General features: G+C 63.7%; 48 protein-coding genes, 2 tRNA genes and 2 rRNA genes (1 of these 52 cut by a window edge). 23 read left to right on the top strand and 29 right to left on the bottom strand.

Going from position 1 to position 57,101, the window contains the following annotated elements; translation table 11 throughout:
- The 3 genes from KI242_RS04030 to KI242_RS04020 all read left to right on the top strand — a co-directional run.
- Positions 1-1,385: the 3' portion of a phospholipid carrier-dependent glycosyltransferase gene (locus KI242_RS04030; protein WP_212805917.1), read on the top strand. The gene continues 82 nt to the left of window position 1, outside the view; 1,385 of the gene's 1,467 nt are visible here — the last part of the coding sequence; its start codon lies beyond the left edge, outside the window; it ends in the stop codon at positions 1,383-1,385.
- 148 nt (positions 1,386-1,533) lie between these two features.
- Positions 1,534-1,731: a hypothetical protein gene (locus KI242_RS04025; protein ID WP_072442963.1), complete on the top strand. Its 198-nt coding sequence runs from the start codon at positions 1,534-1,536 to the stop codon at positions 1,729-1,731.
- A gap of 85 nt (positions 1,732-1,816) precedes the next feature.
- On the top strand, positions 1,817-2,275 hold the full coding sequence (locus tag KI242_RS04020) for a hypothetical protein (protein WP_019092808.1): 459 nt from the start codon (positions 1,817-1,819) through the stop codon (positions 2,273-2,275).
- A gap of 42 nt (positions 2,276-2,317) precedes the next feature.
- Here KI242_RS04020 and KI242_RS04015 read toward each other — a convergent pair whose 3' ends face one another.
- On the bottom strand, positions 2,318-2,875 hold the full coding sequence (locus KI242_RS04015; protein WP_015634071.1) for a pesticin C-terminus-like muramidase: 558 nt from the start codon (positions 2,873-2,875) through the stop codon (positions 2,318-2,320).
- A 168-nt stretch (positions 2,876-3,043) separates the two neighbouring features.
- On the opposite strand from KI242_RS04015, the gene KI242_RS04010 reads away from it, so the two are divergent.
- The 3 genes from KI242_RS04010 (at position 3,044) to KI242_RS04000 (ending at position 4,831) form a co-directional block, all read left to right on the top strand.
- The gene (locus KI242_RS04010) at positions 3,044-3,427 is read left to right on the top strand and encodes a hypothetical protein (RefSeq protein ID WP_011059146.1); all 384 of its coding nucleotides are present in this window, start codon (positions 3,044-3,046) and stop codon (positions 3,425-3,427) included.
- 82 nt (positions 3,428-3,509) lie between these two features.
- Positions 3,510-4,169: a DUF2589 domain-containing protein gene (locus KI242_RS04005; RefSeq protein WP_011059145.1), complete on the top strand. Its 660-nt coding sequence runs from the start codon at positions 3,510-3,512 to the stop codon at positions 4,167-4,169.
- A gap of 80 nt (positions 4,170-4,249) precedes the next feature.
- Positions 4,250-4,831, top strand: coding sequence for a DUF2589 domain-containing protein (locus tag KI242_RS04000; protein WP_053148965.1), 582 nt, complete (start codon positions 4,250-4,252; stop codon positions 4,829-4,831).
- A gap of 50 nt (positions 4,832-4,881) precedes the next feature.
- Here KI242_RS04000 and KI242_RS03995 read toward each other — a convergent pair whose 3' ends face one another.
- The gene (locus KI242_RS03995) at positions 4,882-5,559 is read right to left on the bottom strand and encodes a histidine phosphatase family protein (RefSeq protein ID WP_011059143.1); all 678 of its coding nucleotides are present in this window, start codon (positions 5,557-5,559) and stop codon (positions 4,882-4,884) included.
- 67 nt (positions 5,560-5,626) lie between these two features.
- Here KI242_RS03995 and KI242_RS03990 point away from each other — a divergent pair, with 67 nt between their 5' ends.
- From KI242_RS03990 to KI242_RS03980, 3 genes are all read left to right on the top strand, one after another.
- Positions 5,627-5,923, top strand: a complete 297-nt coding sequence (locus tag KI242_RS03990) for a hypothetical protein (RefSeq protein WP_134532545.1) — start codon at positions 5,627-5,629, stop codon at positions 5,921-5,923.
- Positions 5,920-7,839 (top strand): methyl-accepting chemotaxis protein, encoded by a 1,920-nt coding sequence (locus KI242_RS03985; protein ID WP_011059142.1) that lies wholly within the window; start codon positions 5,920-5,922, stop codon positions 7,837-7,839. The genes KI242_RS03990 and KI242_RS03985 overlap by 4 nt, the downstream gene beginning before the upstream one ends.
- Positions 7,840-8,011: 172 nt before the next feature.
- Positions 8,012-9,040, top strand: coding sequence for an AraC family transcriptional regulator (locus tag KI242_RS03980; RefSeq protein WP_212805916.1), 1,029 nt, complete (start codon positions 8,012-8,014; stop codon positions 9,038-9,040).
- Between the two features lie 6 nt (positions 9,041-9,046).
- Here KI242_RS03980 and KI242_RS03975 read toward each other — a convergent pair whose 3' ends face one another.
- The 8 genes from KI242_RS03975 to KI242_RS03940 all read right to left on the bottom strand — a co-directional run bounded on the left by KI242_RS03975 (position 9,047) and on the right by KI242_RS03940 (position 18,533).
- Complete coding sequence (locus KI242_RS03975) at positions 9,047-9,415, bottom strand: glyoxalase superfamily protein (protein ID WP_015634068.1); 369 nt, start codon at positions 9,413-9,415, stop codon at positions 9,047-9,049.
- Positions 9,416-9,531: 116 nt separating this feature from the next.
- Positions 9,532-10,998 (bottom strand): D-aminoacylase, encoded by a 1,467-nt coding sequence (locus KI242_RS03970; RefSeq protein ID WP_212805915.1) that lies wholly within the window; start codon positions 10,996-10,998, stop codon positions 9,532-9,534.
- A 1-nt stretch (position 10,999) separates the two neighbouring features.
- Positions 11,000-11,860 carry a MurR/RpiR family transcriptional regulator gene (locus KI242_RS03965; protein WP_212805914.1) on the bottom strand — a complete coding sequence of 287 codons (861 nt, stop codon included), beginning with the start codon at positions 11,858-11,860 and terminating at the stop codon, positions 11,000-11,002.
- Positions 11,861-13,210 carry a gluconate:H+ symporter gene (locus KI242_RS03960; RefSeq protein WP_011059137.1) on the bottom strand — a complete coding sequence of 450 codons (1,350 nt, stop codon included), beginning with the start codon at positions 13,208-13,210 and terminating at the stop codon, positions 11,861-11,863.
- A gap of 190 nt (positions 13,211-13,400) precedes the next feature.
- Positions 13,401-14,846: a SulP family inorganic anion transporter gene (locus tag KI242_RS03955; RefSeq protein ID WP_011059136.1), complete on the bottom strand. Its 1,446-nt coding sequence runs from the start codon at positions 14,844-14,846 to the stop codon at positions 13,401-13,403.
- Between the two features lie 228 nt (positions 14,847-15,074).
- Positions 15,075-16,742 carry a gamma-glutamyltransferase gene (gene ggt, locus KI242_RS03950; RefSeq protein WP_011059135.1) on the bottom strand — a complete coding sequence of 556 codons (1,668 nt, stop codon included), beginning with the start codon at positions 16,740-16,742 and terminating at the stop codon, positions 15,075-15,077.
- Positions 16,743-16,963: 221 nt separating this feature from the next.
- On the bottom strand, positions 16,964-17,875 hold the full coding sequence (locus KI242_RS03945; protein WP_011059134.1) for a LysR family transcriptional regulator: 912 nt from the start codon (positions 17,873-17,875) through the stop codon (positions 16,964-16,966).
- 67 nt (positions 17,876-17,942) lie between these two features.
- Positions 17,943-18,533 carry an NAD(P)H-dependent oxidoreductase gene (locus KI242_RS03940; protein ID WP_015634065.1) on the bottom strand — a complete coding sequence of 197 codons (591 nt, stop codon included), beginning with the start codon at positions 18,531-18,533 and terminating at the stop codon, positions 17,943-17,945.
- A 203-nt stretch (positions 18,534-18,736) separates the two neighbouring features.
- On the opposite strand from KI242_RS03940, the gene KI242_RS03935 reads away from it, so the two are divergent.
- Positions 18,737-19,051 carry a putative quinol monooxygenase gene (locus tag KI242_RS03935; protein WP_015634064.1) on the top strand — a complete coding sequence of 105 codons (315 nt, stop codon included), beginning with the start codon at positions 18,737-18,739 and terminating at the stop codon, positions 19,049-19,051.
- Between the two features lie 7 nt (positions 19,052-19,058).
- Here the strand turns inward: KI242_RS03935 and KI242_RS03930 are convergent, their stop codons facing one another.
- Entirely contained in the window at positions 19,059-19,823 is a 765-nt protein-coding gene (locus KI242_RS03930) for a sulfite exporter TauE/SafE family protein (protein ID WP_019095170.1), read from the bottom strand.
- Between the two features lie 214 nt (positions 19,824-20,037).
- Between KI242_RS03930 and KI242_RS03925 the strand changes: the two genes are divergently transcribed.
- The 3 genes from KI242_RS03925 (at position 20,038) to KI242_RS03915 (ending at position 21,987) form a co-directional block, all read left to right on the top strand.
- The gene (locus KI242_RS03925; protein ID WP_212805913.1) at positions 20,038-20,919 is read left to right on the top strand and encodes a LysR substrate-binding domain-containing protein; all 882 of its coding nucleotides are present in this window, start codon (positions 20,038-20,040) and stop codon (positions 20,917-20,919) included.
- Between the two features lie 56 nt (positions 20,920-20,975).
- On the top strand, positions 20,976-21,551 hold the full coding sequence (locus KI242_RS03920; RefSeq protein ID WP_053156272.1) for an NAD(P)H-dependent oxidoreductase: 576 nt from the start codon (positions 20,976-20,978) through the stop codon (positions 21,549-21,551).
- A gap of 64 nt (positions 21,552-21,615) precedes the next feature.
- Positions 21,616-21,987 carry a MerR family transcriptional regulator gene (locus KI242_RS03915; RefSeq protein ID WP_019095167.1) on the top strand — a complete coding sequence of 124 codons (372 nt, stop codon included), beginning with the start codon at positions 21,616-21,618 and terminating at the stop codon, positions 21,985-21,987.
- 21 nt (positions 21,988-22,008) lie between these two features.
- Here KI242_RS03915 and KI242_RS03910 read toward each other — a convergent pair whose 3' ends face one another.
- Positions 22,009-23,412 carry an amino acid permease gene (locus KI242_RS03910; RefSeq protein WP_011059127.1) on the bottom strand — a complete coding sequence of 468 codons (1,404 nt, stop codon included), beginning with the start codon at positions 23,410-23,412 and terminating at the stop codon, positions 22,009-22,011.
- Positions 23,413-23,522: 110 nt separating this feature from the next.
- Positions 23,523-24,773, bottom strand: coding sequence for a kynureninase (gene kynU, locus KI242_RS03905; RefSeq protein ID WP_072442957.1), 1,251 nt, complete (start codon positions 24,771-24,773; stop codon positions 23,523-23,525).
- Between the two features lie 187 nt (positions 24,774-24,960).
- Between kynU and KI242_RS03900 the strand changes: the two genes are divergently transcribed.
- Positions 24,961-25,434: an Lrp/AsnC family transcriptional regulator gene (locus KI242_RS03900; protein ID WP_011059125.1), complete on the top strand. Its 474-nt coding sequence runs from the start codon at positions 24,961-24,963 to the stop codon at positions 25,432-25,434.
- Between the two features lie 6 nt (positions 25,435-25,440).
- Here KI242_RS03900 and KI242_RS03895 read toward each other — a convergent pair whose 3' ends face one another.
- On the bottom strand, positions 25,441-26,454 hold the full coding sequence (locus KI242_RS03895) for a helix-turn-helix domain-containing protein (protein ID WP_011059124.1): 1,014 nt from the start codon (positions 26,452-26,454) through the stop codon (positions 25,441-25,443).
- Between the two features lie 368 nt (positions 26,455-26,822).
- Between KI242_RS03895 and antA the strand changes: the two genes are divergently transcribed.
- The 5 genes from antA (at position 26,823) to KI242_RS03870 (ending at position 32,608) form a co-directional block, all read left to right on the top strand.
- Positions 26,823-28,211: an anthranilate 1,2-dioxygenase large subunit gene (antA, locus tag KI242_RS03890; RefSeq protein WP_212805912.1), complete on the top strand. Its 1,389-nt coding sequence runs from the start codon at positions 26,823-26,825 to the stop codon at positions 28,209-28,211.
- A gap of 2 nt (positions 28,212-28,213) precedes the next feature.
- Positions 28,214-28,705: an anthranilate 1,2-dioxygenase small subunit gene (gene antB / locus KI242_RS03885; RefSeq protein ID WP_041115817.1), complete on the top strand. Its 492-nt coding sequence runs from the start codon at positions 28,214-28,216 to the stop codon at positions 28,703-28,705.
- Between the two features lie 17 nt (positions 28,706-28,722).
- On the top strand, positions 28,723-29,745 hold the full coding sequence (gene antC, locus KI242_RS03880; RefSeq protein WP_210457625.1) for an anthranilate 1,2-dioxygenase electron transfer component AntC: 1,023 nt from the start codon (positions 28,723-28,725) through the stop codon (positions 29,743-29,745).
- A gap of 67 nt (positions 29,746-29,812) precedes the next feature.
- Positions 29,813-31,213: an amino acid permease gene (locus KI242_RS03875; RefSeq protein WP_011059120.1), complete on the top strand. Its 1,401-nt coding sequence runs from the start codon at positions 29,813-29,815 to the stop codon at positions 31,211-31,213.
- Positions 31,214-31,399: 186 nt separating this feature from the next.
- Positions 31,400-32,608 carry a benzoate/H(+) symporter BenE family transporter gene (locus tag KI242_RS03870; RefSeq protein ID WP_212805911.1) on the top strand — a complete coding sequence of 403 codons (1,209 nt, stop codon included), beginning with the start codon at positions 31,400-31,402 and terminating at the stop codon, positions 32,606-32,608.
- A 27-nt stretch (positions 32,609-32,635) separates the two neighbouring features.
- Here KI242_RS03870 and KI242_RS03865 read toward each other — a convergent pair whose 3' ends face one another.
- From KI242_RS03865 to kynB, 3 genes are all read right to left on the bottom strand, one after another.
- Positions 32,636-34,135: a PLP-dependent aminotransferase family protein gene (locus KI242_RS03865; protein ID WP_169893826.1), complete on the bottom strand. Its 1,500-nt coding sequence runs from the start codon at positions 34,133-34,135 to the stop codon at positions 32,636-32,638.
- Positions 34,136-34,393: 258 nt separating this feature from the next.
- Positions 34,394-35,245, bottom strand: a complete 852-nt coding sequence (gene kynA, locus KI242_RS03860; protein WP_011059117.1) for a tryptophan 2,3-dioxygenase — start codon at positions 35,243-35,245, stop codon at positions 34,394-34,396.
- 93 nt (positions 35,246-35,338) lie between these two features.
- The gene (kynB, locus tag KI242_RS03855) at positions 35,339-35,992 is read right to left on the bottom strand and encodes an arylformamidase (protein WP_015634049.1); all 654 of its coding nucleotides are present in this window, start codon (positions 35,990-35,992) and stop codon (positions 35,339-35,341) included.
- Between the two features lie 286 nt (positions 35,993-36,278).
- On the opposite strand from kynB, the gene KI242_RS03850 reads away from it, so the two are divergent.
- From KI242_RS03850 to KI242_RS03840, 3 genes are all read left to right on the top strand, one after another.
- Positions 36,279-36,623, top strand: coding sequence for a cupin domain-containing protein (locus KI242_RS03850; protein WP_011059115.1), 345 nt, complete (start codon positions 36,279-36,281; stop codon positions 36,621-36,623).
- A 126-nt stretch (positions 36,624-36,749) separates the two neighbouring features.
- Positions 36,750-37,235, top strand: a complete 486-nt coding sequence (locus KI242_RS03845) for an antitoxin Xre/MbcA/ParS toxin-binding domain-containing protein (RefSeq protein ID WP_015634047.1) — start codon at positions 36,750-36,752, stop codon at positions 37,233-37,235.
- Positions 37,232-37,750 (top strand): RES domain-containing protein, encoded by a 519-nt coding sequence (locus KI242_RS03840; RefSeq protein ID WP_011059113.1) that lies wholly within the window; start codon positions 37,232-37,234, stop codon positions 37,748-37,750. Before KI242_RS03845 ends, KI242_RS03840 begins: the two co-directional genes overlap by 4 nt.
- 334 nt (positions 37,751-38,084) lie before the next feature.
- On the opposite strand, the gene mmsB is transcribed toward KI242_RS03840, so the two are convergent.
- Positions 38,085-38,972 (bottom strand): 3-hydroxyisobutyrate dehydrogenase, encoded by an 888-nt coding sequence (mmsB, locus tag KI242_RS03835; protein WP_053156260.1) that lies wholly within the window; start codon positions 38,970-38,972, stop codon positions 38,085-38,087.
- A gap of 10 nt (positions 38,973-38,982) precedes the next feature.
- Positions 38,983-40,509, bottom strand: a complete 1,527-nt coding sequence (locus tag KI242_RS03830) for a CoA-acylating methylmalonate-semialdehyde dehydrogenase (protein WP_019096001.1) — start codon at positions 40,507-40,509, stop codon at positions 38,983-38,985.
- Positions 40,510-40,658: 149 nt separating this feature from the next.
- On the opposite strand from KI242_RS03830, the gene KI242_RS03825 reads away from it, so the two are divergent.
- Complete coding sequence (locus KI242_RS03825; protein WP_011059110.1) at positions 40,659-41,609, top strand: LysR family transcriptional regulator; 951 nt, start codon at positions 40,659-40,661, stop codon at positions 41,607-41,609.
- A 45-nt stretch (positions 41,610-41,654) separates the two neighbouring features.
- Here the strand turns inward: KI242_RS03825 and KI242_RS03820 are convergent, their stop codons facing one another.
- The 10 genes from KI242_RS03820 to KI242_RS03775 all read right to left on the bottom strand — a co-directional run bounded on the left by KI242_RS03820 (position 41,655) and on the right by KI242_RS03775 (position 57,051).
- On the bottom strand, positions 41,655-42,149 hold the full coding sequence (locus KI242_RS03820; protein WP_015634043.1) for an OmpA family protein: 495 nt from the start codon (positions 42,147-42,149) through the stop codon (positions 41,655-41,657).
- A 14-nt stretch (positions 42,150-42,163) separates the two neighbouring features.
- Entirely contained in the window at positions 42,164-43,432 is a 1,269-nt protein-coding gene (locus KI242_RS03815; protein WP_041115800.1) for a diguanylate cyclase, read from the bottom strand.
- Positions 43,429-44,010 (bottom strand): YfiR family protein, encoded by a 582-nt coding sequence (locus KI242_RS03810; protein WP_026020227.1) that lies wholly within the window; start codon positions 44,008-44,010, stop codon positions 43,429-43,431. The genes KI242_RS03815 and KI242_RS03810 overlap by 4 nt, the downstream gene beginning before the upstream one ends.
- A gap of 116 nt (positions 44,011-44,126) precedes the next feature.
- A complete protein-coding gene (recD, locus tag KI242_RS03805) occupies positions 44,127-46,208 on the bottom strand; it encodes an exodeoxyribonuclease V subunit alpha (protein WP_123430034.1) in 2,082 nt (693 codons plus the stop codon).
- Positions 46,205-49,897 carry an exodeoxyribonuclease V subunit beta gene (recB, locus tag KI242_RS03800; protein WP_077933300.1) on the bottom strand — a complete coding sequence of 1,231 codons (3,693 nt, stop codon included), beginning with the start codon at positions 49,895-49,897 and terminating at the stop codon, positions 46,205-46,207. Before recB ends, recD begins: the two co-directional genes overlap by 4 nt.
- Positions 49,894-53,346, bottom strand: coding sequence for an exodeoxyribonuclease V subunit gamma (recC, locus tag KI242_RS03795; protein ID WP_212805910.1), 3,453 nt, complete (start codon positions 53,344-53,346; stop codon positions 49,894-49,896). Before recC ends, recB begins: the two co-directional genes overlap by 4 nt.
- Before the next feature lie 163 nt (positions 53,347-53,509).
- Positions 53,510-53,625, bottom strand: a 5S ribosomal RNA gene (gene rrf, locus KI242_RS03790).
- Positions 53,626-53,763: 138 nt separating this feature from the next.
- Positions 53,764-56,655: ribosomal RNA gene (locus tag KI242_RS03785) — 23S ribosomal RNA — on the bottom strand.
- 233 nt (positions 56,656-56,888) lie between these two features.
- A tRNA-Ala gene (locus KI242_RS03780) sits at positions 56,889-56,964 on the bottom strand.
- Positions 56,965-56,974: 10 nt separating this feature from the next.
- Positions 56,975-57,051, bottom strand: a tRNA-Ile gene (locus KI242_RS03775).
- Positions 57,052-57,101 lie beyond the last annotated feature (50 nt).

Here is a 57,101-nt window from a genome sequence, read left to right as displayed (position 1 = left end):
CCACCGAAGCCCGGGTGGCCGGGATCGCCATGGAAATGCACCTGGACGATGACTGGGTCACACCGCGCCTGTTCGGCACGCCATTCCTGGAAAAACCGCCGCTGAGCCTGTGGCTCGATGCCGGGGCCATCCGTACCTTCGGCGGCACGCCCCTGGCGGTGCGCCTGGCCTCGGCCTTCGCCGGGCTGTTCAGCGTGATGCTGCTGTACGCCATGCTGCGCCGCTTTGGCCGACCGGCAGCCCTGGCGGCCATGGCCGGGCTGATGCTGGCGACCATGGCCAGTTACTGGAGCAACGTGCGCGGCGTGGGCGAGGATGCCCTGCTCAGCCTCGGGGTAACCCTAGCCCTGCTGGCGTTTTTCCAGGCCCATCGACGCCAGGCCGCGCAGCAGCCGGCGCTGCTCTCCTGGCTGGCATTCGCCGGCGGGATCGCCATCGCCACCCTGAGCAAGGGCGTGCTCGGCCTGGCCATGCCCGGGGTGGTGATCTTCGCCTACCTGCTGGCCGACAGCCTGATCGACAAGCGCTTCACCTTCAGCCACTGGCTGCGCCCGGGCCTGCTGACCCTGCTGGGGCTGGTGCCGCTGATGGTCTGGCTGTACATGCTCTACCAGCGCGGCGGCCTGCAGGCCCTGGGGGAAGTGCTGTGGACCAACAGCGTCGGGCGCTTCGACGGCTCCTTCGAGGAGGCCGGGCACTACGAGCCCTTCTACTACTACCTGGCCAAGCTGCCCCAGGCCTTCCTGCCGTGGAACATCCTGGTTTACCTGGGCCTGTGGCATTTCCGTAAAACCCTGGTGCAGAACCGCTACCTGCTGTTTTTCAGCCTCTGGCTGCTGGCGCAGTTCGCCTTGCTGTGCCTGGCTTCGAGCAAGCGCACGGTGTACCTGATGTCCCTGACCCCGGCCGCGGCGGTGCTGGCAGCGGAATATGGCGCAGTGCTCTACCAGCGCCTGGCCCGGCGGGCCCCGGGCACGGGTTTCTGGAGTGCCGTGGGGCGCCAGCGCAGGGGGTGGCTGATAGCGCTCATGGCCCTGGTGATCGGCGGCTATCTGGTCAACGCCCAATGGGCCGCGCCCAGGGCCGACCGCGAACTGTCGTTCGTTCCAGTGACCGACCGGATCATGGCGTTGCAGGGTAGCGGGCACCAGCTGGCGCTGTACCAGGCCAACGAACGCATCGCCGGCGCCAGCGTGTTCTACACCCAGAGCCTGCTCAAGGACCTGCAGAACGAGGCGCAACTGCTGGCCTTCTTGCGCGAGTCGCCGCAGCACATGGCGGTACTGGGTGGCGCCGAGGCGCCCAAGCCGCCGCTGCAGATCCAGCAGACCCTCATGGTGGGCCGCCAGGCCTACTACTTCGTCAACCTGGCGCCGGCCGGCTGAACGCAAAAAAAACGGCACCTGAATCAGGTGCCGTTTGCCCATCCCTGCCGCCCATGCCCCTTGAACCCTTTCCCGCTGATACCCGCCCGCCGCCCTTGAAACCATGACTCCTGCCCAACGACGGGCTTTCCCCGAAAAGGAGTCAGACATGAGCATCACCGTTATCAGTAGCCCCCTGAGCCGGGCCGTTGCCCAGAAGGCCGAGTTGCGCCAGCAACTGGCGGCGCAAAACATCCTTGGGGTGGAAAACATCAACGACAACGCCATCGAGAACACCGTGGCCAAGGAACTGATCGCCAAGAGCAGCAAGAAAGGCCTGCGTCGGGACTACCTCGACGCCCGCTGAGCCTTGCCCCCGGCGATACCCTCGTTGCCGGGATCTTCCCTATGTTCGTGTCAGGCCCTTGCGGCCTGGAAAAGGAGATATTCCCATGTTGATTCTGCGTTCACTGATCCTCGGCCTGAGCCTGCTGGCCAGCGCTGCCCAAGCCCTGGAAACCACCAATCTCCCACCCGCCACCCTCAAGGCCTACGCCGCCACCCTGAGCACCGCCGCCGGCAACAGCCAGTGGCAGCAGCTGTGGAAACGCTCTCGGGACCAGGGCGCATTCACCCAACAGGGTGAACAACCGCGCTTCACCATCACCCAGGACAAACTGCCGGACATGGCTCGCAGCACCTTGATCAATGCCAGCAGCGTAACCCCGCAGAACACCACCCAGGCGCTGTACCGCTATGAGTTTTCCAACCCCATCGGCCAGGCCAAGGGCATTTCCCTCAAGGCCATGTGCCTGTTGGTGGACTGGCGCTCGCTGCCCAGCGGCACACAACCCGACGACACCAGCCACATGGGCAACGCCAGCCTGCTGCAAACCTACCCCTGCCCTTGAAACCGGCAAGCCGCCCAGGCCTTGAGCCTGGGCGGCGAGCACTTACGAGGTTAGCTGCGAGCCCAGCAGATCAGCCTCCTTGCGCCGGCGAGTGCCGTAGCTGTCGCCAAAGTTGCGCAGGTTGGCCAGGGCACTCTTCCAGTCGCGGGCCACCACCTGGGCCCAGAAGTTCGGTGTGCGACTGGCCAGGTTGCCGTACTGAAAGGCCACCGAGGCGATAACGGTCTGCATCGGTGCCGGCAGTTGAGCGAAGTCCACTCCGCTGGCCTTGGTGTAGTTCGCTGCCAGAAGATCGACGAAGGGCGCCTTGAATGCCTCGTCCACCAAAAGCGCCTCGTCACTGCTGATGTTCAAGGGCTGGCCGTCGAGAAACGCCTTGGCCTTGAGCCCCTTCAGCCCCAGGTAGGGGGTCAGTCGCCGGATCAGGTCCGCCGGCAGATTGAGCGCCTGCAGGTCCTCTACGTTCCGTTGCCCCAGATCGAAGCCTGTGCCCACCGTGACGCCACTCTTGCTCTTGTCCGGATCGGGCACATAACCGCGGGTAATGGCAGCTCCCTCCAGAGCGGCGATAAAACTGAAATCAATCGCGTAGCGTGACATGGATTTTTCCTCATCCAGTTTAGGAAAATCCAGTGCACCACCAGCGACCGATACAACATCAGAATGTAATAGTTCCCCTTAATAGGGGGGAAATTTCCCACTGAACAGAGGACGAGACACCTCCTTAGGATCAAACCAGCCTTATCCATAATTCCAAGGAGGTACCAAATGGACGTGAAAGACCTCGTACTCATCGATGTTCGCCAGCTCCCTCACTCGCTCCAGGCCCTCATCGACTGCATCGGACTGGAAAATGCCTACCGCCTGACCCGTGAATACGGCGGCCGCCCCAAGTACATCCCCAAGCACGCCGAACGTACCTCCCTGGCTTTGATCCTGCCGCCCGACGCCCTCAACGCGCTGATCGAGCGTTTCGCCGGCCTGGCCCTGGAGATCCCCAAGGCCGACCACTTCTGCCGGCAGATCCGCAACCAGCACATTCAACTGGAAAGCCTGGGCGGCATTTCCCGCAGTGTGCTGGCGGACAAGTACGGCCTGAGCCTGCGGCAGATCGGCAACATCCGCCGCCTGGATGCCAACACTCACCGGTAATCGATTCCTGCTGAATCGGCCTTCACGGCTTTCTTAACCTGCAAGGGCGCATTTCGCGCAACAAAGAACAAGGAGCTAGACCATGGCAGATATCGATAAGGGCCTGATTGGCGGCGTGATCGCCGCCCTGCCCCTGGACAAGATGATCACCGGTCCGTTGATGGCGATGATTCAGGCGCAGGTCGCCGCGAGCAAAGCCTATGCGGACTTCCTGATGGGCGTGTGCATTCAGAACGGCCAGGCGGTTTCGGTGCAGTTCGACTATGACGAAACCCTGGTGGATGAGCAGGGGGTGTACAAGGGCACCGTGAAGAAGTCGATGCGCATCCCGTTGCTGGCGGCCATCAGTCACCCCAACATCACCATCGAGGAAGGCTCCATCGAGTTCGAGCTGACCATCAGCCAGATGGCCGAGGACACCAGCAGCACCGAAGCCTCCGGCAGTTTCGAGGCGAAGATGGGCTGGGGCCCGTTCAGCGTTTCGGTCAAGGGCGCGGCGAGCCACAAATCGACCCAGACCCGCAAGACCGACACCCGTGCCCGCTACGCCATCAGCACCAAGATCGTCCGCCAGGACCCACCGGAAGCCCTGATGCGGGTCATCGACTTCCTCACCGACGCAGCCACCAAGCCTGTGCGGCTGCCTAGCACTCAACCGACCGACACCGACAAGCTGCCCACCGCCAACGCGCTGAAAATGCCCGATGCCGCGGACGAGAAGAAAACCGGCACCGGCGGTTGATCCACACCGCGCCTTCGCCCCAGTAACCCGCCCCGCCTTCATGGCGGGGCACTTCAGCCACCGAACAAGGAGCGTGATCCATGGCGTTTTTTTCTCGCAGCAAGGAGCCCATGTCCGCCAGCGACCTGAGCCATATCACCCGCGGCATGCATCAGGCTGCAGCCGCCACCCACAACCTGATCGCCCAGCAGTACATCAAGTTGTTCGACCAGTTCTTCGACTACAACGTCGACGACCTGGGCACGCCGATGAAGGCCAAGATGGTCGAGGTGGCGCTCAACGAAGACCACATCATCAATGTGCCGCTGATTGCCCTGGTCTCGCCCAAGGGCCTGGCCCTGCACAAGATGACTGTCGACCTGTCGGTGCGCATGCAGGCCACCGAGCTGCAGAAGGCCAGCCACGATCTGGAGAACGGCGAGCTGCAGAGCGAGAAGTTTTTCGTCACCTTCGGCAGCGGCAAGCGTGACGGCCAGGAACGCGACCCGGACGAGGTACAGATCAGCATGGAGTTTCGCGACTGCCAGCCGCCGGAAGCGATCCAGCGCCTGATCGAGGAGTTCACCAACCTGATCAGCCCGCAGCGCATCAACGACGGCCCGGCAGCCACCCCGCCAGCGGCTGGCACGCCACCGGCCGAGCCGGACCTGCTGGCACCTTGAGCCGCTTCCTATGCCCCTGAAGGCCAGCCACACGGAGCGGCCGCCTGAGGTCAGGGCTTGAGGTTCACCGAGCGCCAGTCACTGGCCTCGATCAGGCCGAGCATCTTCGGCGCGCCATTGAGGGTATCGGTGGAGACGAACAGGGAAGCGCCGTACCCCAGGGTCGGGGTCGCCCGTTTCAGGTCCTGCTCCATCTGCGCCATGCATTCGCTGTGGGTCACCAGCACCAGGTTGCGCCCGGCGACCTTATGCGCCATGACATCGCGCAACATGGTGTTCTTGCAGTTGAACAGCCAGCCATCGCCACTGCTGACCTTGCTGAACATGTAGCTCGCGGTCTGCGCGGTGCGCGTCAACGGGCTGTTGTAGATATCGGTACGCTCCAGGCCCAGGTGCTCGAACTGCGCGCCGAGCCCCACCGCCACCTCGCGGGCCCGGTCGGTAATGCCATCGGCCGGGCCCAGGCACGCGGCATTGGAGCGGTCGCAGCGCTCCATGTGGCGCACCAGCACAATCATTTCGCCCTTGTCCCAGGCGGCCGTCAGGGCCTGGAGCCCGGCCCCGTTGCCGTGGCTCAGGTCGGGCACCGAGGCCGGCCGGAGCAGGAACAGCCCCAGGGGAATCACCAGGCAAGCGCCCAGCAGCAGCGCCAGCAGGTTCTTGTAACGGACCAGGACGCGCCCCAGGAAGGGCCGCTTGCTCGCCGGCAACACCAGTCTTGTAGTCAATTCCCAGCCGCCCTTACGAGAATGGTCCGATGTGTTGAGCAGCGCACAGCAAGGCTACGAAAGCCTGATGACAATTGAACGCTGGCCGATGCCCGTGGCATCGACCGCCCAGACTCTAGGGCGCCGGGCGTGGGGCCCGAGTGAAATCAATGTGAAAAAAAGCTCAACGGACCGGCGGCACATCCCGCAAAATAGCCGTCCATCGCCTAAAACATTGTCTTGGGACAATGCCGACGAAATCGTTTCAGCTATGGCACATCCCGCCGATACACCCCCTACAAAACACCTTGCTGGTCACCAACAACAACAATCTTCCAGCCAACTCAAGATCAAGAAGAGCTACGTTCCTGGAGGAATTCAATGAGTAGTTGGTTTGCCAACATCAGCGTCAACCTTAAGCTGGGCCTGGGTTTCGGCCTGGTCCTGGCCCTGACCACCGTCCTTGCACTGACCGGCTGGACCAGCCTGGGCAGCCTGATCGACCGCAGCAACTGGATGAGCGACATCACTCAGCTCAACAGCGGCCTGACCAAGCTGCGGGTCACCCGCCTGCAGTACATGCTGGCCAACGGCGACGAAACCGCCGCCCAAGGCGTGCAGAACACCCTGGACGATTTCAGCGCCCAGCAGAAAAAACTCCTGGCCTCGTTCCAGAGCCCGGAAAACATCAAGCTCCTGCAAGGCCTGGGCGCGACCATCAGTGCCTATCAGGATTCGCTGAACAAGATGCGCAACGCCTACCGCAGCGGTGACGCCGCACGCCTGGCGATGAACCAGAACGCCGAACGCGCCAATGACCTGATCAACGGGATCAACTCCTGGGTCAAGCAGTTGCCCCTGAGCGACGAGCGCTTTACGCAGTTCCAGGCCATCACCCAGGCCAAGGAAGCCTTCCAGCTGGCGCGCTATGAAGTGCGCGGCTACGTCACCACCAACAACCCGGACACCGAACAGAAAGCCGTCACCCAGCTCAACGCTGCGATTGCCGAAATGGATCAGCTCAAGTCCCATTTCAGCAGCACCCAGCGCGATGCCCTGCAACAGCTGGAAACCGCCCTGAGCGGCTACCGCAGCTCGCTGCAGGCCTTCAAGGTCGCCTTCACCAACGCCGTAGAGGCGCGCAAGGAAATGACCGACCAGGGCGCCGACATCGTCAGCCGCAGCGACGCCCTGTACCAGATCCAGCTGGACCGCCGCGACATCGAGAGCGCCCAGGCCCGCAGCCTGCAGTTGATCAGCACCCTGCTGGCGCTGCTGGTCGGTGTACTGGCCGCCGTGATCATCACCCGGCAGATCACCCGCCCACTGCAGGAAACCCTGGCCGTGGTCGAGCGCATCGCCTCCGGCGACCTGACCGAGAACCTGCGGGTCACCCGCCGCGACGAACTGGGCGTGCTGCAACAAGGCATCGTGCGCATGGGCGTGACCCTGCGCGAGCTGATCAGCGGCATCCGCGACGGCGTGACCCAGATCGCCAGCGCCGCCGAAGAACTGTCCGCGGTGACCGAAGAAACCAGCGCCGGGGTCAACAGCCAGAAAGTCGAGACCGACCAGGTGGCCACCGCCATGCACGAGATGACCGCCACCGTGCAGGAAGTCGCGCGCAATGCCGAAGAAGCCTCCCAGGCCGCGGCCGCCGCCGACGGCGAAGCCCGCCAGGGCGACAAGGTGGTGGCCCAGGCCATCGAGCAGATCGAGCGCCTGGCCAGCGAAGTGGTGCGCTCCACCGACGCCATGACCGTGCTGCAACAGGAAAGCGACAAGATCGGCAGCGTCATGGACGTGATCAAGGCCGTGGCCGAACAGACCAACCTGCTGGCACTGAACGCCGCCATCGAAGCCGCCCGTGCCGGTGAAGCCGGCCGTGGTTTTGCCGTGGTCGCCGACGAAGTGCGGGCCCTGGCCCAGCGCACCCAGAAGTCCACCGAAGAGATCGAGGAACTGGTGGCCGGCCTGCAGAACGGCACCCAGCAAGTGGCTACCGTGATGAACAACAGCCGCAGCCTGACCGACAGCAGTGTCGAACTGACCCGCAAGGCCGGCGCCTCGCTGGAAAGCATCACCCGCACCGTGTCCAACATCCAGTCGATGAACCAGCAGATCGCCGCCGCTGCCGAGCAACAGAGCGCCGTGGCCGAAGAGATCAGCCGCAGCATCATCAACGTGCGCGACGTGTCCGAACAGACCGCCGCCGCCAGCGATGAAACCGCAGCCGCAAGTGTTGAACTGGCGCGCCTGGGCGGTCAGTTGCAAATGATGGTCAGCCACTTCCGCGTCTGATTCGCGCAGGCCCCTTCGCCGGCAAGCCGGCTCCTACACCCTCCGTAGGAGCTGGCTTGTCGGCGAAAGGCGCCAATCCCCGGACCCGAGCATTTACACCCATCAGGGTTTGCCCTTACCTTTCCCGGTCTTCGTCCTGCTGTCCTAGGGATTAGTCACCAGGAACCCGTTCATGCCCAGCCTCGGTTTTACTTCGGTCCCGCCCCTGCTGAAATACCTGCTCTATGCGGAGCAATTGGGTATTGCCACCGAGCCGGCGCTGGCGGCGGCCGGGCTTAGCGCCGCGCAGTTGAACGACACCAGCCTGCGCCTGCCGATGGAGGTGCATGAGCGGTTGCTGGACTACTTCTGCCAGCACTCCGGCGATCCGCTGTTCGGGCTCAATTCGGCGCGCTTCGTCAAACCCAGCTCGTGGAATGTGCTGGGCTACATCACCATGAACTGCGCGACCCTCGGCGAAGCCATGGGCCGCATCATGCCGTTCGAAAAACTGGTGGGGGACATGGGCACCAGCCGCGCCGAAGTCGCTGGCAACCAGGTGCGGCTGATCTGGAGTTGCCGCCATCAGCGCCCGGACATCCGCCGGCACCTGGTGGAAAACGTCCTGGCGTCCTGGCTGTTGTATGCGCGCTGGATCGCCGATTCGCAGTTGTCGCCCAGCGCGGTGTGGTTCGAACACGCCCTGCCGGAACCCGCCGAGGCGGCGCAGTACGAGGCGTTGTTCGGCTGCCCGGTGCTGTTCCAGCAACCCTGCTCGGCGCTGGTGGCGCCGCTGGAGTACCTGCAGATGCCCCTGCGCCAGGCCGACGCGCGCCTGCTCAAGACCCTGGAAGAACATGCCCAGGCGATGATGGTTTCCCTGGGCGATGCGCCCCTGGCCTTGCAGGTGCACAACGTGCTGCGCCAGTTGCTCAAGGACGGCCTGCCGCGCAAGGAGCAGGTGGCGCAGCACCTGCACCTGTCGGTACGCACCCTGCAGCGCCAACTGCAACAGGCTGGCACTTCATACCAGCAGATTCTCGACGACCTGCGCCAGGAGCTGGCCGAGCACTACCTGCGCCACAGCGAGCTGTCGATCCAGGGCATCTCCGATTGCCTGGGTTTCACCGAACCGCGCTCGTTCCACCGCAGTTTCAAGACCCGCACCGGGCTGACCCCGGGGCAGTTCCGCCTGAGCGCGCAGAGCTCCGGCAAGGCCTGAAACCCGTTACACGCTGATGGCGTTGGTGAACACCAGGCGATTGCCGAACGGGTCGCTGATGGTCATGTCCTGGCTGCCCCAGGGCATGGCCTGGATCTGCGGATGGGAGAAGCGGTACTGCTTGGCCAGCAACTGCTGCTGGAAGGTTTCCAGTTCATCGGTCTCGATCCGCAGGGCCGCACCCGGCGAGCAGTCGCCATGGTGCTCGGTAAGGTGCAGCACGCACTCGCCCCGCGAGACCTGCAGGTACAGCGGAAAATCGGCTTCGAAGCGGTGTTCCCAATCCAGGGAGAAACCCAGGAAATCGAGGTAAAACTCCCGGGCCTTGGCTTCATCGAAGATCCGCAGGATGGGGGTGGTTTTGCCAAAGCTCATTGCGCGACTCCCTGACTGAAATGAGCCGACTATACAGACGGCGATTATCAGCAGTTCGGCGCCGCTCGGGGATTCTTTAATAGCACAGCGCCATCATTGTGATGGAGGTCAACAAATCAGCCAGCGGATGCAAATCCCGGGCGCAGGTCACCTTCCCGGGGCAGGAAGCGCCCCTGGCGTTCACCGTTGGCCCGGCCCTGGGCAAAACTGCACACGCCATTGACCCAGACCCCATCGATGCCTTGCGCGGCGCGCTGCGGCTCCTTGAAATCCGCCACGTCGCGCACCCGCGCCGGGTCGAACAGCACCAGGTCGGCCCAGTGCCCTTCGCGGATCTCGCCACGCTGGTGCAGGCCGAAGCGCGCCGCGGACAGCCCGGTCATCTTGTGCACCGCAGTGTGCAGCGGGAACAGGCCCAGGTCGCGGCTGAAGTGCCCGAGTACCCGGGGGAAGGCGCCCCACAACCTTGGATGGGGGAAAGGATCTTCCGGCAGGCCATCGGAGCCGACCATCGACAGCGGATGGGCGAGGATGCGCCGCACATCGTTTTCATCCATGCCGTAGTACACCGCCCCCGCCGGTTGCAGGCGCTCGGCGGCGGCCAGCAGGCTGACGCCCCAGTCGGCGGCGATCTCGCTCAAGTCGCGACCGCCCTGCTCGGGGTGCGGTGTGGACCAGGTGATGGTGATGCGGTAGGCATCGGTGACCTGCTTGAGGTCCAGGGTCGAGGAACTGGCGGCGTAGGGATAGCAGTCGCAGCCCACCGGGTGTTCCCGGGCGGCGTTTTCCAGGGCTGCCAGCAGTTGCGGGCTGCGCCCCCAGTTGCCGGCGCCGGCGCACTTGAGGTGCGAGACGATCACCGGTGCCCGGGCCGCGCGACCAATCAGAAAAGCTTCGTCCATGGCCTCCAGCACCGGCTCGAACTCGCTGCGCAAATGGGTGGTGTACACCGCGCCGAACGCCGTCAATTCCTGGGCCAGTTGCAGCACTTCATCGGTCTCGGCGCAAAACGCACTGGCGTAGGCCAGCCCGCTGGACAGGCCGAGGGCGCCGTCCTCCAGGCTTTCGCGCAGTTGCCCGCGCATGGCGCTGATTTCATCGGCCGTGGCCGTGCGAAACAGGTCCGGCAGATGGTTGCTGCGCAGCGCGGTGTGCCCCACCAGCGCCGCCACGTTGATCGCCGGGCGCGCGGCATCCACCGCCGCGCGGTAGTCACGAAAACGCGGGTAGACGAACATCGAGCGCTCGCCCAGCAGGTTCATCGGGTCCGGCGGGTCGCCCTTGAGGGTCACCGGCGCGGCGCTGATCCCGCAGTTGCCGACGATCACCGTGGTCACCCCCTGGCTGAGCTTGGGCAGCATCTGCGGCTGGCGGATCACCACCGTGTCGTCATGGGTGTGCACATCGATGAAACCCGGGGCCAGCACCCGCCCGGCGGCGTCGATCTCTTGCTCGGCGCTGGCCGCGGACAGATCGCCGATGCGCGCGATGCGCCCGTCGAGGATGGCCAGGTCGGCGGGGTAACCGGGACGGTCGCTGCCGTCGATGATCAGGGCGTTGCGGATCAGCGTGTGGTAGCGCATGTCAGTCTCCCAGAGGCAGGCAATCGTCGCCGCCACGGTAATGGTCCAGGGCCAGCTTGATCCGTCGCAGGCGCTCCTGGTTGTCGTCGGGCAGGGCCAGGGCCAGCTCGGTGGCCAGCACATCAATGGCCAACAGCATGCCGTAGCGGGCCGCGGTGGGTTTGTAGATGAGCGAGGTCTCGGCGCTGTGTAGCGGCAGCAGCACATCCGCCAATTGCGCCAGGGGCGAGTCGGGCAAGGTAATGGCCAGGATCCCGGCGCCGTAGGTACGGACCAGGGCCACCGCTTCCAGCAGCTCGGGGGTGATGCCGGTCAGCGAACAGGCGATCACCGCGTGCTGCGGCCCCAGGGCGGCGGCGGTGACGCGCATCATCACCGGGTCGTGGCAGGCGGCAATGGGGTAGCCCAGGCGTACCAGGCGCACTTGCAACTCGCTGCTGCACAGGGTCGAGCAGCCGCCCATGCCGAAGGCGTGGATCATCCGCGCGCGCCCCAGCAGGCGCACCGCATCGGCGAATTGGGCCTCCTCGAAACCGGCCAGATGCTGGTGCAGCGCAGCTTCGATATCGCCAACGATCTGCCGGTAGAACCCGGACTGTTCCGGGGTGCCGGCAGGGTCCAGGAAGCGGCTGCCCACCCCACTGGCCTGGGCCAGCTGCAGGCGCAACTGGCGCAAGTCGCGGCAGCCGACGCTGCGGGCAAAGCGCGACAGGGTGGCGGCGCTGACTTCAGCGCGGCGGGCCAGTTCGTCGAGGCTGGCAGAGGCGGCAAAGCCCACATCGTCGAGCATCAGCCGGGCGATCCGCCCTTCCCCGGCGCTGAGAAAATCCAGGCGCGAGCGGATCTGGTAAAGGATGTCCATCTACAAAAACTCCGCGAGGACCAGGGTCAGGCCGAAGGCGATCACCGAGATCAGGGTCTCCAGCACGGTCCAGGTCTTGAAGGTCTGGATGACGGTCATATTGAAGTATTCCTTCACCAGCCAGAAGCCGCCGTCGTTGACGTGGGAAAGAATCACCGAGCCGGCGCCGGTGGCGATCACCAGCAGTTCCGGGTGCGGGTAGCCCAGGCCGACGGCCACCGGCGCCACCACCCCGGAAGCGGTGGTCAGGGCCACGGTGGCCGAACCGGTGGCGACCCGCATCAGCACCGCGAACAGCCAGCCCATCCACAACGGCGAGAGCTGGAACTCATGGGCCAGGCCGACGATCTGCTCGGTCACCCCGGAGTCGATGAGAATGCGGTTGAGGCCGCCGCCGGCCCCCACCAGCAGGGTGATGCTGGCGGTGGGCGCCAGGCATTCGTTGGTGAACTTGAGGATCGATTCGCGGTTCATGCCCTGGGCCAGCCCCAGGGTCCAGAAACTCACCAGGGTGGCCACCAGCAGGGCGATCACCGAGTTGCCGATAAACAGCAGGAACTGGTTGAGGCCGGTGCCGGGCTCGGCCAGCAGGTTGGCCCAGCCGCCGAGAAGCATCAGCACCACCGGCAGCAGGATGGTGGCCAAGGTCAGGCGGAAACTCGGCAGGCGCAGGCGCGGCTCGCGGGCGATGAACTGGCGTTCCAGGGGGTTCTGCGCCGGCAGGTGGATGTGCGGCACGATGAACCGCGCGTACAGCGGCCCGGCGATGATCGCCGTGGGCACACCGATCAGCAGCGCATACACCAGGGTCTGCCCCACCGACGCCTGATAGGCCTGCACCGCCAGCATCGCTCCCGGGTGCGGCGGCACCAGGGCGTGCACCACCGAGAGACCGGCGACCATCGGCAAGCCCACCATCAGCAACGACACCCCGACCCGCCGCGCCACGGTGAAGGCAATTGGCACCAGCAGTACGAAACCCACTTCGAAGAACAGCGGCAGCCCCACCAGGAAGGCGATGCAGACCATGGCCCAGTGGGCGTTGCGTTCGCCGAAGCGGTCGATCAGGGTGCGCGCCACCTGCTCGGCACCACCAGATTCGGCCATCAGCTTGCCGAGCATGGTGCCCAATGCCACCACCAGGGCGATATGCCCCAGGGTCTTGCCAACCCCGGCCTCGTAGGCGCTCACCACTCCGGAAGGCGGCATGCCGGCCATCAGCGCCAGGCCCACCGACACCAGGGTGATGACGATAAAGGGGTTGAGTCGGTAGCGGGCGATCAACACGATCAGCGCAATGATGGCGACTGCGGCGTAGCCCAGCAGCCAAGAACCCGTAGCGGGAGCCATGGCGTCCTCCTTGAAAACAGCGTCACTTTCGAATGGTTGTGAAATTCATTAATCACTTAGAAAGGTGAACTTCAAACCGAGTGAAACTTATTTTCGTAAAGAGGCAGGCTTTGTCGCGAACAGCTAAGTGAAAGGCCGGCTTATGAAAATCGGCAGTGGGTATTTTCATCCACTGCCGCGGTGGCCGATCTCAGTCGTGATGCTCTCGGGCACGCTTGAGCAGCTTCTTGCAGCGCTCGGACAGGTGCAGCACCCGCAACTGCTTGCCGGCCTTGGCATAACGCTCGCGCAGGGTTTTCAGCGCGGCGATGGCCGAGTAGTCGACAAAACTCAGGTGGCGACAGTCGACAGTCACGTGCCGAGGATCGCCCGCCGGATCGAACTGGTTGAGAAACGGCGTGGTGGAGGCGAAGAACAGGGTGCCGTGCAGTTGGTAGTGCTTGCTGCCGTCGGCTTCCAGGTGGCTGTCGGCGTACAGCTCGCGGGCCTGCTGCCAGGCGAAGTTGAGGGCGGCAATGACGATGCCGCAGAACACCGCCATGGCCAGGTCGGTGAACACGGTGATCACGGTCACCGCGAGGATCACCAGCACATCGTTGAGCGGCACCTTGTTGATCACCCGCAGGGACGCCCAGGCGAAGGTCTGCTGCGACACCACGAACATCACCCCCACCAGCGCCGCCAGGGGGATGCGCTCGATCAGCGGTGAGAGAAACAGCACGAACAGCAGTATCAGAGCGCCCGCCACCACGCCCGACAAACGCCCGCGACCACCGGAACTGAGGTTGATCACGGTCTGGCCGATCATCGCGCAGCCACCCATGCCGCCGAACATTCCCGAGACCACATTGGCCGCGCCCAGGGCCACGCATTCACGGTCCGGGTAGCCGCGGCTTTCGGTGATTTCGTCGGTGAGGTTGAGGGTCAGCAGGGTTTCCAGCAGGCCGACCATGGCCATCAGGAACGCATAGGGCGCGATGATGCCCAGGGTTTCAAGGTTCCACGGCACCTGGGGCAGCGCCAGGCTCGGCAGGCCGCCGGCGATGTGGGCCATGTCCCCCAGGGTGCGGGTCGGCAGGCCCAGCAGGTAGACCAGCGCGCCGACCCCGAGGATCGCCACCAGGGCCGGTGGCACCGCCCGGGTCAGGCGCGGCAGCAGATAGACGATGGCCATGGTCAATGCCACCAGCCCGGCCATCAGGTACAGCGGCTGGCCGCTGAGCCAGTGTTCGCCGCTCTTGAAATGTTCCAGCTGGGCCAGGGCGATGACGATCGCCAAGCCGTTGACGAAGCCCAGCATCACCGGGTGCGGCACCATGCGCACCAGCTTGCCCAGGCGCAGCAGGCCGAAGGCGACCATCACCAGCCCGCCCAGCAGCACCGTGGCCAACAGGTACTGCACACCGTGCTGCACTACCAGGGCGACGATCACCACCGCCATGGAGCCGGCCGCGCCGGAGACCATGCCCGGCCGCCCGCCGAACAGCGCCGTCAGGGTGCAGATGAAGAACGCGCCATACAGGCCCATCAACGGGTTGAGGTGGGCCACCAGGGCGAAGGCGATGCATTCGGGCAGCAAGGCAAAGGAGGTGGTGAGTCCGGCCAGGACATCGGCACGCAGACGTTTTGCTTTCATGATTGACCTGATAGACGGACCGGCAGGCGCGGCCCTGGGAAGTGCGGAAAGAAGGCGGGGAATGTTACGGAATTGAGCCGCCTCCGACCAGCCGGCCGTCGGCGCCTGCACAACGAAGGTAGGAGCTGGCTTGCCAGCGAAGAGGCCGCTCGACCTGGCGCCAGGCTTGCGTGCCCTTTCGCCGGCAAGCGGAACGCCGCCCGGCCAGCTCCTACAGGGGTTCAGCGGTTATTTGACGACCTTGCCGACACCGCGGCCACGTGGGTCGGAAGCGGTTTCAAGCGCAGTGCCATTGACCCGGATCGCCTGGATATCGCCCATCTCCCAACCCTGGTCTTCCAGGGTGTAGCCCATGGCTTTCAGCTCGTCGGCCACCTTGCCGGTGAGCGGCGCATAGGCGTCGTAGTAGATGGTGTCCTTGGGCAGCAGCTGGTGATGCACGCGCTGCGCGGCCACGGCCTTTTCCAGGGGCAGGTGGTAGTCGTAGAGGTTGTTCAGCACCTGGAAGATCGAGGTGAAGATCCGCGAACCACCGGGGGTGCCCAGCACCAGGGTGACCTTGCCATCGCGGGTCACCAGGCTCGGGCTCATGGAGGACAGCATGCGCTTGCCCGGGGCGATGGCGTTGGCGTCGCCGCCCACTACGCCGAAGGCGTTGGCCACGCCCGGCTTGGCGCTGAAGTCGTCCATTTCGTCGTTGAGCAAAAAGCCCGCGCCCTTGACCACCACGCCGCTGCCATAGTCCCAGTTCAGGGTGTAGGTGTTGCTAACCGCGTTGCCCTGGGCATCGACGATGGAGAAGTGGGTGGTCTGGTGCGGCTCAAGCCCGGGGCGCACTTTCTCGGTAGCCGAGATGGCGTTGGGGTTGACCTCGGCGGCGCGTTTTTTCAGATACGCCGGGTCGGTCAGTTGCTTGACCGGAACATCGGAAAACGCCGGGTCGCCCAGGTAGTCGGCGCGGTCGGCGAACACCCGCTTTTCGATTTCCGCCAGCAGGTGAATGTATTTGGCCGAATTGAGCTCCACACCCTTGAAGTCCGCCGCGCGCTCTTCCTTGATGCTGATCAGCTGCGCCAGGGCCACCCCGCCAGAGCTGGGCGGCGGCGCGGTGTACAGGGTGTTGCCACGGAAGGTCACCTGCAGCGGCTGGCGCCACTGGACCTTGTAGTCCTGCAGGTCCTGCTTGGTGATCAGGCCCTTGTCGGCCTGCATCTGCGCCACCAGCAAGTCGGCGGTCTTGCCGCTGTAGAACTCCTTGGCGCCCTGGTCGGCGATGCGCTCCAGGGTCGCGGCCAGCTCCGGCTGGCGGAAGGTCTCGCCCGGTTTCATGCTGCCGAAGTAGTCGCCGAAGTTGGTGGTGCCGTTGAACAGCTTCAACGCATCCTCGCGGTACTGGTACTGCTTGTCGGCCACCTTGAAGCCGTTCTTCGCATAACCCACGGCCGGGGTGATCAGCTCGCTCCACGGCAACTTGCCGAACTTCTGGTGAGCCTCCCACAGGCCCATCACCGTACCCGGCACCCCGGCGGCGCGGGCGCCCACCAGGCTCAGGTTCTCGATCACCTCGCCCTTTTCATTCAGGTACATGTTCCGGGTCGCGGCCTTGGGCGCGGTTTCCCGGTAGTCGAGGAAGTACGGCTTGCCGTCGATGTACATCGTCATGAACCCGCCGCCCCCGATGTTGCCGGCCTCGGGGTAGGTCACGGCCAGGGCGAAGGCCGTGGCCACCGCGGCATCCACCGCGTTGCCGCCCTTCTTGAGGATCTGCGCCGCGACATCGGCGCCGTACTGGTTGGGCGCGGCCACCGCGCCGCCTTCCAGGGTCACGGCGAAGGCCGAGCTGCTGGCGGCGATGGCGGCCGTCAGGGCCAGGGTCTTGAACAACAGAATGCGCATAGGTCCTTCCTTTTCTTGTTATTGAACGGCAAGAACCTTAGGCCCGAGACGGGGGGTTGAGCAATCGCCAATCGTGGCACGAACGTCCCAAGCCTCAGCCATGGATAACCGTAGGAGCTGGCTTGCCAGCGAATGCAACTTCAAGAGTTGCGCAAAACCCGGGGGCCCCTTCGCCGGCAAGCCGGCTCCTACGGGGGATAGGCGGGGAATGGGGGGAGCCTTCAGCCCTGGAACTCGGGGTTGGCGTAATCGGCCAGCTTGCCCTGGATGAAATCCAGGAAGCACTGGATGCGCAGGGCCAGTTGCGAGTTGCGGTAGTACACGGCGTTGATCGGCTGGCGATAGCCGCTGTTGAACGAGGCCAGCACCGGTTGCAGGCGCCCGGCGCGGATGTCGTCGATGGTCATGAAGTGCGACAGACAGGCAATGCCCTGCCCTTCCAGCGCCAGGTGGCGCAGGGTCTCGCCACTGGAGGCGCTGATGCCCGGCTGGATCTGCCAGCGGTCGCCATGCACATGGCGCAGCGGCCAGTGGTTGAGGGTCTCGGTCTGGGTGAAGCCCAGCAGGGTGTGCCCGGCCAGTTCGGCCACGCTCTGCGGCGTACCGTGGCGGGCCAGGTAGTCAGGGCTGGCGAGGATGTGCAGCGGGCTGCAGCCCAGGGAGCGGGCATGCAGGGTGGAATCCGCCAGCACGCCGATGCGGATGGCGATGTCGGTGCTCTGCTCCAGCAGGTCGATGATCAGGTCGTTGCTGTTGAGCTCCAGCTGGATATCCGGGTACAGGCTGCGGAACTCGGCCACGTAGGGAACGATGGCATGCAGCATGAAGGGCGATGCGGCGTTGATCCGCAGGCGCCCGGACGGGTTGCGCTGGCGCGAGGACAGGCGCTCTTCGAGCTCGTCCATCTGATCGAGGATCAGCTTGGCCTGTTCGAAGAAGTAGCGCCCTTCCTCGGTCAGGTCCATGCGTCGCGTGGTGCGGTTGATCAGCGTGGTGTCGAGCTTGGCCTCCAGCCGCGACAAGCTGCGGCTGACCGCCGAAGGGGTCTGGGCCAACTGCTCGGCGGCGGCGGAAATCGAGCCGCACTCGATGACACAGACGAAGACTTGCAACTCGTCGGATCGGGCTTTCACATGAGTCCTCTGGCGGCAGCGGGGCGACAACGCCCCTGAATTTCAAGGCACTCAATAGTAGCCGGATTCAGCCCGGCAGATTGAACACTGCCTTGAGGTGTTCCTCGTAACGCTGCACATCGCCTTCGATGTTCGGGCGTTTCATCACGTCCACACAGAGGAAGGTTGGCAGGGCGCTCATGCCCAGGAACTGGTTGGCCTTGTGGAACGGGAAGTAGACCGCGTCCACGCCCTTGGCCTCGAAGAAGTCGGTGGGATCGTCGAAGGCTTGCTGCGGGGCGTTCCAGGTCAGCGAAAGCATGTACTGCTTGCCCTGGATCAGGCCACCGCTGCCGTACTTCTGCGAGGCATCGGAGCGGGTCCGGCCGTCGCTGGCGTAGAGGCTGCCGTGGCCTTCGGTGAAGACTTCGTCGATGTATTTCTTGACGATCCACGGCGCGCCCATCCACCAGCCGGGCATCTGGTAGACGATCACGTCGGCCCAGAGAAACTTCGCCACTTCTTCCTGGATGTCGTAGCCCTCGTCGATGTGGGTGACCTTGACCTCCAGGCCGCCCCGGTCGAGCACCGCCAGGGCGGTGTCGTGCAGGGTGGCGTTATAGCGGCCATCGGAGTGGGCGAATTGTTTGGCGCCATTGAGCAGCAGTACTTTTTTCATGATCCAGCCTCATCGGGAACAACCCGTTGCGCATCGATGGCGGCGGGCTGTAAAGATTGAAAACGATGGCGGCAGGTTAATCAGGCCAGGGCCGGAGAATAAGCCCGGGTTGTTCAAAATACATTTGACTCAAACGCACGAATCAATAGTGGATTGTTGCCTTAGAATTTTTGCCGACCTCCCCATCAGCAAGAGTGCTCCTTATGCCCACACCCCAGGCCTTCATCCTTCACGCCAAGACCCGCCCGGAACGGGCTGATGCCTTCGAGGCGTTCTTTCTCGGCCATGTAGCCGCCAGCCGCGCTGAAGCCGGCTGCATCGAATACCACATGCTGCGGGACCGACAGGACCCGAGCCTGTTCATTTTCTATGAGGTCTGGGCTTCCCAGGAGGCGCTGGATAGCCACTCCAGCCTGCCGCACATGCAGCAGTTCCTCGACACGCGCATGGACTACCTGGAGCGCGACTTCGAGATCCGCGCCATCGACATGCTCAGCCCGGCCGCGGCTGGCCGCTGAGCAAAAGCTAGCCGCTGATCAACAAATGCCCACCCAGCAGCCCCATGCCGACAAAGAACACCCGCTTGAACAACTGGGCGCTGATGCGCTGGCGCAACCACTGCCCCAGCCACATACCCAGCAGCGCCGGGGCCAGGGTCAGCAGCGAGGCCCCCAGCTCGGCGCCGCCCAGGGCGCCGCGCCACAGCAGGCCGCCGGCCAGGGCCAGGGTCGAGACGGTGAACGACAGGCCCAGGGCCTGCACCAGCTGATCCTTGTTCAGCCCCAGGGCTTGCAGGTAGGGCACCGCCGGAATCACGAACACCCCGGTGGCCGAGGTGATGACCCCGGTGACCAGCCCGCACAGCGGCCCCAGCCAGCGCTCCTGGGCCGCCGACACTCGCAGGGTCGGCAACAGCAAGCCGCTCAGGGCATATAGCAGTAGCGCCGCCCCCAAGCCCCGCACCACCCAATGCCCGGCGTCGATTCCCAGCCACAGGGAGCCGGCGGCGGTGCCGGCAAAGATCGCCAGCAGCATCGGCCACAGGCGCTTGAGCAAGGCCGGCAGATGCCCGCCCAAGGCCAGTTGCCAGAGATTGGTCAGGGTCGCCGGGATAATCAGCAGGGCCGCAGCCTGCGCCGGCGCCATAGCCAACCCCAAGAGGCCCATGGCAACGGTGGGCAGGCCAAGACCGATCACCCCCTTGACCATGCCGGCCAGCACAAAAGTGCCGATCACCAACAGGGAAAGGGCCATTCCGAGATTCTGATAAAACGCGAGCGAGCTGTTCATGGGCCTATCCTGCGCCCTGCCCGCCCTGCTGAAAATCTGCCATATACTGAGCCAGCCTCTTGCCCGGCAATAGGCACATACAAAAACCTATGGCCCGTACCGCCCCAGGAGCTGGCTTGCCAGCGAAAGCGATTTCGAGATTTGCGCAAAACCCAGCGGCCTCTTCGCCGGCAAGCCGGCTCCTACAAAAATGACGCTCCCCGAGAGATGCCCCATGCACTTCGACCTGATCGACCTGCGCCTGTACCTGAACATTCTGGAGGCCGGCAACATCACCGCCGGTGCCGCTCGCAGCCACTTGTCGCTGGCCGCCGCCAGCGCTCGAATCCGCACCATGGAGGCCTCGCTGGGCATCGAGTTTCTCGAACGCGGGCGTCGTGGCATCCGCCCGACAGCCGCCGGCAAGGCCCTGGCCCAGCACGCGCGAACGCTGCTGCTGTACGCCGAGCACCTGCAGCAGGACCTTGGCGAATACGCCAGGGGGGTCAAGGGCCAGGTGCGCCTGTTGTGCAACACCACCGCACTCAGCGAGTACCTGCCAGAGCTGCTGGCAGACTTCCTGCACAGCCAGCCCCATGTCGATATCGAGCTGCAGGAGCTGGCCAGCCAGCGCATCACCCACGCCCTGCGCCAGGGCGCGGCGGACCTGGGGATCGTCTCCGATGCGGTGGACACTCAGGGCCTGATGACCCGGGCCTTTCGCGACGACCCACTGGTGCTGGTGATGCCCCCGGACCACCCCTTGGGTGCCCTGGCGGCCCCCAGCTTCAACGACAGCCTGGCCCACGACTATGTCGGCCTGGCCAGCCACAGCGCCCTGGCGGTGTACCTGGAGGAACAGGCCCTGCACCTGGGCCGGCGCATGCAGTTGCGCATCCGCGCCGAAGGCTTCGACGCCGTGCTGCGCATGGTGGCCCGCGGCGCCGGACTGGCCCTGGTGCCCCTGGCGGCCCTGCAACGCAACCTGCACCTGGCTCTGCAAAGCCGCCCCTTGAACGAGGCCTGGGCACGCCGCCGCTTGCTGCTGTGCGCCCGCGACTTCGACGCCCTGCCCCTGTATGCCCAGGGCTTGTGCCGTGCGCTGCTAGAGCCTTGACTCTCCCCTTAGGGGCAGACTTTAGCCTTGGGGTTTATTCCTCAAGGACCACGGCAATGAGCAAACGCATCCTGGTGATTCTCGGCCACCCTTCGCGCCACAGCCTGTGCGCGGCATTGAGCGAGCGCTACGTGAAGGCGGCGCAGGAAGCCGGCCATGAAGTGCGCCAGCTCAAGCTCGGCGACCTGCATTTCGACCCGGTGCTGCGCGAAGGTTATCGCCAGATCCAGCCCCTGGAAGAAGACCTGCAGCAGGCCCAGGCCGACATCCTCTGGGCCGAGCACCTGACCTGGGTCTTCCCCATCTGGTGGGGCGGCATTCCGGCGCTGATGAAGGGCTTTCTCGATCGCGTGCTGCTGCCGGGCTTCGCCTTCAAGTACCGCCCCGGCAAAGCCTTTCCGGAGCAGCTGCTAAAGGGCCGCAGCGCCCACCTGCTGGTGACCATGGATACACCGCCCTGGTACTTCCGCTGGTTCTACCGCATGCCCGGCTTGCAGCAGATGCGCCGCACCACCCTGGCCTTCTGCGGCATCAAGCCCTTGCGCACCCTGACCTTCGGCCCGGTGCTGGACGCCAGCCAGGAACGCCGGGCCGACTGGCTGCTGCAAGTGGAGCACCTTGCCAGGCAGTGAAAGCGCCGGATAATGCGCAACGCCGTCTACCGCCCGACGACCCGGTACTGGAAAAGGAGCCTTCATGTACATCGGCCAAGCCGCGCAACTGTCCGGAACCACGGTCAAGAGCATCCGTCATTACGAGGCCATCGGCCTCTTGCCCGAAGCGCCACGCCAGGGTCGCTACCGCCTGTATGACGCGCAGAGCGTCGAGCAACTGATATTCATCAAGTGCGCCCAGCAGTTGGGCTTCAAGCTCAAGGAACTGCAGCAGGTGTTCGCCACCCACCAGGGGCAGGCCTTCCCCTGGGACCGGGCCCAGGCGGCCCTGGCGCAGAAAAAGCGCGAGCTGCAACAGCAGATCGAGGATTTGCAGCAGTTGCAGGGCCGGCTCGAGCTGTTCGAGACCAGCCTGCAACAGGCGCGAGAGGAATGCCCCCTGGGCAGCCGCTAGGACCGCCCGGGCGGCCTTGCTTCAGACCTCCGACAAGCCGGCGACCACCCGCGGCTTACGAAAGCACAGGTAATAGACCAGGGTCAGCAACAGCAGGAACGGCACCCCGAACACCAGGGTCATCTTGAACGCCTCGGTGAAGAAGGTGGTGATCATCACCGCCCCCATCAGCACCAGCCCCAGCAGGGTGCTGTAGGGAAACAGGCGCATGCGGAACGACAACTGCTGCTCGCCGTGGCGCTGGTGATAGCGGCGGAAGCAGTAATGGGTGAGGAAGATCATGAACCAGGTGAAGATCGCGCCGAACATCGAGATCGCCATCATCAGGGTGAACGAACTCTCGGGGTACAGCACGTTGACCAGGGTCGCCAGGGCGATGCCGGAGCTGGACAGCAGCAGGGCATTGAGCGGAATCCCGTTCTTGCTCAGGGCCCCCATGGACTTGGGCGCATAGCCGGCGCGGGACAGGCTGAACATCATCCGCGTGGTGATGTAGAGCTGGCTGTTCATCGCCGATAGCGCGGCGATCAGGATCACGAAATTCATCACCCCGGTGGCCCCGGGAATACCGATGGTCTGCATCACCGTGACGAACGGGCTCTGGGCCTTGCCGGCCTGGGCCCAGGGCACGATGGCCAGCATCAGCGCCAGGGTCAGCAGATAGAACACCACCAGGCGCACGATAGTGGCGCGAAAGGCCTGTTTCACCGCGCGTTGCGGGTCCTTGGCCTCGCCCGCCGCCACCGCGATCATCTCCACGCTCAGGTAGCTGAAGATCGACACGATCACGGCAATCCACATGCCTTCGAAACCGTTGGGAAAGAAGCCGCCGTGAGCGCTGTAGTTGTGCAGCCCGTAGTCGGGGTTGCCAGAGCCGAACACCACGTACACCGCCAGGATGATGAAGCCGACGATGGCGGCGATCTTGATGGTGGAAAACCAGTATTCGAAGTTGCCGAAGGTCTTCACGCTGATGCCGTTGAGCACGATCAGCACGCTGGAGAAGGAGATGATCCACACCCACTCCGGAACGTTGGCGAACCAGTACTTCATGTACATGGCGATGGCCGTGACTTCGGCCCCCACCGCCAGCACGATGGCCGCCCAGTAGGCATAGCGCACCAGGAAGCCGGCCAGCGGGCTGACGTAGAACTCGGCGTAGGCACCGAAGGAGCCGGAGGTGGAATGGGCCACGGTCATTTCCGCCAGGCAGCCCATCAGGATCAGGGTGATCAACGCGCCGATGGCGTAGCTCAGCAGCACGCTGGGGCCGGCATAACCGATGGCGTAGGCGCTGCCCATGAAGAGCCCGGTGCCAATGGCCCCGCCGATGGCGATCATGCTCATCTGGCCGGCGGTCAACTGCCGCCTGAGGCCGTGCTCGCGATTGGATATCGCTTCGAAACCCTTGTTGGAGGTGGTCACTTTGAGTGCCTCTTTATTGTTGTGTGCACGTATAAATCGTTGTGACGGCCCGTCCTTGTGCCGCTGGCCTGGTCGCCGCACAGGGCGGCAACCAGGGGGTGAAACACGTCTCAGGTCACGCTGTGGCGCACCTGGAATTGCGCCTGGGCCCAGGTTTTCTGGTCGAGGATTTCACCGAGGATCTGCACCGCGTCCCATACCTCGCTGAAGCGGGTGTACAGCGGAGTGAAGCCGAAACGCATGATCCGCGGCTCGCGGTAATCGCCGATCACGCCCCGGGCGATCAGGGCCTGGATCACCGCGTAGCCTTCGGGGTGCTCGAAGCTCACGTGGCTGCCACGCTTGGCATGCTCACGCGGGGTCACCAGCTTCAGCTCGTGACCGGCGCAGCGCTGCTCCACCAGTTCGATGAACAGGTCGGTCAGCGCCAGGGACTTGCGCCGCAGGCTCTGCATGTCGGTCCGTTCGAAGACTTCCAGGCCGCATTCGACCATGGCCAGAGAGGTAATCGGCTGGGTGCCGCACAGGTAGCGGGCAATGCCGCTGGAAGGCTCGTAGCGGGTAGCCATGTCGAACTGCCGGGCATGGCCGAACCAGCCGGACAGCGGCTGGGTAACCAGGTCGCAGAGCGCCGGAGCGACCCAGGCGAAGGCCTGGGAGCCGGGGCCGCCATTGAGGTACTTGTAGGTGCAGCCGATGGCGTAGTCGGCGCCGCTGCGGCCCAGGTCCACCGGCACCGCACCGGCCGAGTGGGCCAGGTCCCAGATGCTCAGGGCGCCCGCCTCGTGGATCAGCCCGGTGGTCGCCTGCATGTCGTGCATGTAGCCGGTCTTGTAGTTGACGTGGGTCAGCAGCACCACCGCGGTGTCCTGGCCGATGGCCGCCGGCAGTTGTTCCGGGCTGTCCACCAGGCGCAGGGAGTACCCCTGCTGCAGCAGCTGCGTCAGGCCTTCGACTATGTACAGGTCGGTAGGAAAGTTGCTGCTTTCGGAGACGATCACCCGCCGCAGGGGCGCACGTCCGGCCTGGACCTGCAGGGCGGCGCTGAGGACCTTGAACAGGTTGATGGAAGTGGTATCGGTGATGACCACCTCACCAGCACCCGCACCGATCAGCGGCGCCAGCCGATCCCCCAGGCGCTGGGACAGGTCACGCCAGCCGGCCGTGTTCCAGCTGCGGATCAGGCCCTCGCCCCACTCTTGCTCGATCACCTGCCGGGCCCGCTCGGCAGCCGCCACGGGGCGGGCACCAAGGGAGTTGCCATCGAGGTAGATCACCCCTTCGGGCAGGCTGAACTGTTGGCGCAGCGGCGCCAGGGGGTCCTGTTCATCGAGACGCAGGCAGTGGTTTTTATCGATCATTGGCAGTCCTGTCTTGGTCAATGTCATGCCCACCGGAAGGGGCCGGGCACGGGGTCCTGGAAACCCGAAAACTTGAGAAATAATGGACGAAGACCGGGAGAATTTTCGTGCAAAGTGCAGCGCGCTGTCGTACTAATCTCGAATAAAATTCTAATCCTCCAATAAAAAACGCGGATTTATGCCAACCATGACCCTCGACTCCACGGACCTGCGCATCCTCTACTTCCTGCAACAGGACGGGCGTATCAGCAATCAGGAACTGGCGGAGAAAGTCGCCCTCTCGCCCTCGGCCTGCCTGCGCCGCCTGCGCCTGCTGGAAACGGAGGGGATCATCAGCGGCTATCGCGCCCAGCTCAATGCCGAGCGCCTGGGCATCGAGCTGGAGGCGATCGTCCACGTATCCCTGCGCCAGGACGTGGAAGGCTGGCACGAGACCTTTATCGGCAAGGTCCAGCAGTGGCCGGAAGTGGTGGCCGCCTACGTGATCACCGGCGCCAGCAACTACGTGCTGCGCATCCAGGCGCGCAACCTCAAGCACTTCTCGGATTTCATCGTCAACCATCTGAACCGCGCCTCGGGCGTGACCGACATCCGCTCGGAAATCGTCCTGCAGAAGATCAAGGAACAGAACAGCCTGCTGGACCTGGTGCAGCGCAAGTAAGCCGTCCTAGAACCCGGCCGGTCGCCGCGCGGGGTGACGCTGGGCAGTGACGCTCGGGGTTTCGTCGAACAGCTTGCGGTACTCGGCGGAGAACCGCCCCAGGTGGGTGAAGCCCCAGCCCAGGGCAATCTCCGAGATGTTGCGCGCCGAGCCGTGCTCGAGAATTTCCTGGCGCACGCCATTGAGCCGGTGGCGCTTGAGGTAGGCCATGGGCGACAGGGCGAAGTACTTGCGAAAGGCCTCGAACAGCTTGAAGCGCGAGACGCCGGCGGCGGCCTCCAGGTCTTCCAGGTGCACGGTCTCGCGGGCATGTTCATGCAAGTGCTGGCGGGCCCGTACCAGATAGTGGGGCAGCTTGACCCCGAGCATTGCCCGCAACTCGCTGGAGTAGTTGTTGGGCTGGGCCAGGATCAGGCCCTTGATCAATGAGCTTTCGATTTCCCGGGTGAAGGCCAGCTGTTCATAGAGCTCGTTGCCCTGGGCCAGTTCGCCGATGAAATGCTGCGCCATGCGCCACCAGGCCGCGGCGGCACCGTGCAGCGCATCCATGCCGGGCTCGAAACGCAGCGGCTCCAGCACCGGGCGCTGCAACAGGCCTTCCAGGGCCTCGCTCATGGCCGGCCGGGAAATCACCACCTGCAGCTTGCGACAGTCTCCGGAGATGGCCAGCACCTGGCTTTCGTTGGGGGCGATGATCACCCCCTGGCCGCGGTCCGAGCGCAAGAGACGCCCGTCCTTGCTCAGTTCCTGCTCGCCGCACAACGGCAGGCTCAGGCTGTAGCTGCTGAAGCGCTCGGTGTCCTGGATATCCACCACCACATCGGTGCCGTATTCGATGATGCCCAGGGTCGTGGAACGGGACCTGAGCACGTTGGCACTGTGGTGGAAACGAATGCGTTCGGGGTTGGCGGTTTCCAGGCGGTGAGGCCCACAGATTCCCGCCATCCAGTTCCTGGCCCCTTCAAGGTCAAAGCGATCGATACGAATCTCGCGAAACTGCCCATCAGCCTTGCTATTCATCACGGCGCACCCACGGCAATTTTTATTCAGCGCGCTCTGACGGCGCGTCTTGTATGACAGGGCAAGTTTTGCGCCAGCCGACGGCGCTGCCAACCCAGTGGATAGCAATCGTCGACTAAGTGGATAACCGGGCCCCATCACTCTCATTGGCTGCGCTCACAGTAGCCGATCAGCGCACCAACAGGCAGCCATCCATCGCTTGCCTGCACGATGCTGGGTAGATGCTACCCAGGGGCCTGCTGCTCCATGCCTTGCCGGGAACGGGCAATTTTGTGGATGACCTTGGCCGACTAAGCGGATAGCCGCAGGCCCCCTCCCTCTCTCTAATGACTGCACCCGATTGGCCTGAATAAAAAAGGTACCGACTCATGAGTGGTGCAAGAAACGTCGAGCAGTGGCAAGACTTCATCGGCAGCTGCCTGGATTTTCGTCCCGCGGACGGGGTGTTCCGTATCGCCCGGGACATGTTCACCGAACCCGAGCTGTTCGACCTGGAGATGGAGCTGATCTTCGAGAAGAACTGGATCTACGCCTGTCACGAAAGCGAGCTGCCCAACAACCACGACTTCATCACGATGCGCGCCGGGCGCCAGCCGATGATCATCACCCGCGACGGCGAGGGCCGGCTCAATGCCCTGGTCAACGCCTGCCAGCACCGCGGCACCACCCTGACCCGGGTGGGCAAGGGCAACCAGTCCACCTTCACCTGCCCCTTCCATGCCTGGTGCTACAAGAGCGACGGGCGCCTGGTGAAGGTCAAGGCGCCAGGGGAATACGACGAGGGCTTCGACAAGGCCACCCGCGGCCTGAAGAAGGCCCGCATCGAGAGCTACAAGGGCTTCGTCTTCATCAGCCTGGACGTGGCCGCCGACAATTCCCTGGAAGACTTCCTCGGCGACGCCAGGATCTTCTTCGACATGATGGTCGCCCAGTCCCCCGATGGTGAGCTGGAGGTGCTGCCGGGCAAGTCCGCCTACACCTACGACGGCAACTGGAAGCTGCAGAACGAGAACGGCCTGGACGGTTATCACGTCAGCACCGTGCACTACAACTACGTGGCCACGGTGCAGCACCGCCAGCAGGTCAACGCCGACAGCGGCGCCGGCAGCAGCGCCACCCTGGACTACAGCAAGCTCGGCGCCGGCGACGCCAGCACCGACGATGGCTGGTTCGCCTTCGAGAACGGCCACAGCGTGCTGTTCAGCGAAATGCCCAACCCGGCGGTGCGCTCCGGCTACGCCAGCATCATGCCGCGCCTGGTGGCCGAGCACGGCCAGGCCAAGGCCGAGTGGATGATGCACCGCCTGCGCAACCTGAACATCTACCCCAGCCTGTTCTTCCTCGACCAGATCAGTTCCCAGTTGCGGATCATCCGCCCCATCGCCTGGAACAAGACCGAGATCATCAGCCAGTGCATCGGGGTCAAGGGCGAGAGCGACGCCGACCGGGAAAACCGCATCCGCCAGTTCGAGGATTTCTTCAACGTCTCGGGCATGGGCACGCCGGACGACCTGGTGGAGTTCCGCGAGGCCCAGCGCGGCTTCCAGGGGCGCCTGGAGCGCTGGAGCGACATCTCCCGCGGGCGCCAGCATTGGGTCAGCGGGCCCACCGCCAACAGCGAGAACCTGGGCATCCAGCCGGCCATGACCGGCACCGAGATCACCCATGAGGGGCTGTACGTCAACCAGCACCAGAACTGGCAGAAGTTCCTCCTGGACGGCCTGCAACGCCAGCCCCTGAAACTGCGTGAGGTGTAAGCATGAATGCGCAATTGCAGTACCAGATCGAGCAATTCTTCTATCGCAAGTCCGAGCTTTGCGATGCCCAGGACTGGGACGCCTACCTGCAACTGTTTGCCGTGGACAGCGAGTTCCACCTGCCCCAGTGGGACTCGGAACACGTCTACACCCAGGACCCGAAACGCGAGATGTCGCTGATCTACTACGCCAACCGTTCGGGGCTGGAGGACCGGGTGTTCCGCCTGCGCACCGGCAAGGCGGCCTCGACCATCCCCATGCCGCGCACCCTGCACATGGTCAGCAACCTGCGCATTGCCGAGGGCGACAACGGCCTGCTGCGGGTACGCCTGAACTGGCACACGCTGTTCTATCGCCTGGCCACCGCCGAGGAGTTCTACGGCCACGCCACCTACGACCTCAAGCCCCAGGGCGACAGTTGGCTGATCCAGCGCAAGCACGTGCTGCTGCTCAACGACACGATCAACTCGGTGCTCGATTTCTATCACCTCTGACCCACGGAAGTTCTCCCATGACGCACAAGGTCGCGTTCAGCTTTGCCGACGGCAAGACCCTGTTCTTCCCGGTCAAGGCCAATGAAATCCTGCTCGACGCCGCCCTGCGCAACGGCATCAAGATCCCCCTGGACTGCCGCGAAGGGGTGTGCGGCACCTGCCAGGGCCGTTGCGAGTCGGGCCAGTACAGCCAGGACTATGTGGACGAAGAAGCCCTCAGCGCCCAGGACCTGGAACAGCGCAAGATGCTCAGTTGCCAGACCCGGGTGCAGTCTGACGCAGCGTTCTATTTCGATTTCGACTCCAGCCTGTGCCACAGCGCCGACCCGGTGCAGTTGCAGGGCTCGGTGATCGACGTGCGCCAGGTGTCCGAAAGCACCGCCATCCTCCACCTGGACCTGGGCGGCCATCAAGCGCCACTGGATTTCCTCCCGGGCCAGTACGCCCGCCTGAGCATCCCCGGTACCGGCACTAGCCGGGCCTACTCCTTCGCCAACCGGCCGGCGGCGGACAACCAGTTGCAGTTCCTGATCCGCCTGCTGCCCGACGGGGTGATGAGCAACTACATCCGCGAGCGCTGCCTGGTGGGCGACACCCTCCAGCTGGAGGCGCCGCTGGGGGCCTTCTACCTGCGCCAGATCAGCCGTCCGCTGATCCTGGTGGCCGGTGGCACCGGGCTCTCGGCCCTGCTGGCGATGCTCGAACAGATCGTCGAGCAGGGCTGCCAGCAGCCGGTGCACCTGTACTACGGCGTGCGCCACAGCCGCGACCTGTGCGAGCTGGAGCGGATCCAGGCCCATGGCGAACGCCTGGCGGACTTTCGCTTCACCCCGGTGATCAGCGACGCCGACCCGGATTGGCAGGGCAAGCGCGGCTACATCAGCGAACACTTTGACAGCAGCGAACTGCGGGACCAGGACACCGACATGTATGTGTGCGGGCCGCCGCCAATGGTCGATTCGATCCGGATCTGGCTGCAAGAACAGCAACTTAACCGCGTTCAGCTGTATTACGAGCGGTTCACCGAGAGTAATATCTGATCCCGTCAGCATTCGCCGTGATCGACCCCGATCGATCCTGATAACAACTAGAAGAGAGCGCACATTAGTGGATCAAACCTTGAAGCAGGGTGAACTCAAGCGTGGCTTGAAGAACCGCCATATTCAGCTGATCGCCCTGGGCGGGGCGATCGGCACCGGACTGTTCCTCGGCTCGGCCGGGGTTCTCAAATCCGCCGGACCTTCGATGATCCTGGGCTACGCGATTGCCGGGTTCATTGCCTTCCTGATCATGCGCCAGCTGGGGGAAATGATTGTCGAGGAGCCGGTGGCCGGTTCCTTCAGCCACTTCGCGCACAAGTACTGGGGCGGCTATTTCGGCTTTCTCGCGGGCTGGAACTACTGGGTGCTGTATGTCCTGGTGGGCATGGCCGAGCTCACTGCGGTGGGCAAGTACGTGCAGTTCTGGTGGCCGGAGATCCCCACCTGGGTCAGCGCCGCGGTGTTCTTCGTGCTGGTCAACCTGATCAACATGATGAACGTGAAGTTCTTCGGCGAGGCCGAGTTCTGGTTCGCCATTATCAAGGTAGTGGCCATCGTCGGCATGATCGTCCTCGGCTGCTACATGCTGTTCAGCGGCAGCGGCGGCAGCCAGGCCTCGGTGAGCAACCTGTGGTCACACGGCGGCTTCTTCCCCAACGGCGGCACCGGCCTGCTGATGGCCATGGCCTTCATCATGTTCTCCTTCGGCGGCCTGGAACTGGTGGGCATCACGGCCGCCGAAGCCGCCGAACCGCGCAAGGTCATTCCCAAGGCCATCAACCAGGTGGTCTACCGGGTGCTGATCTTCTACGTCGGCGCCCTGGCGGTGCTGCTGTCGCTGTACCCGTGGGACGAACTGCTGGTGAGCCTCAACGCTGGCGGCGACGCCTACAGCAGCAGCCCGTTCGTGAAGATCTTCTCGCTGATCGGCAGTGATGCCGCAGCGCAGATCCTCAACTTCGTGGTCCTGACTGCGGCGCTGTCGGTGTACAACAGCGGCGTGTACTGCAACAGCCGCATGCTCTATGGCCTGGCCGAACAGGGTGACGCACCCAAGGCGCTGATGAAGCTCAACAAGCAGGGCGTGCCGATCCTGGCCCTGGGCATTTCCGCGCTGATCACCCTGCTCTGCGTGCTGGTCAACTACCTGGCGCCCCATGAAGCGCTGGAGTTGCTGTTCGCCCTGGTGGTGGCCGCATTGATGATCAACTGGGCGCTGATCAGCCTGACCCACCTGCGCTTTCGCAAGGCCATGGCCGAGCAGGGCGTGGTGCCTTCGTTCAAGGCCTTCTGGTCGCCGCTGAGCAACTACCTGTGCCTGGCCTTCATGGTGATGATCGTCGGCGTGATGTGGATGATCCCCGGCATCCGTGCCTCGGTGTACGCGATCCCGGTGTGGGTCCTGGTGATCTGGGGCTTCTACCTCCTGAGCCGGGCGAAGAAAGCTTCGCAACCCGCCCTGCGCTAAGCCCACAGGTTCACGCCACACCCCCGAGCCCGGCCTTATCCAAGGCCGGGCTTTTTTGTCGGCGCCGCCAAAGTGGTCTGCCAGCAAACAAGAATGTGGCTCGAAACGATAGTCCATCCGTTACCTAGAATCGGGCCTCTCCCGGCGTTTGGGCCAGGGAGCCTGTTCCTCGACGGAGAGTGGCTTATGAACAGAACCGCGACAGGCCTTAGACCGGCCGATATCTTCTCTCCCACCGTGGCGGCACTGATCTCAGTGCTGGTGAACTATGGCGGGACCTTCATCCTGGTGTTCCAGGCCGCTGAACTGGCCCGGCTGACACCCGCCCAGACCACCTCCTGGGTCTGGGCCGTGTCCCTGGGCGTGGGCCTCTCCGGCATGTGGCTGAGCCTGCGCTACAGGGCACCGATCATTACCGCCTGGTCTACCCCCGGGGCGGCCTTCCTGGCCACGGTGATGCCCTTCACGCCCTATGCCGAGGTGATCGGCGCCTACCTGGTTTGCGCCCTGGGGTTCATCGTTCTGGGCTGGTCCGGGGCTTTCGACAAGCTGGTGCGCCTGATTCCCAAGGGCATCGCGGCTGGCCTGCTGGCAGGCATCCTGCTGCAGTTCGGGATCAACGCCTTTGGCGGCGCGAGTGCCGATCCACTGCTGGTGATCGTGCTGGTACTGTCCTATGCGGTGCTGCGGCGCTTCACTTCACGCTTTGCCGTGGTGGGCATCCTGTTCATCGGCCTGGCGTTGCTGATCGTCCAGGAGCGGGTCGACTTCGCCAGCGTGCACCTGAGCTTCGCCGCTCCCCTGTTCACTGCGCCACAGTTCTCCGTGTCGGCCTTGCTCGGCGTGGCCCTGCCACTGTTCGTCATCACCCTGACCGGCCAGTACATGCCGGGCATGCTGGTGTTGCGCAATGACGGCTTCCAGACCAGCGCCAACCCGCTGCTCACGGTCACAGGGTTGGGCTCGCTGATCATGGCGCCGTTCGGCGCTCACGCATTCAACGTGGCGGCGATCACCGCGGCGATCTGTACCGGCGAAGATGCCCACCCGGACCCGGGCAAACGCTATATCGCCGGTATCGCCTGCGGCGTTTTCTACATCCTGGTGGGGACCTTCGGGGTCACCCTGGCGACCCTGTTCATGGTCTTGCCCAAGGCCTTTATCACCACCCTGGCCGGCCTGGCATTGCTGGGGGCAATCGGCGGCAGCCTGGCCAACGCCATGGCCGATACGGCCACCCGGGAAACCGCGCTGATCACCTTCCTTGCCACTGCCGCCAACGTCACTCTGCTGGGGATCGGTGGTGCCTTCTGGGGGCTGGTTGCCGGGCTGACCGTGCACCTGTTGATCCTGGGCCCGCGCAGCGCCCTGGCACTGGAACGCACCAAGCCCTGACCGCCGGCGCTGGAAAAAGGCCGCTGGCTAGGGCTTTCCCAGGGCCTGGGCCAGACGCGCCATCGCCGCCTCGATCTCATGGGCGCTCAGGGACGCATAGCCCAATAGCCAGCCCTGCTGCTTCTGCTCACCCGCATAAAGCCGGCTGAGCCCCGGCAACTGGATGCCAGCCCTGGCCGCACGTTGCTGGGTCAGCTCTTCGCTCCAGCCGGGTTCCAGAAGACACGGGACCTGCAACCCGCCGGGTGGCGGCAAGGCCCTGGCAATGCCCGGCAAATGCCGCCCTATGGCCTCGAGCATGGCCTGCCGGCGCCCGGCGTAGAGCTTGCGCATGGCCCGTACATGGGCGTTGTAGTGCCCCTCCTCCATGAACCGCGCCAGGGTCAGCTGGAGGATCTGCGACGTGTGCCCGTCCATGATGCTGCGGGCACTGCTGAAGGCCCCCACCAGTTCGGCGGGCAGGATCATGTAGCCCATGCGCAGGCCCGGATAGAGAGTCTTGCTGAAGGTGCCGATGTACAGGGTGCGCCGAAACGGGTCCAGGCCCTGGACGCAGGCGGTGGGCAGGCCCTCGTAGTGGAACTCGCTGTCGTAGTCGTCCTCGATGATCCATCGGTCGTGCTCGGCGGCCCAGCGGGTCAGCTCCAGGCGGCGCTCCAGGGACAGGGTGGCACCCGTGGGGTACTGGTGCGAGGGCGTCACATAGACACAGCGGGCGCCGCTGCGGTCGGCTCGCAACAGGTCGGTGCGGATGCCCTGGCCATCCACATCAATGGGCACGATCCGCGCCTCGGCCGCCTCGAAGGCCTTGCGCGCGCCGAAGTAGCCCGGGTTCTCCATCAGGATCGGCTTGCCGGCGTCCACCAGCAGTTGCGCGCACAGGAACAGCGCCTGGCGAGTACTGCTCAGCACCAGGATCTGCTCGGGCTGCACCTTGGCCCCGCGTTCCAGGTTGAGGTAGGCGGCAATCGCCTTGCGCAGGGGCAGCGCGCCCTGGGGATCGCCATGCAGCAGCACGCTGGCACGGTAATCCTTCAATGCCTGGCGTTGCAGGCGCTCCCAGACCTCCAGCGGGAAGCTGCGGGTTTCCGGCAAACCGGTAGCGAAGGCCGTGACTGCCTGCTGATCGCTGACCCCACCCCGCGCCAACAGTGCCGCGCCGCGCCGGCTCAGGCCCGCTCCCGGTTCCGGGCTGTGGGCCGGCAACCCTTGCTGGAGCTGGCGCCGGCGGGACGGGCCACGCAATTGGGCACCGATGGTTTCGCAGACATAGCTCCCCGAGCCTTTGCGCCGCAGGACAAAACCGTCGCGCTGCAACTGCACATAGGCGTTTTCCACGGTGTCGCGCGATACCGCCAGCGACTTGGCCAGGGCCCGGGTCGCCGGCAGCTTCACGCCGGGGCCCAGGGCGCCGTCGAGGATCAGCCCGCGCAAGGCGCGCTGGATGCGCTGGTGCAGGTCCAGAGGGCGGAACTCGGGATCGCTGAGCCGCATCTTGAGGGTTTCAAGCTCGAAGGTCCGGGACATGTGGTCTGCCTCAGAGAGTAAAAATGGTGCACCGAAGGCGGCCACCTTATCCCCCGAGCGCAACTGCCGCCAGCGCCCGCTGCTCTCTAACGACCTCTGTAGCCGCTGCCGCAGGCTGCGATAAGGTCCGGAGGACCTTCCAGACCTCAAGAACGCGTCTGCTGCGCTGCCGATCGCAGTCTGCGGCAGCGGCCGCACTCTGGGAGTCAGTCACCGGCAGGCACATGAAAACGCCCCGGCAGGCGGGGCGTTTTCGGGTCAGAGCGAGGAGCGCACTCGCCACAGTTCGGGAAACAGCACGGTGTCGAGCATCTTGCGCAGGTAGCCCACGCCTTCGGTGCCGCCGGTACCGGGCTGGAAGCCGATGATGCGCTCCACCGTGGTCACATGGCGAAAGCGCCACTGGCGGAAGGAATCTTCCAGGTCGATGAACTTCTCCGCCAACTGGTACAGGTCCCAATAGGCCGAAGGGTTGGCGTAGACCTCGCGCCAGGCCGCTTCCACCGACGGGTCATGCTGAGTCGTGGTGGTGCTATCCAGTGCCAGGCGCGCAGGGTCGATGCTCAAGCCGCTGCGGGCCATCAGGGCAATCGCCTCGTCATACATGGACGGGGTGGCAATCGACGCTTCCAGCGATTGCAACAGTTCGGGACGATGGGCATGGGGCCGCAGCAGGGCCGCGCTCTTGTTGCCGAGGATGAATTCGATCTCCCGATACTGGAACGACTGGAAGCCCGAGGACTGGCCCAGGTAAGGCCGGATCGACTTGTACTCGGACGGCGTCATGGTGGCCAGCACCGCCCAGGCGTGCACCAGTTGATCGAAAATCCGCGAAACCCGCGCCAGCATCTTGAACGCCGGCGGCAACTGGCCCTGGCGCACATGCTCGCGGGCCGCCTTGAGCTCGTGCAGCATCAGCTTCATCCATAGCTCCGAGGTCTGGTGCTGGATGATGAAGAGCATCTCGTTGTGGTCCGGCGACAGGGGGTGCTGGGCGCTGAGGATGCGCCCCAGGTCCAGGTAGTCGCCGTAGCTCATGGAGTCGGAAAAATTCAGCTCGGCGTTATGCCACTCAGCCGGCGGATTGCTTGAAAAGGGACATTGGCTCATCGCGTGGGCTCCTCGCCTCAGGCAGCGGTTGCCCATCGCTGGCTGCGCACCCCGGATCGGGATGCACAACGGCGCGAAGGGCCAGCTGTGTATTTATTGTAGGAATGAATCGGCCAGGGGGCGCAGGATCGCCCGCACCGGACTGGCGTCCAGGTGAGCGAAGCGCAGTGGCAGGGCAATCAGTTCGTAGTCGCCTTCGGCAACCTCATCGAGAACCACGCCTTCGAGGATCGCCATGCCATGGCGGGCCACGGTGTTGTGGGCGTCCATGGTCTTGGACTGCTGGGGGTCGAGGGACGGGGTGTCGATGCCGATCAGGCGCACGCCGAGGCTGGCCAGCAGCTCGACAGTGGCTGGAGCAACGGCAGTAAAGTCCGGGTCCCAGGCACTCAGCGGAGCCTGTGGATAAGTACGCAGCAACACTCGCGCAGGCAAGTTTTCGAGGCGCCCGAGCAACGCCTCGGGCTGCACCAGAGCACCGCTGTCCAGGCAGTGCAGGACCCGGCACGGGCCCATGTAGACATCCAGCGGCACTTCACCGATGGGCAGGCCGTCCGGCCGGTAATGCAGGGGCGCATCGACATGGGCACCGGTGTGGGGCGACAGGGTCACCCGCCCGACATTCACCGGGCACTCGGGGCCGAACTGCCAGACGCGCTCCTCCTGGAACGGCGTATCTCCCGGCCAGGTCGGGGTTGCGGTACTCAACGGCGGGCTGATATCCCACCAGCGTGGTGTATTTTCCATTCGTGCGGCTCTTAGGTCACTCCGAGCTGAATGATACGAGCGAAACCGGTAAAGATTCTTGCGAAATAACTCGGGCAGCCGCGGATATTTCGCAATTACTGCTAACAAAGCCCTGTTTGCCGAATGAATCTTGCAACCGCCACGCCTCTTCCCGGCCCTGCGCCCAGCCACCTCGACTCGGGGCCGCGCTGCGCTTCTGGATACCCCGAGGTCGAGTACAGACAACCCCCTGCCCGCCAGGCGCTATAGGGTGCGGCTTCAGTTCTCTGCCTGCTAGGAGCACAGCATGTCCCAACCCATCACCGTTCTTCGCGACACTCATCCGCTGCCGGTGCTCGACGCCTGCAAGTGGGAAAAACTCCAGGGCGATCCGCACACCGTCAACCTCAACGCCTACACCAGCGAGGATGGCAGCAAGATCATGGGCACCTGGATCTGCACCCCGGGCAAATGGCGGGTGGCCTATGAAAAGTGGGAGTACTGCCATTTCCAGGAAGGCTATTGCGTGATCACCCCGGACGGCCGCGACCCCATCCACCTGCGCGCCGGCGATATCTTCGTGGTGGAGCCCGGGATGAAAGGCACCTGGGAAGTGGTGGAAACCGTGCGCAAGTACTTCGTCTTCGCCTGAGTCCTCCCTCGATACCGGGAGCCCGCGCCAGCCGGGCTCCCCTGGCCGTGTTGCGATTCAAGCCAGCGCCTTTTGCCAAATGTCTATATAATCACTGCCAAATGGCAAAAGGCAGGAGCAGCACTCATGGTCGCGCTGACAGGCACCGGCCTCGTTCCCAAGCGGCGAGGCAAACTGGTATTGAAAGAGCAGTCCTCGGACATCCTTCTGGGTGGCCGGGCACGCTTTGACGATCGTATCTCGATCTATCGCCTGACCGAGGAGGGCATCCCGCTGACGGCGATCATCAAGTTCGTCTCCTCGGTGCCCATGCTCAAGGACGAACAGGTCCTGGCCAAGATCATCGGCCTTTCCGAACGCACCCTGCACCGGCGCCTGAAAACCCCGGACGAGCCGCTGAACCCGGAACAGAGCGCCCGTGCGGTGCGCTTCGCCCAGGTGCTGGCCAAGGCCGAGGACATCTTCGGCAGCAGTGAAGAGGCCCAGGAGTGGATGGCCAAGCCGGTGATGGGCCTGGACGGCCACAAACCGGTGGACCTGCTGACCAACCCCATCGGTTTCGAACTGGTGGACGAGTTCCTCACCCGCCTGGAATACGGGGTCTATCAGTGATCAGTGTGCCGGGCAGCAGCACCCTTCACTTCTGGCGGCTGGACGCCGCCCGGCACGCCGACAGCTGGGACAGCGGCATTGGCGCCGAACTGTGTGGCGGCCGCTGGAACTCCAAGGGCGTGAAGGCGGTGTACGCCAGCGCCGACCCGGCCACGGCGATTCTGGAAGTGGCGGTGCACAAGGGTTTTGCCGCCCTGGACAGCGTGCCCCATGTACTCACCGGCGCCCTGATCCAGGACCCGACCGCCATCTACCGAGTCGATGAAAACCGTATTCCCAACCCCAACTGGCTGGTGCCGGGGATTCCCAGCGCCGGCCAGCAGAAGTTCGCCGATCAGTTGCTGGCGGACCACCCTTTCGTGCTGGTGCCCTCGTCGGTTTCCCGGCACAGCTGGAATATCCTGATCAATCCGCTGCTGGCCAAGGGGCTGTACCAGGTGGTGATCCAGGAACGCTTCGGCCTCGACACCCGCCTCAACCCTCCCTCCGGCACCGTTGCCAGCCGGCCGAACTGAGCCGGGCAAAAAAAGCGGGAACCTGCCCGACGCAGGTTCCCGCAAATGCCCCGGCTGAAGGGGCTGCATTCAATGACGCGTGGAGCCGCTGCTGAGCCCGCGAAGCTGCGAAAAGGACCGAAGGGCCTTGCCTGGCGATATCCAGACAAACCTCTGCCGGGTTTGAGACCGCTGCGTCTCCTGCGGAGCCGTCGCAGCCTGCGGCAGCGGCTACATCGCCCCTTGTAGCCGCTGCTGAGCCGCAGGACCTTGTTTGGCGATACCCAGAGAGACCACTGGCGGCGTTCAGATTGCCGCGCAAACCCGCCAGCGCCCCCTCCCTACAAGCGACGCCTTACTGCGGCTTGCGGTAGCTGTTGACGATGGCCGAGAAGTCCTTGCCACCTTCCCCACGCTGGCTCATGGCCTGGTACAGCTGCTGGGCCACGGCACCGAGCACCACCGGCTGGTGGGCCTGGCGCGCGGCTTCGGTGGCCAGCCCCAGGTCCTTGAGCATCAGCTCGGCACCAAAGCCTCCGGTGTAGCCGCGGGACGCCGGGGCGGTCTCAATCACGCCCGGCCACGGGTTGTAGGTGTCGGAACTCCAGCACCGACCGGTGGAGCTATTGATGATCCCCGCCAGCACTTGGGTGTCGATGCCCAGGGCATCCCCCAGGGCCATGGCTTCGCTGACGCCGATCATCGAAATCCCCAGCAGCAGGTTGTTGCAGATCTTGGCGATCTGCCCGGTGCCCACTTCACCGCAGTGCACGATGTTGCGGCCCATCTGCGCCAGCACCGGTTGCAGGGTGGCGAACAGTTCGGCGCTGGCGCCGACCATGAAGGTCAGGGTCCCGGCCTGGGCACCGCCGGTGCCACCGGATACCGGTGCATCGGCCATGGCCACGCCCTGCTTGGCGGCGGCTGCGGCCACTTCACGGGCGGTCTGTGGGTCGATGGTGCTGCAATCCACCGCCGGAACGCCGCGGCCAATACCCGCCAGCACCCCATCCTCGCCCAGCCAGACGCTGCGCACATGGGCCGCAGCGGGGAGCATGGTGATCACCAGTTCGGCGCCTTCGGCAGCGGCCTTGGGCGAAGCACTGATACGCCCGCCCAGTTGCGCCAGCTCGGCCAGCACGCTCTGGTTGAGATCGAACAGGTTCAACTGATGGCCGGCCTTGATCAGGTTGCGGGCCATGGGCGCGCCCATGTTGCCCAGGCCGATAAATGCAATGTTCATGTCAGGCTCCTCAACGCAGGCTGATGGTGGTGTTCACACCGTCATTGACGCTGTCATCGTCGAACCAGCGGCTGGTGACGGTCTTGGTCTGAGTGTAGAACTGCACCACTTGCTTGCCGTAGGGGCCCAGGTCGCCAAGCTTGGAACCGCGGGAGCCGGTAAAGCTGAAGAATGGAACCGGCACCGGAATCGGGATGTTGATGCCCACCTGGCCGACGTCGATTTCACTCTGGAACTTGCGCGCCGCCGCACCGCTCTGGGTGAACAGGCCGGTGCCGTTGCCGAAGGGGTTGGCGTTGACCAGGGCGATGGCCTGGTCCAGGGTATCCACCTCCAGCACCACCAGCACCGGGCCGAAGATTTCCTGGGTGTAGATCTGCATGTCGGTGGTCACCCCGGAGAACAGGGTCGGGCCGATGAAGTTGCCCTGCTCGTAGCCCGGAACCTTGATGTCGCGGCCATCGAGCTCCAGCTTGGCGCCTTCTTTCACGCCGCTTTCGATCAGCTCCAGAATCCGCGCCTTGGCACGCTTGGAGACCACCGGGCCGACATCGGTGCCCGGCTCGCTGCCGGCGTTGACCTTGAGTTTCTGCGCCAGGGCCTTGAGGTCCGGCAGCCATTGTTTCGCTGCCCCCACCAGCACCACCACCGAGGTGGCCATGCAACGCTGGCCGGCAGCGCCGAAGCCGGCGCCCACCAGGGCATTGAGGGTCTGTTCGCGGTTGGCGTCGGGCAGCACCACGGCGTGGTTCTTCGCGCCCATCATCGATTGCACGCGCTTGCCGTGCTTGCCCGCCAGGTCATAGACGTGGGTGCCGACCGCGGTCGAACCGACGAAGGACACCGCCTTGATGTCCTTGTGGGTGCACAGCGCATCCACCACGTCCTTGCCGCCGTGCACCACGTTGAGCACACCGGCCGGCACCCCGGCTTCCACCGCCAGCTCCACCAGCAGCATGGTTGACAGCGGGTCCTGCTCGGAAGGCTTGAGGACGAAGGTGTTGCCGCAGGCGATGGCCATCGGGAACATCCACAGCGGAATCATTGCCGGGAAATTGAACGGGGTGATCCCGGCGCACACGCCGATCGGCTGGCGCAGGGTGTAAGTGTCCACGCCGCCGGCGACGTTTTCGGCGAATTCGCCCATCTGCAGAGTGCCGATGGAGCAGGCATGCTCCACCACTTCCAGGCCGCGGAAGATGTCACCCTCGGCGTCGGCGATGGTCTTGCCCTGCTCGGCGCTGAGGACCACGGCAATGCGTTTGGAGTGCTCGCGGATCAGGGCCTGGAGCTTGAGCATGATGCGCATCCGCGCGCCGATCGGGGTCAGTTTCCAGGTCTGGAAGGCGCGCTGGGCAGCGGCGATCGCGGCGTCGACTTCAGCGGCAGTGGCAAAGGGCACCTTGGCCAGCACTTCCTGGGTCGCCGGGTTGACGATGTCGTGCCATTCCTGGCTCTGGGACTGGACCCATTCACCGTCGATCAGCAGTTTGACCTGTTGCAGGGTGGTGCCGTCGGGCTTGAGGGATGCGTTCATGGGGTCTCCTGACTTCTTGAGTTCTTATGCAGGGAAACCAAGGCGGGCAAGCGCCTTGAAAGAGGGGCTGTCGCGAGTTGGTATCGGACGGTTTTTGGAGTATAGATGTGCAAACTTCTAATAAGAACGCACATAAAATCCGGTCCATCATGCAAAAAAACATCACCTCGCTAAGCACCCTGAACTGGGACGACCTGAAGTTTTTCCTCGAAGTGGCGCGCACTCGCAAGGCCAGCAGCGCGGCCAAGCGCCTGGCGGTGGACTACACCACGGTATCGCGGCGCATCGGGTCCCTGGAAACCGCCCTGGGCACCTTGCTGTTCGAAAAATCCCGCACCAACGGCTTTGTCCTCACCGCCGAGGGCCAGCGCCTGCTGGGTTATGCGGAGTCCATCGAAAGCACCCTGCACATGGCGTGCGAGCAGGTCTCGGGCTCCGGAGTGGCGTTGTCCGGCCATGTGCGCATGGGCTGCACCGAAGGCTTCGGCACCTTCTTCATCACCCCGCAACTCAGCCACTTCCTCGACGCCTACCCGGCAATCTCGGTGGATATCCTGCCGCTGCCGCACTTCATCAGCCTGTCCAAGCGCGAGGCGGATATCGTCATCGCCCTGGAACGCCCGGAGCACGGCCCCTATGTGTGCTGCAAGCTGTGCGACTACCGCCTGCAGCTGTACGCCACCCAGGAATACCTCGACCGCCACCCACCGATCCGCCGCCCCGGCGACCTGGGCGAGCATCAATTCATCAGCTATGTGGATGACCTGGCCTTCAGTTCCGAGCTGCTGTACCTGGCCAATGTGGTGCCCGGGGCCAGCGCCAACCTGCGCAGCACCAGCGTGATTGCCCAGTACGTGGCAGCGCAGCAGGGCCGCTCGCTGGCGATCCTGCCGTGCTTCCTGGCGGCCCAGGACCCGCGCCTGCTGCCAGTGCTGCCCAAGGAAATCAACCTGACCCGGCAATTCTGGATGTACTGCAGGGAGGATCTCAGGAAGTTGAAGCGGATCACCCTGTTATGGGATTACATCCGCGAGGTGACCGAGCAGAATCGGCCGCTGCTCATGGGCGAGAGTCGCAGCATGCGCTTCGCCGCCCCCTGACCCTTAGCGGCCGCAAGGCTGCAGCCGCAACCCGCAGGTCGTCGATCAGTCGGCGATCACCACGATCGACACCCGACGGTTCTCGGTACGCCCGGCCACGGTGCTGTTGGAGGCCACCGGCTCGCTGCTGCCCAGGCCGCGCAGCTGGATGTTTTCTTCACGCATGCCAACCTGGGTCAACACCTTGACCACGCTCTTGGCCCGGCGCACGGACAGTTGCACGTTGTAGGCCTCCTTGCCCGACGCGTCGGTGTGACCGTCGACCCGGACCTTCTGGATATCGACGCTGAGCAGCGCCTTGCCGATGCGCTGGACGATCTCGGTACTGGCCTGGTTCAGGGTTTCCACATCGCTGCCAAACAGCACCTTGCCCGACAGGCCAAAGGCCCAGCCTTCATCCGTCAGTTCGAAGCCCTCCTGTTTCAGTACCGCGATCTGTTTCGGGGTCAGACCTTTGGGCGGCACGCTCTGACAGCCGGCCAGGGCCAGCAGGGCCATGAACACCAGAGTGCTGAACAGTCGAACCGAACGTTGCGTCATCGAGAACAAGGGAATTAGCTCCTGTTTTGAACCTGAACGATAGGGAGCTCCGCCCCCACTGTGTGTTGCCCGCCTCGCGAACCGCGCTTGGCTTGGTACATGGCCGCGTCGGCGGCATTCAACAGACTGCCCGGTGTCGCACCATGATCCGGGTACACGGCAATACCGATACTCAGCGATGTCAGGATCGACAGGCTGCCGGGCAGTTGAATCGGTACTTCCATGCTGCTGATGATCTTGTCGGCGATGCGCTGGGCATCCTCGACCCGGTGCAGCGGGGTCAGCAGCACGGCAAATTCGTCCCCGCCCAGGCGCGCCACCAGGTCGTCCTCGCGCAACTGCGCGCGAATCCGCGTGGCCACAGCCACCAGCACCGCATCGCCAGCGGCGTGGCCGAAGTTATCGTTGATCTCCTTGAACCGGTCGCTGTCGAGAAACAGCACCGCCATGCGCTCGTTGAGCTTGTTGGCGCTGCGCAGGGCACGGATCAGCCGGCCTTCGAAGAACGCCCGGTTGGGCAGGCCGGTCAGGCTGTCGTGGCTGGCCTGGTGGGCCAGGGTTTCATTCTCGCTTTGCAGATGGGTCTGCCAGGCTTCCAGCTCATCGAGCAGGGCGTTGAAGTCGTTGCCCAGGTTGTCCAGTTCGGCGATTTCCGCAGGCGGCACCCGCTGATCGAAGGCCCGCTCGCGCCGGGCCGCGTGCGCCACATCGGCGAGGCTGCGCAACGGCCCGGTGATGCCCCGCAGCTGGCGGCGCGCCAGGTACAGCGCCAACCAGGCGCTGAGGGCGATGCACAGCACGATGCCCACCAGGCCACTGAGGAGAAACCGCAACAGGCTGCCGCCATGGCCGGTGACATTGATGGTGCCGATTTCCCGCCCCTGGTGCAGGATCGGCAGGCTGATGGGCTTTTCCAGAAAGGCGCTGGCGACGTGCATTTCCAGATTGGTCAGAAAGCCGCTTTCCGGGCGCTGCCAGCTGGCCAGCAACTGGCCCTGGCTGTCATACACCTTGGCGTCGGCCACCTCTTCGGTGGAGGCGATCAGGGCCAGGGCCTCGGTGGCCACCACACTGTCGTTGAACACCACTGCAGCTTCCACCGTGTAGCTGATGGAGCGGGCGATCAGGTGCAGGTTGTGATCGGCGTACACACGCAGGGCCAACACCCCGAGAAAGGTCAGGGACAGGCTGGCCATGGAGATCGCCAGCAGAGCGACGATCAGGTGGCCGCGACCGATGACCGACCGCAGTGTAGGGCGGGCGTTGGGCTTGAACAGTTTCATGGGGCCGCCGGACGACGACGGGAAAGCTGCAGCACGCTGGGATGAATCTTCACCCCACTGCGCGCCACGGAATCCAGGTTGACCTCGAACGACACCTGGCTGTCGCCGACCCGCAGGCAGAACAGGCTGCCCACGGTGCACTGGTCGCCCCCCTCGCTGATGCTCAGCACCGGTTGCCCGATCAGCGAGTTGAACAGGCGGGTACGCTCATCATTGGACAATTTGCCGACATAGACCGAATCGCACTCACTGGCCAACGACGGGTTGTTGGCCAGCAGACGCCGCACCAGCACCGGGCGGCCGGTGGCCTGGGTCGCGCCCTTGAGCAGGTCATCGGTGTATTCGGTGGGGCCAACCACGCACAGACGCAGTTGCGCAGGCTCCACGGGCCAGCGAGCGTAGCTGAGAATGCCCAGCACCACTTGGGTTACAGCCTTGGCCCGTTGCTCGGCCAGGCTCGCGGACGCCGGTGGCTCCGACTGCGCGATGGCCAACAGGCTGAACAGGCAGAGAATGGTCGACAGCACACACTGTCTCCACCCCAAAATGCGCTCTGTCCTCAAGACAGCCACGTCCATGCAGGGATTCTCTTTGATTTTCACGGAAATGATGCCGCAACGATAGCACAGCCCGGGAAAATGCAGCGAGACCAGCGCCCGAGCACGATGCCTGAGAAAAGCCGGAAACATGGGCGTCAGTCCAACTCCAGCATCAACCCGCTCAGACGCTTGACCTTGCGCCGAACAGCCTCTTCGAACACTCCGGCACGGGGCTCGATCAGGCTGAACCAGTCCTTGGCCCGGGTGATACCGGTGTAGATCAGCTCCTTGGTCAGCACCGGGTTCAAAGCGTCGGGCAGGATCAACGCGGTGTGGGCGAACTCCGAGCCCTGGGACTTATGCACAGTCATGGCGTAAACGGTTTCCACGTCATTGAGCCGGCTTGGCAGCACCAACCGCACCCCGCCCTGGCCATCGTTGCGCGGAAAGGCGACGCGCAGCACCTGACGCCCCGCCTCCGAGCCTTCCTGCTCCGGCAGTTTCAGGGCGATGCCGATATCACCGTTCATCAGGCCCAGGCCGTAATCGTTGCGGGTCATCAGCACCGGGCGGCCCTCGTACCATTGCTGGTCACTGTCGATCAGCCGGGCCTTGAACAGCGCCTGGGTGATCCGCAGGTTCAGGCCTTCGACACCCCAGGGGCCCTTGCGCACCGCGCACAGCAATTGGAAGCGATCAAAGGCCTGCAGGACATGGCGCGCCCAGTCGGTCCAGCGCCGATCCTCCAGAGGCGTACCCGGCGGCGGGCGCTGGCTGCGCAGTACATTCAGGTAGTGGCGGTAGCCTTGCGGCCCCTCGCCATGGCCCTCCAGCAGCAGCCGCTCCAGGGCCCGATCCTGCTCGCCCTTGAGGCTCAGGCCATACAGGTCGGCATGGCTGCGAGCCGCCAGCAGGCGCCGGGCTTCATCGGCCTGCTGCTGGTTGACCCAACGCGCCAGCTGGCCGATGCCGCTGCCTTCGCCGAAACGCCGGGAATGGCGCAGCATCACCACCTGCTGCGCCAGGGGATGCTGGTGGGCGCTGTCTTCCTGCAGGCCGCTGGCTCCCAGGTTCTCGCCACTGACCGCCTCCAGCCAGGCCCGGGTCTGCGGGTTGTACCAACCGGCCTCGGCGTCACGGCACAGGTCGCCGAGCACGGCGCCGGCTTCCACCGAGGCCAGTTGGTCCTTGTCCCCCAGCAACACCAGGCGTGCATGGATGGGCAAGGCGTCCAGCAGGTTGGCCATCATTTCCAGGTCGATCATCGAGGCTTCGTCCACCACCAGGACATCCAGGGGCAAGCGGTTGCCGGCGTGATGGCGGAAATGCCGGGTGCCCGGGCGATTGCCCAGCAAGCGGTGCACGGTGGTCACCTCGCTGGGGATCATTTCCCGCACCTCATCGGGCACCGCGAGGGAACGCACCTGCAAGCTGATGGACTCGGTCAGGCGCGCCGCGGCCTTGCCGGTAGGCGCCGCCAGGCGAATGCGCAGCGGCTTGCGTGCTTCCACCGCCGGGCCCTGGAGCAAGGCCAGCAGGCGCACCACGGTGGTGGTCTTGCCGGTGCCGGGGCCGCCGGTGATGATGCTGAAGGCGCCCCGGGTGGCCAGGGCACAGGCGAGTTTCTGCCAGTCGACGGGCCCCGCCGCCTTGGCCGGGCCGAACAGCCCGTCGAGGCGCGCCGCGAGGTTTTCCGGGGTGGCCTCGGCCAAGGCCAGGCGCTGGCGCAAGGCGTTGTCGATACGCCGCTCATAGGCCCAGTAGCGGCGCAGGTACAGGCGCTTGCCGGACAGCACCAGCGGCCGCTGCCGGGAAGACTCGGCATGATCCGCCGCCAGGGCCACCAGGCGGCTGCCGGCCAGGACCTTGCACCAGTGCGCCCCTTCAAGCCCCATCAACACCTGGGACGGCAGCGCCGGTGCGCCGTTTTGTGCGTCGCCTTCGGGCGGCAGCGACAGGGCGAAGTCCGGCTCCTTGAGGGTTTCGAACAGGTCCAGGCAGACATGCCCGTGCCCCAGCTGATGGCTGGTCAGGGCCGCGGCCATCAGTACCAGCGGATCACAGCCCGGGTCCAGCTCATGCAGGAAGCCGACAAAGGCCCGGTCCAGGGAACGCAGCCAGCCGCGCTCGACCCAGCGTTCAAGCAACAGCAGCAAGTCGTCGGCGCGGCTCAGGGGCGCCAGGTCGAAGGCCGGTTGCGGCGCCTGGTCCAGTGCATCGAACAGGTCCTGGGTCATAGCAGCACTCCCTGCTCCCAGGCGGGCTCGGCCTTGGGTGGCTCGGGCTGGCCCTGGAACATGCGGTCCAGTTGCTCGATCAACTGTCGAGGCGGCCGGGCGAAGTAGGCCCCCTGGCTGGCGGCACGGGTGCCCCGCAGGAACAGGTACAAGGCGCCGCCCACATGGCGATCGTAGTCGTAGTCCGCCAGCCGGGCCTTCAATTGCCGGTGCAGGGCCAGCAGGTACAGCACGTATTGCAGGTCGTAACGGTTGTCGAGAATCGATTGTTCCATGGCCTGCTCGGTGTAGGCCGCGTCGTCCGCGCCCAGCCAGTTGGATTTGTAGTCGGCCACGTAATAGCGGCCCTGGTGCTCGAAGGTCAGGTCGATAAAGCCCTTGAACATGCCGTTGAGCAATACCGGCTCGGCCGTGACTCGGGGCGCGCCCTGATGGGTTTGCTGGCGTACCCGCTCATCGAGCTTGAGCACATCGACCTTGTGGCTGGCGAACCAGAACTCCATCTCGACCCGGTACTGGGTCAACTGCCCGAGCACCACCGGTGCCTGGCCCTCGCCCAGGGGCAAGGGCGCTTGCAGCAGGTGCTGCAGCCAGTCGCTCAGGGTCGGGATCCAGCCTTGCCAGCCGCGGCGATTGCAGCGCCGGGCCACGGCGTCCTCGATCGCCTCGGGGGCAGCGGCAAAACCCTCCTCCCCGGCCCACTCCAGCAGGCCATGAAGGAAGGTCCCGGGGTTCGGGCCGCGGGGGAAGCGGTGGATATCGCCGCCGCTGGCCAGGGTTTCCCGAGGAGCTTCGGGGTCCAGGCGTTCGTCGTCGAAGAGTTTCTGCGCCTGGGGGTTTTCCGGCGCCTCGGTGCTGCCCGCCCCCAGGATGTCGCTGATGCGCAAGGCACTGTAGGAGGCAATCCACCAGTTTTCCGCGGCGCGACGGCTGGGCGTCAGCGGCGCCAGCAGGGTGGCCTCGTTGCGCGGTGGCTGATAGCGCTGGTCATCGACGACGGGCAGCTCGGACACGCCAATCGCAGCGCAGCCCTGCTGCAGGTCCAGCAGCCAGCGCAACAAGGCGCTGGATTCGCCCAGGACATCGCCGCCGCCCAGCAGGTAACCCAGGGCCGAAAGGTGCAATACCGAGCTGCTGTGATTGCCCCGCTTGAGATCGGCCACCCCCAGCCAGCAGGCATGCTGGGCCCGGGTCAGGGCCACATAGAGCAGCCGCAGGTCTTCCGCCAGGCGCTCTTCATCGGCCAGGGCAATCAGCTCCGGGGTGGGCCGCAGGCTGACCTGGGGCTTGCCGGCAGCATCGTGGTAATGCAGCGGCAAGCGGCTGCCATCCACCGGCTTGGTGGAACAGATGAAGGGCAGGAACACCAAGGGGTATTCCAAGCCCTTGGACTTGTGGATGGTCACCACCTTGACCAGTTGCTCATCGCTTTCCAGGCGCAGGATCTGCTCCTCCCCTGCCTGCCCGGACAGCGCCAGGTGCTCGGCCAGATGGCGGATCAGGGCCTGCTCGCCGTCGAGTTCGGCGGCGCTTTGTTGCAGCAGCTCGGACAAGTGCAGAAGGTTGGTCAGCACCCGCTCGCCATCACTGCGGGCCATCAGCGCCTGGGGCAGCTGGAAGTCATGCAGCAGGCGCCGCAACATCGGCAGCACGCCCTGGCTGCGCCAGATCGCCCGGTAGCCACGGAACTGCATGACCCGCGCTTCCCAGGCCAGTTCATCCTGGTTGAGCCGCTCCAGCTCCAGCAGCGGCAGGTTCAGGGTCAGGGACGCCAGGGCCGCGCGCAGCGGCCGCTCCACGTCCGGCTCGGCGCAAGCCTTGAGCCACACCAGCACATCCCGGGCTTCCTGGGCGGCGAACACCGAGTCCTTGTCCGACAGGTACACACTGCGCACCCCGCGGGCGGCCAGCTCGCCGCGCACGGCCTGGGCCTCCTTGCCATCGCGCACCAGGATCGCGATATCCGCCGGCAGCAAGCCTTTCAGCGCTTGCTGCTCACGGACAAACCCACTGCGCCCCTGCTGGCCGCCATTGAGCAGGCCGACAATCGCCGTGGCGCAAGCCGCCGCCTGATGCTGGCGATACTGGGCCCCGGACAGCGGCTGTTCCGAAGGCAATTGCCAGAAGTTAAGTGCCGGCACCGGCTGGCCGTCGACCAGCAATTGCTCCTTGCGCCCCTGGGCGGCCACCGCCAGGAATGGCACCGGGTTCTCGCCATCCGCTTCGCGAAACAGGAAGGCTCCCTGTCCCTGCGGCCGCTGTTCGGCTTGCAGGAACACATGGTTGACCGCGCTGACCATCGCCTGGCTGGAGCGGAAGTTGGTGCCCAGGGTGTGCAGGCGCCCGCTGGTGGCCTGGCGTGCCCGCAGGTAGGTGTAGATATCGGCGCCACGGAAGGCGTAGATCGCCTGCTTGGGATCGCCGATCAGGAACAGGCCGGTCTCGGGGTCGTTGGCCTCGATCCGGTAGATGCTTTCGAAGATCCGGTACTGCACCGGGTCGGTGTCCTGGAATTCGTCGATCAGGGCCACCGGGAACTGCTCGCGGATCAGGGTCGCCAGGCGCTCGCCGCCATCGCTCTGCAGGGCGCTGTCCAGGCGCAGCAGCATGTCGTCGAAGCCCATCTCGGCGCGCCGCCGCTTCTCTTCTTCGAAACGTGCCCCCACCCATTGCGCGGCGTGTTGCAGGACCGCCGCATCCGGGCTGGGCAAGGCATCGAGGCTGGCCTTGAGCCCGGCCATGGCGTCGAGCCCGGGGTGATCGGGGGCCGCGCCTTTCCAGGCCTCGCTCATGCCTTCGGGGGTCAGGCGGGTGAAGCCGGTGCCGATGTCCAGCTGCTCGACGGATTCGTCCTCGGCCCAGGCACTGATCTTTTCGAACCAGGGCTCGAAGAACCGGGCCTGCATCTTGCGCCCGTCGACGCTCTTGCTGGCCACGCCTTGCAGGCAGATCTCCCGCAGTTGCGCGGCCCACTCGCGCCAGGGCGCCTTGATCTGCACCAGGGCTTCACGACGTTCTTGCAGGCAGGCTTCGATCAACTCGCTCGGCGTCTGCTCGGGTGGGTCCCGACGCTCGTTGCCGAACATTGCCCGCACTCGGGGCATGAGTTCGGCCGGCCCGACCCAATGGCTGCGCACCCAGTTCAGGGCATCCCCCTGCATCGGGTAGCAGAACAGCCGCCAGTAATCGCGCAGAACCTGGCCCAGCAGGTCGCTGTGATCGGTTTCCAGGGTCTGGGTGAACAGGCTGCCGCTGTCGAACGCATGTTCGCGCAACATGCGCTGGCACCAACTGTGGATGGTCGAGACCGCGGCCTCATCCATCCATTGCGCGGCGATGTCCAGGCGATTGGCACAGGCGGCCCACTGCTCGACGGGGTATTGCTCACGCAACTCGACGATCAGGCCATCGGGGGCGCTGGTTTCATCGCGAAAGAAGCGCGCGGCTTCCGCCAGGCGCGTGCGAATGCGCTCGCGCAATTCCTTGGTGGCGGCATCGGTAAAGGTCACCACCAGTATCTGCGGCGGCAGCAATTCACGCCCGAAACCCGCCGCCTCGCCGCCATGGCCCAGCACCAGGCGCAAGTAGAGCGCGGAGATGGTGAAAGTCTTGCCGGTACCGGCACTGGCCTCGATCAACTGGCTGCCGCGCAGAGGAAATGCCAGGGCCAGGGGAGCTTGTGCAGTCATGCGCCTGCCTCCTCGCCGAGCGCCGAACGCCAGGGAGCATTCAACAGGGGTCGATAAAGGGTCTCGGCCCAACCGCTGAAGGTTTCATCGGCGATCAGTGCGTTGTAGTCGGCGAATTGGCGGGCCAGGGCCGGGCTTTGCCGGCGTTCGCCCTCGCTGTTCTGGCCGTCGCCATCGTAGGTCTTGCGTGCAGCGGCCGCGGCTTTGTCCGGGTCGCTCTGGCCCAGCCAGGCGAAGGCGGTCTTGATCGCCACCGGCAGCGGCTGGCGCATGCCGGCCTGCCAGGCCTGCAGCAGGTTGCCGAGAATCTGCCGGGCCACCTCCTGCTCCAGCGGCGGCAACAACAGGCTGTCATCGCTGGCCACCAGCGCGGTGGTCAAGGAGTAACCACTGGCGCAGGCCAGCAGATGATTGACCCAAGGCTTGATCAGCCGATGCCATTTACGGGTCTTGGTCGAGCCGATGCCGTTGGGGATGGCGCTCACAGCCAACAACCCGCCATCAGCTCGCTGGTGCAGGCTGCTGAGCCAACCTTCCAGGCGCACGCCTTGCAGTTCCAGGCTCACCGGCAGCGCACTGGTTACCGGGGTCGGCCACAGGTCGAGCAGTTGCCGATAACGCTGCAACAGGTCCGGCAGGGGCTCCAGCAGTTCGCGCTGCAGGCATTCGCCAAAACCGGCCATGGGCAACAGGCCACTGGCTTGCAGCCTCCGGGCCTGGGCCTGCAAGGCTTGCTCGGGCTGCGCTGCGTCGCCCAGCGCCGCTTCCAGCAGGCTGTCGCTGAGGCTGTAGCGCTGCAGGGCATCGAGCACGAAGGGCTCTTCATCGGCCAGCGGTGCTTCCATGGCTTCAAAGAACACCTTGAGCCTTTGGCTGAAGAAATGCCGCACCGGGTTGCGCAGGAAATCCTGCAACTGGGCAAGGCTCAGGGGCTCGTCCTGGACATAGGGTTCCAGGCGTTCGACTGCGCCCAGTTCCTCTCGGACCTGATGCAGCACTTGCCACTCCCGGGCGTAGCTGAACAGCGTGTCGCTGTCGTGGAAATAGCGAGCACTGAAGGGTTGCAGGGGATGCTCCTGGGTCAGGGCCTCCAGCAGGGAGTCCTGCTCATCGGGCAGTCGCCAGCCGCTGGCCAGATGATCGCGCAACTGGCCGATCAGGACCGAGGCCGGGCGCTCGCTGTTGTCGCGAATGCTGCGGCCAACCCAACTGACATAAAGTTGGTCACGAGCCGAGAGCAGGGCTTCAAGCAGTAGGTAACGGTCGTCTTCGCGCCGTGATCGGTCGCCGGGGCGGTAGTCGCTACCCATCAGGTCGAAGTCCAGAGGCGGCTGCGCCCTGGGGTAATCGCCATCGTTCATGCCCAGCAGGCACACCAGCTTGAAGGGAATGGCGCGCATCGGCATCAGGGTGCAGAAGTTCACCGCTCCGGCGAGGAAACGCTGGGACAGGCGCCCCTGGTCCAGGCCAGCCAGCCAGGCTTCGCGGACCACCGTCAGCGGCAACTGATCTTGCAGGCCCACAGACTCGCAGGTTTCCAGCCAGTTTTCCCGCAGGTCGTCGAGCTGTCCCAGCAGGTAATCATCGTGCTCGTTGCTGGCAAGGAAGAACTGTTCCAGCAGGTTGTGCAGGCGCTCGCCCCACTCCGCCGGAACCGCCGGCTGGGTGAGTTGCTGGTAGGCGAACTGCAGGGCGTCAAGAAGGGCGACCAGGGGACCGATCAGCGCCGCATCCAGGCCACCAATCTCGTCATAAGGTTCGATACCGTCACAGGCGTCGGAGCGGCCGACGGCATAGCCCAGGAGCATGCGCCGCAAGCCGAAACGCCAGCTGTTCTGCTCCAGTTCCGGGGGCAGCCCCAGTTCTGCGCGCTGCTCGGCATTCATTCCCCAACGGATGCCGGCACCTTCAATCCAGCGGTGCAGGGTCGGCAGGTCGGCTTCGTCGACGCCAAAACGCGCACGCAGGGCTGGAACGTCCAGCAGGTCGAGAATCTCACTGACCGGAAAACGACTGTCCGGCAGCTTCAATAGATGTTCGACGGCGATCAGCAGCGGGTCACGGCCACGCTGGCCCTGGTCAGTGAGGGTAAAGGGAATGAAGCGCCGGTCATCCCGCTCCAGCTGGCCGAACACGGCGCGGATATGCGGGGCGTAGCTGTCGATGTCCGGGACCATGACGATCACATCCCGGGGCCGCAGATCGGGCTCTGCACTGAAGCGCGCCAGGAGCTGGTCGTGAAGGATTTCCACTTCTCGCTGGGCGCTGTGGGCAATGTGAAAGCGGATCGATTGATCGTGCTGGATATCGACCTGCGGCCACAACTCACGTGTTTCGTTCAGCGGGCGCAGTTCGAGAATGTCGTCCTGCAATTGCTGGAGCATGCTGGCCGGCTGGCTGTCACTGAACAGATCGATCCGGCCATCGCGAAAAGCGCTTCGATAGCTGTTGGGATCGTCATAGCTGTCCAGCAGGTTGATGTAGTCACGGCCTTGCTTGCCCCAGGCGGCCAGCAGCGGGTGGGCGTGCTGGTGCAGGGTTTGCGGATCCAGGGCCTGAGGCATGCCGGCCTTGCGCGCCTGGCGTTTGTATTGGTGGCGCAGCAGGTCCTTGTCGGCAACGATATCGGCCCAGTGATGGCGACAAGGGTTGTGCACACACAGCAGCACCTGACTGAAGCGGGCCAACCCGGCCAGTGCCTCCAGGGCCTGGGCCGGCAGCGAAGAGATACCGAAAACGATCACTCGGGACGGCAAGCCCCTGGGCGCCACCTCCAGTTGGTTGATCCGCTCGATAAAGCGCTGGTGAACGCCTGCGCGACTCTGGGCCATCCCCTCGGTGCCGACATCCAACAGCAGCGCGCGCCATAGCTCGGCCTGCCAGCAGTTGGCAGGCGTCAGGGCCTTGGTTTCACCACGACCATTGCGCAGTTGGTGGCGGCCGGCGGCCCAATCCTCCAGCCAGTCGGCTCGATATACCTGGTATTGGTCGAACAGATCGGCCAGACGCTCGGCCAATTGATAGCGCTTGCGCAGGTCACTGTCGTGGGTCAGGAAGCGTTGCAGGGGTTCGAAATGCGGCTCATCGATCAACTCCGGCAACAGGCGCATCAGCCGCCAGGTCAGGGGAGCTTTATCCAGCAGGGATTTGGGCGGGATTTCGTCTCGCCCCAGGACCAGGCGGTACAACTGCCACATGAAACTGCCCGGCAATTGCACATCAATGGCAGCGGCAATACCGCAGCCACCGCCGTCATCCACTTCGGGGTCTTCGGCCAGGGCCAGTTTCAGCCATTGGGCGATACCGTTGCTCTGTACCAGGGCAATTTCATTTTCCAGGGGCGCCAGGGGATAACGCCGCATCCAGCTGACCACCAGGCTGCGCAACTCGTCCAGGCGGTTACCGTGAACCACCATGAAACCAGGGTTGAGGGACGAGGCGTCCGGCATAAAGGCTTCCTTGGAGAATGCAAAAAGCTAGGGCGGAACCTTAGCACTGTCACCGGGCAGTGGCAGCCAGGTCGAGCAAACAGTGACAGAGAAAGCGCCGGGCTTTTATGTCGCGCAAAAACAAAACCCCAACTGCATGTGCAGTTGGGGTTTCGGAATTTAATCTTGACGATGACCTACTCTCACATGGGGAAACCCCACACTACCATCGGCGATGCATCGTTTCACTTCTGAGTTCGGGATGGGATCAGGTGGTTCCAACGCTCTATGGTCGTCAAGAAATTCGGTAGCCAGTCCGTTGCTTGTGCAACGTCCCAGCGAATGGGTATGTAATAGATTTGTGTGTTCGCAAACTTTCGGTTTGTATCGTCTTCACACACCGCAACTCGCTTCTTAAGCAAATTGCTTGGGTGTTATATGGTCAAGCCTCACGGGCAATTAGTATTGGTTAGCTCAACGCCTCACAGCGCTTACACACCCAACCTATCAACGTCGTAGTCTTCGACGGCCCTTTAGGGAACTCAAGGTTCCAGTGAGATCTCATCTTGAGGCAAGTTTCCCGCTTAGATGCTTTCAGCGGTTATCTTTTCCGAACATAGCTACCCGGCAATGCCACTGGCGTGACAACCGGAACACCAGAGGTTCGTCCACTCCGGTCCTCTCGTACTAGGAGCAGCCCCTCTCAAATCTCAAACGTCCACGGCAGATAGGGACCGAACTGTCTCACGACGTTCTAAACCCAGCTCGCGTACCACTTTAAATGGCGAACAGCCATACCCTTGGGACCGGCTTCAGCCCCAGGATGTGATGAGCCGACATCGAGGTGCCAAACACCGCCGTCGATATGAACTCTTGGGCGGTATCAGCCTGTTATCCCCGGAGTACCTTTTATCCGTTGAGCGATGGCCCTTCCATACAGAACCACCGGATCACTAAGACCTACTTTCGTACCTGCTCGACGTGTCTGTCTCGCAGTCAAGCGCGCTTTTGCCTTTATACTCTACGACCGATTTCCGACCGGTCTGAGCGCACCTTCGTACTCCTCCGTTACTCTTTAGGAGGAGACCGCCCCAGTCAAACTACCCACCATACACTGTCCTCGATCCGGATAACGGACCTGAGTTAGAACCTCAAAGTTGCCAGGGTGGTATTTCAAGGATGGCTCCACGCAAACTGGCGTTCACGCTTCAAAGCCTCCCACCTATCCTACACAAGCAAATTCAAAGTCCAGTGCAAAGCTATAGTAAAGGTTCACGGGGTCTTTCCGTCTAGCCGCGGATACACTGCATCTTCACAGCGATTTCAATTTCACTGAGTCTCGGGTGGAGACAGCGCCGCCATCGTTACGCCATTCGTGCAGGTCGGAACTTACCCGACAAGGAATTTCGCTACCTTAGGACCGTTATAGTTACGGCCGCCGTTTACCGGGGCTTCGATCAAGAGCTTCGCGTTAGCTAACCCCATCAATTAACCTTCCGGCACCGGGCAGGCGTCACACCCTATACGTCCACTTTCGTGTTTGCAGAGTGCTGTGTTTTTAATAAACAGTCGCAGCGGCCTGGTATCTTCGACCGGCATGAGCTTACGGAGCAAGTCCTTCACCCTCACCGGCGCACCTTCTCCCGAAGTTACGGTGCCATTTTGCCTAGTTCCTTCACCCGAGTTCTCTCAAGCGCCTTGGTATTCTCTACCCAACCACCTGTGTCGGTTTGGGGTACGGTTCCTAGTTATCTGAAGCTTAGAAGCTTTTCTTGGAAGCATGGCATCAACCACTTCGTCACCTAAAAGGTAACTCGTCATCAGCTCTCGGCCTTAGAACCCCGGATTTACCTAAGATTCCAGCCTACCACCTTAAACTTGGACAACCAACGCCAAGCTGGCCTAGCCTTCTCCGTCCCTCCATCGCAATAACTAGAAGTACAGGAATATTAACCTGTTTTCCATCGACTACGCTTTTCAGCCTCGCCTTAGGGACCGACTAACCCTGCGTCGATTAACGTTGCGCAGGAAACCTTGGTCTTTCGGCGTGGGTGTTTTTCACACCCATTGTCGTTACTCATGTCAGCATTCGCACTTCTGATACCTCCAGCAAGCTTCTCAACTCACCTTCACAGGCTTACAGAACGCTCCTCTACCGCATCACTTACGTGATACCCGTAGCTTCGGTGTATGGTTTGAGCCCCGTTACATCTTCCGCGCAGGCCGACTCGACTAGTGAGCTATTACGCTTTCTTTAAAGGGTGGCTGCTTCTAAGCCAACCTCCTAGCTGTCTAAGCCTTCCCACATCGTTTCCCACTTAACCATAACTTTGGGACCTTAGCTGACGGTCTGGGTTGTTTCCCTTTTCACGACGGACGTTAGCACCCGCCGTGTGTCTCCCATGCTCGGCACTTGTAGGTATTCGGAGTTTGCATCGGTTTGGTAAGTCGGGATGACCCCCTAGCCGAAACAGTGCTCTACCCCCTACAGTGATACATGAGGCGCTACCTAAATAGCTTTCGAGGAGAACCAGCTATCTCCGAGCTTGATTAGCCTTTCACTCCGATCCACAGGTCATCCGCTAACTTTTCAACGGTAGTCGGTTCGGTCCTCCAGTCAGTGTTACCTAACCTTCAACCTGCCCATGGATAGATCGCCCGGTTTCGGGTCTATTCCCAGCGACTAGACGCCCTATTAAGACTCGCTTTCGCTACGCCTCCCCTATTCGGTTAAGCTTGCCACTGAAAATAAGTCGCTGACCCATTATACAAAAGGTACGCAGTCACAGAACAAAGTCTGCTCCCACTGCTTGTACGCATACGGTTTCAGGATCTATTTCACTCCCCTCTCCGGGGTTCTTTTCGCCTTTCCCTCACGGTACTAGTTCACTATCGGTCAGTCAGTAGTATTTAGCCTTGGAGGATGGTCCCCCCATATTCAGACAAGGTTTCTCGTGCCCCGTCCTACTCGATTTCATGACTAAGAGATTTTCGCGTACAGGGCTATCACCCACTATGGCCGCACTTTCCAGAGCGTTCCGCTAATCTCAAAGCCACTTAAGGGCTAGTCCCCGTTCGCTCGCCACTACTAAGGGAATCTCGGTTGATTTCTTTTCCTCAGGGTACTTAGATGTTTCAGTTCCCCTGGTTCGCCTCTTGCACCTATGTATTCAGTACAAGATAACCATCTTATGATGGCTGGGTTCCCCCATTCAGAGATCTCCGGATCAAAGTCTGTTTGCCGACTCCCCGAAGCTTATCGCAGGCTACCACGTCTTTCATCGCCTCTGACTGCCAAGGCATCCACCGTATGCGCTTCTTCACTTGACCATATAACCCCAAGCAATCTGGTTATACTATGAAGACGACATTCGCCGAAAATTTGCATTCTTAATTAAAAGAGAACTCACAAATTTTACCTTAGCCTGATCCGTTACCAGTGAAAGTAACGTCCAGTCTATCTTTCTATCACATACCCAAATTTTTAAAGAACGATCTAATCAAAAGACTAGAAATCAACATTCAAAGTGAATGCTCATTTCTAAGCTTTCAGAAGCAGTTTATGGTGGAGCCAAGCGGGATCGAACCGCTGACCTCCTGCGTGCAAGGCAGGCGCTCTCCCAGCTGAGCTATGGCCCCATAACAAAATTGGTGGGTCTGGGCAGATTCGAACTGCCGACCTCACCCTTATCAGGGGTGCGCTCTAACCAACTGAGCTACAGACCCAATTTCGAGCTTGTAACTGTTAGCTTGGAGCTATCAGCTTGGAGCTTAAA

The organism is Pseudomonas sp. Eqa60 (assembly GCF_018326405.1).
GTDB lineage: Bacteria > Pseudomonadota > Gammaproteobacteria > Pseudomonadales > Pseudomonadaceae > Aquipseudomonas > Aquipseudomonas protegens.
This window is presented reverse-complemented; position numbering and strand designations above follow the sequence as displayed.

Excerpts from the sequence above, each read along its gene's own strand:
- KI242_RS04025 (WP_072442963.1), top strand. The coding sequence starts at position 1,534 with ATGAGCATCACCGTTATCAGTAGCCCCCTGAGCCGGGCCGTTGCCCAG.
- KI242_RS04020 (WP_019092808.1), top strand. The coding sequence starts at position 1,817 with ATGTTGATTCTGCGTTCACTGATCCTCGGCCTGAGCCTGCTGGCCAGC.
- KI242_RS04015 (WP_015634071.1), bottom strand. The coding sequence starts at position 2,875 with ATGTCACGCTACGCGATTGATTTCAGTTTTATCGCCGCTCTGGAGGGA.
- KI242_RS04010 (WP_011059146.1), top strand. The coding sequence starts at position 3,044 with ATGGACGTGAAAGACCTCGTACTCATCGATGTTCGCCAGCTCCCTCAC.
- KI242_RS04005 (WP_011059145.1), top strand. The coding sequence starts at position 3,510 with ATGGCAGATATCGATAAGGGCCTGATTGGCGGCGTGATCGCCGCCCTG.
- KI242_RS04000 (WP_053148965.1), top strand. The coding sequence starts at position 4,250 with ATGGCGTTTTTTTCTCGCAGCAAGGAGCCCATGTCCGCCAGCGACCTG.
- KI242_RS03990 (WP_134532545.1), top strand. The coding sequence starts at position 5,627 with ATGACAATTGAACGCTGGCCGATGCCCGTGGCATCGACCGCCCAGACT.
- KI242_RS03985 (WP_011059142.1), top strand. The coding sequence starts at position 5,920 with ATGAGTAGTTGGTTTGCCAACATCAGCGTCAACCTTAAGCTGGGCCTG.
- KI242_RS03980 (WP_212805916.1), top strand. The coding sequence starts at position 8,012 with ATGCCCAGCCTCGGTTTTACTTCGGTCCCGCCCCTGCTGAAATACCTG.
- KI242_RS03975 (WP_015634068.1), bottom strand. The coding sequence starts at position 9,415 with ATGAGCTTTGGCAAAACCACCCCCATCCTGCGGATCTTCGATGAAGCC.
- KI242_RS03970 (WP_212805915.1), bottom strand. The coding sequence starts at position 10,998 with ATGCGCTACCACACGCTGATCCGCAACGCCCTGATCATCGACGGCAGC.
- KI242_RS03965 (WP_212805914.1), bottom strand. The coding sequence starts at position 11,860 with ATGGACATCCTTTACCAGATCCGCTCGCGCCTGGATTTTCTCAGCGCC.
- KI242_RS03960 (WP_011059137.1), bottom strand. The coding sequence starts at position 13,210 with ATGGCTCCCGCTACGGGTTCTTGGCTGCTGGGCTACGCCGCAGTCGCC.
- KI242_RS03955 (WP_011059136.1), bottom strand. The coding sequence starts at position 14,846 with ATGAAAGCAAAACGTCTGCGTGCCGATGTCCTGGCCGGACTCACCACC.
- ggt (WP_011059135.1), bottom strand. The coding sequence starts at position 16,742 with ATGCGCATTCTGTTGTTCAAGACCCTGGCCCTGACGGCCGCCATCGCC.
- KI242_RS03940 (WP_015634065.1), bottom strand. The coding sequence starts at position 18,533 with ATGAAAAAAGTACTGCTGCTCAATGGCGCCAAACAATTCGCCCACTCC.
- KI242_RS03935 (WP_015634064.1), top strand. The coding sequence starts at position 18,737 with ATGCCCACACCCCAGGCCTTCATCCTTCACGCCAAGACCCGCCCGGAA.
- KI242_RS03930 (WP_019095170.1), bottom strand. The coding sequence starts at position 19,823 with ATGAACAGCTCGCTCGCGTTTTATCAGAATCTCGGAATGGCCCTTTCC.
- KI242_RS03925 (WP_212805913.1), top strand. The coding sequence starts at position 20,038 with ATGCACTTCGACCTGATCGACCTGCGCCTGTACCTGAACATTCTGGAG.
- KI242_RS03920 (WP_053156272.1), top strand. The coding sequence starts at position 20,976 with ATGAGCAAACGCATCCTGGTGATTCTCGGCCACCCTTCGCGCCACAGC.
- KI242_RS03915 (WP_019095167.1), top strand. The coding sequence starts at position 21,616 with ATGTACATCGGCCAAGCCGCGCAACTGTCCGGAACCACGGTCAAGAGC.
- kynU (WP_072442957.1), bottom strand. The coding sequence starts at position 24,773 with ATGATCGATAAAAACCACTGCCTGCGTCTCGATGAACAGGACCCCCTG.
- KI242_RS03900 (WP_011059125.1), top strand. The coding sequence starts at position 24,961 with ATGACCCTCGACTCCACGGACCTGCGCATCCTCTACTTCCTGCAACAG.
- KI242_RS03895 (WP_011059124.1), bottom strand. The coding sequence starts at position 26,454 with ATGAATAGCAAGGCTGATGGGCAGTTTCGCGAGATTCGTATCGATCGC.
- antA (WP_212805912.1), top strand. The coding sequence starts at position 26,823 with ATGAGTGGTGCAAGAAACGTCGAGCAGTGGCAAGACTTCATCGGCAGC.
- antB (WP_041115817.1), top strand. The coding sequence starts at position 28,214 with ATGAATGCGCAATTGCAGTACCAGATCGAGCAATTCTTCTATCGCAAG.
- antC (WP_210457625.1), top strand. The coding sequence starts at position 28,723 with ATGACGCACAAGGTCGCGTTCAGCTTTGCCGACGGCAAGACCCTGTTC.
- KI242_RS03870 (WP_212805911.1), top strand. The coding sequence starts at position 31,400 with ATGAACAGAACCGCGACAGGCCTTAGACCGGCCGATATCTTCTCTCCC.
- KI242_RS03865 (WP_169893826.1), bottom strand. The coding sequence starts at position 34,135 with ATGTCCCGGACCTTCGAGCTTGAAACCCTCAAGATGCGGCTCAGCGAT.
- kynA (WP_011059117.1), bottom strand. The coding sequence starts at position 35,245 with ATGAGCCAATGTCCCTTTTCAAGCAATCCGCCGGCTGAGTGGCATAAC.
- kynB (WP_015634049.1), bottom strand. The coding sequence starts at position 35,992 with ATGGAAAATACACCACGCTGGTGGGATATCAGCCCGCCGTTGAGTACC.
- KI242_RS03850 (WP_011059115.1), top strand. The coding sequence starts at position 36,279 with ATGTCCCAACCCATCACCGTTCTTCGCGACACTCATCCGCTGCCGGTG.
- KI242_RS03845 (WP_015634047.1), top strand. The coding sequence starts at position 36,750 with ATGGTCGCGCTGACAGGCACCGGCCTCGTTCCCAAGCGGCGAGGCAAA.
- mmsB (WP_053156260.1), bottom strand. The coding sequence starts at position 38,972 with ATGAACATTGCATTTATCGGCCTGGGCAACATGGGCGCGCCCATGGCC.
- KI242_RS03830 (WP_019096001.1), bottom strand. The coding sequence starts at position 40,509 with ATGAACGCATCCCTCAAGCCCGACGGCACCACCCTGCAACAGGTCAAA.
- KI242_RS03825 (WP_011059110.1), top strand. The coding sequence starts at position 40,659 with ATGCAAAAAAACATCACCTCGCTAAGCACCCTGAACTGGGACGACCTG.
- KI242_RS03820 (WP_015634043.1), bottom strand. The coding sequence starts at position 42,149 with ATGACGCAACGTTCGGTTCGACTGTTCAGCACTCTGGTGTTCATGGCC.
- KI242_RS03815 (WP_041115800.1), bottom strand. The coding sequence starts at position 43,432 with ATGAAACTGTTCAAGCCCAACGCCCGCCCTACACTGCGGTCGGTCATC.
- KI242_RS03810 (WP_026020227.1), bottom strand. The coding sequence starts at position 44,010 with ATGGACGTGGCTGTCTTGAGGACAGAGCGCATTTTGGGGTGGAGACAG.
- recD (WP_123430034.1), bottom strand. The coding sequence starts at position 46,208 with ATGACCCAGGACCTGTTCGATGCACTGGACCAGGCGCCGCAACCGGCC.
- recB (WP_077933300.1), bottom strand. The coding sequence starts at position 49,897 with ATGACTGCACAAGCTCCCCTGGCCCTGGCATTTCCTCTGCGCGGCAGC.
- recC (WP_212805910.1), bottom strand. The coding sequence starts at position 53,346 with ATGCCGGACGCCTCGTCCCTCAACCCTGGTTTCATGGTGGTTCACGGT.